The 42,109-nt window shown below is 66.8% G+C and carries 46 protein-coding genes (1 of these 46 running past the window's edge); 11 read left to right on the top strand and 35 right to left on the bottom strand.

The window, feature by feature from the left end:
* Positions 1-191: 191 nt before the first annotated feature.
* The 20 genes from dnaB to rpoE all read right to left on the bottom strand — a co-directional run bounded on the left by dnaB (position 192) and on the right by rpoE (position 15,726).
* Positions 192-1,568 carry a replicative DNA helicase gene (gene dnaB, locus EPD82_RS08120; RefSeq protein ID WP_141056366.1) on the bottom strand — a complete coding sequence of 459 codons (1,377 nt, stop codon included), beginning with the start codon at positions 1,566-1,568 and terminating at the stop codon, positions 192-194.
* Between the two features lie 208 nt (positions 1,569-1,776).
* A complete protein-coding gene (gene rplI, locus EPD82_RS08115; RefSeq protein ID WP_055424184.1) occupies positions 1,777-2,226 on the bottom strand; it encodes a 50S ribosomal protein L9 in 450 nt (149 codons plus the stop codon).
* A gap of 13 nt (positions 2,227-2,239) precedes the next feature.
* Positions 2,240-2,488, bottom strand: a complete 249-nt coding sequence (gene rpsR / locus EPD82_RS08110; RefSeq protein WP_028875107.1) for a 30S ribosomal protein S18 — start codon at positions 2,486-2,488, stop codon at positions 2,240-2,242.
* The gene (gene priB / locus EPD82_RS08105) at positions 2,481-2,792 is read right to left on the bottom strand and encodes a primosomal replication protein N (protein ID WP_072247983.1); all 312 of its coding nucleotides are present in this window, start codon (positions 2,790-2,792) and stop codon (positions 2,481-2,483) included. The genes rpsR and priB overlap by 8 nt, the downstream gene beginning before the upstream one ends.
* A gap of 15 nt (positions 2,793-2,807) precedes the next feature.
* Positions 2,808-3,191 (bottom strand): 30S ribosomal protein S6, encoded by a 384-nt coding sequence (gene rpsF / locus EPD82_RS08100; RefSeq protein ID WP_055424183.1) that lies wholly within the window; start codon positions 3,189-3,191, stop codon positions 2,808-2,810.
* Positions 3,192-3,300: 109 nt separating this feature from the next.
* On the bottom strand, positions 3,301-3,873 hold the full coding sequence (gene pgsA, locus EPD82_RS08095) for a CDP-diacylglycerol--glycerol-3-phosphate 3-phosphatidyltransferase (protein ID WP_055424182.1): 573 nt from the start codon (positions 3,871-3,873) through the stop codon (positions 3,301-3,303).
* A 34-nt stretch (positions 3,874-3,907) separates the two neighbouring features.
* Positions 3,908-5,707: an excinuclease ABC subunit UvrC gene (gene uvrC, locus EPD82_RS08090; protein WP_141056365.1), complete on the bottom strand. Its 1,800-nt coding sequence runs from the start codon at positions 5,705-5,707 to the stop codon at positions 3,908-3,910.
* Between the two features lie 12 nt (positions 5,708-5,719).
* Positions 5,720-6,781: a beta-N-acetylhexosaminidase gene (gene nagZ, locus EPD82_RS08085; RefSeq protein WP_141056364.1), complete on the bottom strand. Its 1,062-nt coding sequence runs from the start codon at positions 6,779-6,781 to the stop codon at positions 5,720-5,722.
* A gap of 13 nt (positions 6,782-6,794) precedes the next feature.
* Complete coding sequence (gene acpS, locus EPD82_RS08080; protein ID WP_141056363.1) at positions 6,795-7,202, bottom strand: holo-ACP synthase; 408 nt, start codon at positions 7,200-7,202, stop codon at positions 6,795-6,797.
* The gene (locus tag EPD82_RS08075; RefSeq protein ID WP_141056362.1) at positions 7,199-7,948 is read right to left on the bottom strand and encodes a pyridoxine 5'-phosphate synthase; all 750 of its coding nucleotides are present in this window, start codon (positions 7,946-7,948) and stop codon (positions 7,199-7,201) included. Before EPD82_RS08075 ends, acpS begins: the two co-directional genes overlap by 4 nt.
* Positions 7,945-8,649 (bottom strand): DNA repair protein RecO, encoded by a 705-nt coding sequence (gene recO, locus EPD82_RS08070; RefSeq protein WP_141056361.1) that lies wholly within the window; start codon positions 8,647-8,649, stop codon positions 7,945-7,947. Before recO ends, EPD82_RS08075 begins: the two co-directional genes overlap by 4 nt.
* Positions 8,650-8,655: 6 nt before the next feature.
* Positions 8,656-9,561, bottom strand: coding sequence for a GTPase Era (era, locus tag EPD82_RS08065; protein ID WP_141056360.1), 906 nt, complete (start codon positions 9,559-9,561; stop codon positions 8,656-8,658).
* 40 nt (positions 9,562-9,601) lie between these two features.
* Positions 9,602-10,288, bottom strand: coding sequence for a ribonuclease III (gene rnc, locus EPD82_RS08060; RefSeq protein ID WP_141056359.1), 687 nt, complete (start codon positions 10,286-10,288; stop codon positions 9,602-9,604).
* Positions 10,285-10,650, bottom strand: a complete 366-nt coding sequence (locus tag EPD82_RS08055) for a DUF4845 domain-containing protein (RefSeq protein WP_206202244.1) — start codon at positions 10,648-10,650, stop codon at positions 10,285-10,287. The genes rnc and EPD82_RS08055 overlap by 4 nt, the downstream gene beginning before the upstream one ends.
* A 26-nt stretch (positions 10,651-10,676) precedes the next feature.
* Positions 10,677-11,465, bottom strand: coding sequence for a signal peptidase I (gene lepB / locus EPD82_RS08050; protein ID WP_055424173.1), 789 nt, complete (start codon positions 11,463-11,465; stop codon positions 10,677-10,679).
* A 34-nt stretch (positions 11,466-11,499) separates the two neighbouring features.
* A complete protein-coding gene (gene lepA, locus EPD82_RS08045) occupies positions 11,500-13,293 on the bottom strand; it encodes a translation elongation factor 4 (protein WP_055424192.1) in 1,794 nt (597 codons plus the stop codon).
* A gap of 58 nt (positions 13,294-13,351) precedes the next feature.
* On the bottom strand, positions 13,352-13,609 hold the full coding sequence (locus EPD82_RS08040; RefSeq protein WP_206202243.1) for a glutaredoxin family protein: 258 nt from the start codon (positions 13,607-13,609) through the stop codon (positions 13,352-13,354).
* Between the two features lies 1 nt (position 13,610).
* Positions 13,611-14,573, bottom strand: coding sequence for a MucB/RseB C-terminal domain-containing protein (locus EPD82_RS08035; RefSeq protein WP_170210809.1), 963 nt, complete (start codon positions 14,571-14,573; stop codon positions 13,611-13,613).
* A gap of 5 nt (positions 14,574-14,578) precedes the next feature.
* Positions 14,579-15,115: a sigma-E factor negative regulatory protein gene (locus EPD82_RS08030; RefSeq protein WP_055424171.1), complete on the bottom strand. Its 537-nt coding sequence runs from the start codon at positions 15,113-15,115 to the stop codon at positions 14,579-14,581.
* Positions 15,116-15,123: 8 nt separating this feature from the next.
* Positions 15,124-15,726 (bottom strand): RNA polymerase sigma factor RpoE, encoded by a 603-nt coding sequence (gene rpoE, locus EPD82_RS08025; protein WP_028875091.1) that lies wholly within the window; start codon positions 15,724-15,726, stop codon positions 15,124-15,126.
* A gap of 143 nt (positions 15,727-15,869) precedes the next feature.
* Between rpoE and nadB the strand changes: the two genes are divergently transcribed.
* Positions 15,870-17,480, top strand: coding sequence for an L-aspartate oxidase (gene nadB, locus EPD82_RS08020; RefSeq protein ID WP_141056356.1), 1,611 nt, complete (start codon positions 15,870-15,872; stop codon positions 17,478-17,480).
* On the opposite strand, the gene EPD82_RS08015 is transcribed toward nadB, so the two are convergent.
* From EPD82_RS08015 to EPD82_RS07975, 9 genes are all read right to left on the bottom strand, one after another.
* On the bottom strand, positions 17,424-17,837 hold the full coding sequence (locus EPD82_RS08015) for a hypothetical protein (RefSeq protein WP_055424169.1): 414 nt from the start codon (positions 17,835-17,837) through the stop codon (positions 17,424-17,426). The genes nadB and EPD82_RS08015 overlap by 57 nt on opposite strands.
* Positions 17,838-17,840: 3 nt before the next feature.
* Positions 17,841-19,079, bottom strand: a complete 1,239-nt coding sequence (fabF, locus tag EPD82_RS08010) for a beta-ketoacyl-ACP synthase II (protein WP_055424168.1) — start codon at positions 19,077-19,079, stop codon at positions 17,841-17,843.
* A gap of 28 nt (positions 19,080-19,107) precedes the next feature.
* A complete protein-coding gene (gene acpP, locus EPD82_RS08005) occupies positions 19,108-19,347 on the bottom strand; it encodes an acyl carrier protein (RefSeq protein WP_055424167.1) in 240 nt (79 codons plus the stop codon).
* Between the two features lie 83 nt (positions 19,348-19,430).
* Complete coding sequence (gene fabG / locus EPD82_RS08000; RefSeq protein WP_141056370.1) at positions 19,431-20,183, bottom strand: 3-oxoacyl-ACP reductase FabG; 753 nt, start codon at positions 20,181-20,183, stop codon at positions 19,431-19,433.
* A 21-nt stretch (positions 20,184-20,204) separates the two neighbouring features.
* Positions 20,205-21,149, bottom strand: coding sequence for an ACP S-malonyltransferase (gene fabD, locus EPD82_RS07995; protein WP_141056355.1), 945 nt, complete (start codon positions 21,147-21,149; stop codon positions 20,205-20,207).
* 14 nt (positions 21,150-21,163) lie between these two features.
* On the bottom strand, positions 21,164-22,129 hold the full coding sequence (locus EPD82_RS07990) for a beta-ketoacyl-ACP synthase III (protein WP_141056354.1): 966 nt from the start codon (positions 22,127-22,129) through the stop codon (positions 21,164-21,166).
* Positions 22,126-23,184, bottom strand: a complete 1,059-nt coding sequence (plsX, locus tag EPD82_RS07985; protein WP_141056353.1) for a phosphate acyltransferase PlsX — start codon at positions 23,182-23,184, stop codon at positions 22,126-22,128. Before plsX ends, EPD82_RS07990 begins: the two co-directional genes overlap by 4 nt.
* 82 nt (positions 23,185-23,266) lie before the next feature.
* Positions 23,267-23,446, bottom strand: coding sequence for a 50S ribosomal protein L32 (rpmF, locus tag EPD82_RS07980; RefSeq protein WP_055424163.1), 180 nt, complete (start codon positions 23,444-23,446; stop codon positions 23,267-23,269).
* A 62-nt stretch (positions 23,447-23,508) separates the two neighbouring features.
* Complete coding sequence (locus tag EPD82_RS07975) at positions 23,509-23,985, bottom strand: YceD family protein (RefSeq protein WP_141056352.1); 477 nt, start codon at positions 23,983-23,985, stop codon at positions 23,509-23,511.
* Positions 23,986-24,046: 61 nt separating this feature from the next.
* Between EPD82_RS07975 and EPD82_RS07970 the strand changes: the two genes are divergently transcribed.
* Together EPD82_RS07970 and EPD82_RS07965 are read left to right on the top strand one after the other, a co-directional pair.
* Complete coding sequence (locus EPD82_RS07970; RefSeq protein ID WP_055424161.1) at positions 24,047-24,628, top strand: Maf family nucleotide pyrophosphatase; 582 nt, start codon at positions 24,047-24,049, stop codon at positions 24,626-24,628.
* Positions 24,625-25,338 carry an SAM-dependent methyltransferase gene (locus EPD82_RS07965; RefSeq protein ID WP_141056351.1) on the top strand — a complete coding sequence of 238 codons (714 nt, stop codon included), beginning with the start codon at positions 24,625-24,627 and terminating at the stop codon, positions 25,336-25,338. The genes EPD82_RS07970 and EPD82_RS07965 overlap by 4 nt, the downstream gene beginning before the upstream one ends.
* Here the strand turns inward: EPD82_RS07965 and EPD82_RS07960 are convergent.
* Positions 25,285-25,971, bottom strand: a complete 687-nt coding sequence (locus EPD82_RS07960) for an HAD family hydrolase (protein WP_232424761.1) — start codon at positions 25,969-25,971, stop codon at positions 25,285-25,287. The genes EPD82_RS07965 and EPD82_RS07960 overlap by 54 nt on opposite strands.
* Complete coding sequence (locus tag EPD82_RS07955; protein WP_206202241.1) at positions 25,968-26,924, bottom strand: RluA family pseudouridine synthase; 957 nt, start codon at positions 26,922-26,924, stop codon at positions 25,968-25,970. The genes EPD82_RS07960 and EPD82_RS07955 overlap by 4 nt, the downstream gene beginning before the upstream one ends.
* A 472-nt stretch (positions 26,925-27,396) precedes the next feature.
* Here EPD82_RS07955 and EPD82_RS07950 point away from each other — a divergent pair, with 472 nt between their 5' ends.
* Positions 27,397-30,435 (top strand): Rne/Rng family ribonuclease, encoded by a 3,039-nt coding sequence (locus EPD82_RS07950; RefSeq protein WP_141056350.1) that lies wholly within the window; start codon positions 27,397-27,399, stop codon positions 30,433-30,435.
* Between the two features lie 100 nt (positions 30,436-30,535).
* Here EPD82_RS07950 and uvrB read toward each other — a convergent pair whose 3' ends face one another.
* On the bottom strand, positions 30,536-32,623 hold the full coding sequence (gene uvrB / locus EPD82_RS07945) for an excinuclease ABC subunit UvrB (RefSeq protein ID WP_055424158.1): 2,088 nt from the start codon (positions 32,621-32,623) through the stop codon (positions 30,536-30,538).
* A 100-nt stretch (positions 32,624-32,723) separates the two neighbouring features.
* Between uvrB and EPD82_RS07940 the strand changes: the two genes are divergently transcribed.
* The 6 genes from EPD82_RS07940 to aceA all read left to right on the top strand — a co-directional run bounded on the left by EPD82_RS07940 (position 32,724) and on the right by aceA (position 38,871).
* Entirely contained in the window at positions 32,724-33,932 is a 1,209-nt protein-coding gene (locus EPD82_RS07940; protein ID WP_141056349.1) for an amino acid aminotransferase, read from the top strand.
* 43 nt (positions 33,933-33,975) lie between these two features.
* A complete protein-coding gene (locus EPD82_RS07935; RefSeq protein ID WP_141056348.1) occupies positions 33,976-34,212 on the top strand; it encodes a hypothetical protein in 237 nt (78 codons plus the stop codon).
* Positions 34,213-34,280: 68 nt separating this feature from the next.
* Positions 34,281-34,589, top strand: coding sequence for an ATP-dependent Clp protease adapter ClpS (clpS, locus tag EPD82_RS07930; RefSeq protein WP_141056347.1), 309 nt, complete (start codon positions 34,281-34,283; stop codon positions 34,587-34,589).
* 1 nt (position 34,590) lies between these two features.
* Positions 34,591-36,873 (top strand): ATP-dependent Clp protease ATP-binding subunit ClpA, encoded by a 2,283-nt coding sequence (gene clpA / locus EPD82_RS07925; protein WP_141056346.1) that lies wholly within the window; start codon positions 34,591-34,593, stop codon positions 36,871-36,873.
* 76 nt (positions 36,874-36,949) lie between these two features.
* Complete coding sequence (gene rraA / locus EPD82_RS07920; RefSeq protein ID WP_055424153.1) at positions 36,950-37,429, top strand: ribonuclease E activity regulator RraA; 480 nt, start codon at positions 36,950-36,952, stop codon at positions 37,427-37,429.
* 146 nt (positions 37,430-37,575) lie between these two features.
* Positions 37,576-38,871 carry an isocitrate lyase gene (aceA, locus tag EPD82_RS07915; RefSeq protein WP_206202240.1) on the top strand — a complete coding sequence of 432 codons (1,296 nt, stop codon included), beginning with the start codon at positions 37,576-37,578 and terminating at the stop codon, positions 38,869-38,871.
* A 111-nt stretch (positions 38,872-38,982) separates the two neighbouring features.
* On the opposite strand, the gene EPD82_RS07910 is transcribed toward aceA, so the two are convergent.
* On the bottom strand, positions 38,983-39,606 hold the full coding sequence (locus EPD82_RS07910; protein WP_141056345.1) for an RlmE family RNA methyltransferase: 624 nt from the start codon (positions 39,604-39,606) through the stop codon (positions 38,983-38,985).
* 45 nt (positions 39,607-39,651) lie between these two features.
* On the opposite strand from EPD82_RS07910, the gene yhbY reads away from it, so the two are divergent.
* A complete protein-coding gene (gene yhbY / locus EPD82_RS07905; protein ID WP_141056344.1) occupies positions 39,652-40,092 on the top strand; it encodes a ribosome assembly RNA-binding protein YhbY in 441 nt (146 codons plus the stop codon).
* Here the strand turns inward: yhbY and greA are convergent.
* Both greA and carB read right to left on the bottom strand, forming a co-directional pair.
* A complete protein-coding gene (gene greA / locus EPD82_RS07900) occupies positions 40,089-40,562 on the bottom strand; it encodes a transcription elongation factor GreA (protein ID WP_028875069.1) in 474 nt (157 codons plus the stop codon). The genes yhbY and greA overlap by 4 nt on opposite strands.
* Positions 40,559-42,109: the 3' portion of a carbamoyl-phosphate synthase large subunit gene (carB, locus tag EPD82_RS07895; RefSeq protein ID WP_141056343.1), read on the bottom strand. 1,683 nt of this gene lie beyond the right edge of the window; the window shows 1,551 of its 3,234 coding nt (coding positions 1,684-3,234); its start codon lies off the right edge, out of view; the stop codon is at positions 40,559-40,561. The genes greA and carB overlap by 4 nt, the downstream gene beginning before the upstream one ends.

Here is a 42,109-nt window from a genome sequence, read left to right as displayed (position 1 = left end):
GCGCCTGCCGGGGAGGGAAGGCGCTCCGGGCTACGCCCTTCACGCCTTCCCTCCCCGGCCCGGAAAAGCGGACAGTTTATGTGCTACGAAACCGGACAGTTCTATTTGTTGACAACAGGGGGCGCAAAGAGATGTGGCGCGGTTTTTGCTCATCCCTTCATAGAGGCAGCCGATGCCAGCGCCGGCTCGCTTCAAAACGCCGCAGAGGCGAAGCTCTCGAAGCGGGTGTGCTCGCCGAAGAAGCTGAGGCGGATGGTTCCGGTAGGACCGTTTCGGTGTTTGGCGATGATGATCTCGGCCACGCCTTTGTCGGGCGTGTCGGGGTTATAGACTTCGTCGCGGTAGATGAACATGATGATGTCCGCATCCTGTTCGATGGCGCCCGATTCGCGCAGATCCGACATGACCGGGCGCTTGTTGGGGCGCTGTTCCAGGCTGCGGTTGAGCTGGGAGAGTGCGATGATGGGCACGTTGAGCTCTTTGGCGAGGGACTTCACCGAGCGGGAGATTTCGGAGAGTTCGGTGGCGCGGTTGTCGCTCTCGCGGGTGCCGGTCATCAGCTGCAGATAGTCGATGACGATGAGTCCGAGCTTGCCGCATTGGCGGGCGAGACGTCGGGCGCGGGCACGGAGGTCGATCGGGTTCAAGCCAGGGGTTTCGTCGATGAAGATGGGGGCTTCGTAGAGCTTGCCCATGGCGGCGGTCAGACGTTGCCAATCGTCGTCGGAGAGGCGCCCTCGACGCAAGTTCTGCATGTCGATGCGCCCGAGCGAGGCGAGGAAGCGCGTGGCGAGCTGGGTGCTGGGCATCTCCATGGAGAAGACCGCCACCGGCAGGCGCTGATGGATGGCGACGTGTTCGGCAATGTTGAGCGCAAGCGTCGTCTTCCCCATCGCGGGGCGACCGGCGAGGATGATGAGATCGGAGGGTTGCAGGCCAGAGGTCTTTTCGTCGAGATCGACGTAGCCGGTGGGAATGCCGGTGACCTCGCTGGGGTCGGCTCGGTCGTAGAGTTCCTGGACACGGTCGACGACGAGCTTGAGCGCCTGCCCGATGGGGATGAAGCCGGTGAGACTGCGGGCGCCGGCTTCGGCGATCTCGAAGATCTTGGCTTCGGCTTCGTCGAGCAAGGACTTGGCTTCGCGCCCCATGGGGCTGAGGGCGGAGGCGGCGATCTCGTCGGCCACGGCGATGAGTTTGCGCAGAATGGCGCGCTCGCGGATGATCTCGCCGTAGCGGCGGACGTTGGCAGCCGACGGCGTCTGGTTGGCGAGTTCGGCAAGGTAGGCGAGGCCGCCGGCGGCTTCCGCCTCTCCGCTTTTTTCCAGCGATTCGTGGACGGTGACGACGTCGGCGGGGCGACCTTGTTCGACGAGGCGGCTGATGTGGCGGAAGATGCGCCGATGCTCGTCGCGGTAGAAGTCGTCGGGACCGACGAGATCGGTGACGCGATCCCAGGCGGTATTGTCGAGGAGCAGCCCGCCGAGCAGCGCCTGTTCGGCTTCGAGCGAGTGCGGCGGTAGTTTGAAACCCGTGGAGGAAGGAGCGAGCAGAAGTTCGTCAGACATGGTTCAATCCACACCCGTGACCGGGCGAAATGGCTTGGAAAAGGTTACACCGCTCCCACGCCAGATTATCTCTGTGAAGAGGAGGTTCCCGTCGGGAGTTGCCCCGCGGATCTCGAGACCCGAGGCATGGGTTCATTCTAACGCCGAAAAAGCAACGAGCGCCGGACCTGAAGGCACGGCGCTCGTCGGGCGAGGCGTACGGCAGGAATCAGTGCTCGCCGAGCACCGAGACCTTGATGGTGACGCGCACGTCGGTGTGCAGCGCGATCTCGAGCTCGGTCTCGCCGACGCTCTTGATCGGGCCTTGAGGCATGAGGATCTGGGCGCGGGGAATGTCATAGCCCAGCTGCTGCAGACCTTCGGCGATGTCGATGTTGGTGACCGAGCCGAAGAGACGGCCGTCTTCGCCAGCCTTGCGGGTGATCTGCACCGTGATGCCTTCGAGGCGCGAGGCGAGCGCTTGGGCGGCGGCGAGTTTCTCGGCCTGCTGGCGCTCGAGCTCGGCGCGGCGGCGTTCGAATTCGGCGATGTTCTCGGGCGTGGCGCGCTTGGCCTTCTTCTGGGGAATGAGGTAGTTGCGCGCGTAGCCGTCTTTGACCTTGACGATGTCGCCGAGGTTGCCGAGGTTGGTGACCTTCTCCATCAGGATGACTTGCATGTCGGGCCTCCGCTCACTCGTGCTGGTCGGTGTAGGGCAGCAGCGCCAGGAAACGGGCACGCTTGATGGCGGTGGCGAGCTGGCGCTGGTAGCGGGCGCTGGTGCCAGTGATGCGCGCCGGCATGATCTTGGCGACTTCGGTGATGAAGTCTTTCAGCAGCTCGACGTCTTTGTAGTCGATCTGCTCGATGCCTTCGGCCGTGAAGCGGCAGTATTTGCGGCGGCGGGAGAATCCGCGTCCGCCCCGTTCGGGTCTAGCCATGTTCGTTTCCTTCCATGTGTCGTAATTCGGTGATATGCAGAATGGGCGTGCGGCTCTTCAGGGTGCGAGCGGCGAGGAAGCCGAGGCAGCGGATCCGGGTTCCCAGCGGCAGTTCGGCGAGCCGGCGTCCGCATTCCCCCAAGGACTTGATGCCGAGCTCGAATTCGATGCGGCGCTCGGCTCCGGCTTCGGTCTGCGTCGAACGATGCGCGAGCACGCCCTCGAAGACCGGGATGCCTGCCGGCGTGTAGCGCAGGCCGCGGCTGGAGATCAGCACGCCGTCGAGTTCCACGCGGTTGCACACCGGGCGGACAAAGCCTCAGGCCGCCGGGCTGGCTTCGGCGGCGGATTCGGCCGCTGGCGCTTCCAGCAGGGAGCGGGACTTCTCTTCCTTCATCATCGGCGAAGGCTCGGTGACGGCCTTGTCCATGCGCACGGTGAGGTGGCGCAGCACGGCGTCGTTGAATTTGAAGGCGGTCTCGAGTTCGTTGAGGGTCTCGCCGTCGCACTCGATGTTCATCAGGACGTAGTGCGCCTTGTGCACTTTCTGGATGGGATAGGCGAGTTGGCGGCGCCCCCAGTCTTCGAGGCGATGGATCTTGCCGCCGCGGCCGGTGATGAGGTTGCGGTAGCGCTCGACCATGGCCGGAACCTGTTCGGACTGGTCCGGATGGACGATGAAGACGATTTCGTAGTGGCGCATGTAGACTCCTTGTGGTTGACGAGCAGCCTCCCGGCATGCGGTCCGGTGAGGCAAGGGAAACGATTAGTATAGCGGCGAACGATGGGGTTGTCCAGCAAGCGACAGACGTTCAGGCCATGCCCTCGCGCAGCAGCGGCCAGGCGCGGCGAAGGTAATAGACCATGGAGACGATGGTGAGCAGGGCTGCCAGCCAGAGCATCGCCTGCCCCCAGAAGGGGGTATCGAAGTGCGGCAAGGGGCTCCAGTAGAGGAGCACGGGGATGGCGATGAGCTGGACGGTGGTTTTCAGCTTGCCGATGAAGGCCACGGCCACCGAGCCGCGGCTGCCGAGTTCGGCCATCCATTCGCGCAGAGCCGAGATGGTGATCTCGCGCCCGATGATGATGAGGGCGGCAAGCGCATGCGCCCGGCCCAGATCGACGAGGACGATGAGGGCGGCCGCGACCATCAGCTTGTCGGCCACCGGGTCGAGGAAGGCGCCGAAGCGCGACTGCTGCCTGAGCCGACGGGCGAGGTAGCCATCGAGCCAATCGGTGATCGCGGCCACGGTGAAGATGACGGTGGCCCAGAGATTGATGACTTGGGGGTGCAGCCAGCCCTGGGGAAGATAGAAGAGCAGGACGAAGACGGGGATGAGGGCAATTCGCCCCCAGGTGAGGAGATTGGGAATGTTCCAGTGCATCGTTCGCCCTGTTCCTTCGTGCGCCTGTCTGCCGTCAGTGGCCGTGCAGCGCATTATAGAGGGTTTGGGCGAGCTGCCGGTCGATGCCGGGCACGCGGCATAGGTCTTCGACGGTGGCCTCCTTCACTCCGTCGAGCCCGCCGAAGGCTGCGAGCAGCGCCTTGCGCCGTTTGGGGCCGATGCCGGGGATGTCCTCGAGGCGGGAACCGGTGCGGGCCTTGGCGCGGCGGGCGCGGTGTCCGGTGATGGCGAAGCGGTGCGCCTCGTCGCGCACGGTCTGGATGAGATGCAGCGCCGGCGAGGAGGGTGGCAGCTGCAGCGGCGCCCGTCCGTCGGCGAAAACGAGGGTCTCGAGGCCGGGCTTGCGCGCTTCGCCCTTGGCCACGCCCACGAGCGGCAGCTCGAGCCCGAGTTCGTCGAGCACCCGGGCGGCGACCTCGAGCTGCCCCTTGCCGCCGTCGATGAGCACGAGATCCGGGCGCGGCGCCTCGCCCTCGGCGACCCGCTCATAGCGGCGGGTGAGCACCTGGCGCATGGCGGCATAGTCGTCGCCCGGCGTAATGCCTTCGATGTGGTAGCGCCGGTATTGCGAGGGATTCATCCCCTCCCCCTCCCAGACGACGCAGGAGGCCACGGTGGCCTCGCCCATGGTATGGCTGATGTCGAAGCATTCGATGCGCCGCGGCGGCTCGGGCAGGTCGAGCGCCGCAGCCAGCTCCTGCAGCTGGGTTCGGGCACGCTCACCGCCGCGCGCACGCGCCTCGATCGCCACCCGGGCGTTCGCTTCGGCCATCTCCAGCCAGGCGCGGTCGGTGGCACCGCGCCCGGCGCTCACGGCAATGGGGCGTTCGGCAAGGAATTCCACGAATTCGGCGAGTTCCGGCGAAGCGAGGTTGGTGAGGATGCGATCGGGCCAAGGCCGGTCCTGGTAGTGCTGCTCGAGGAAGGCGTGCAGCACGTCAACCGGCTCGGCGCCCTCGGCCTGCTGCGGGAAGAGGGGACGGTCGCCGAGATGCCGCCCGCCGCGCACCATGGCGAGGTTCACGCACACGAGCCCGGCGTGCGCGAGGACGACGAGGATGTCGACGTCTTCGTCGCGGCGGCTGTCGACCGCCTGCTGGTGCAGCACCGACTGCAGCGCCCGGAGGCGGTCGCGCAGCCGGGCGGCCTCTTCGAAGTCGAGCCGCTCGCTTGCCGCATTCATCGCCACGGTGAGCGTCTCGATCACCTCGGTCGACTTGCCGGAGAGAAAGCGCGCGGCCATTTCGACCTGCTGCCGATATTCCTCTGCGCTCACTTTGCCGACGCAGGGGGCGGTGCAGCGGTGGATTTGATGCAGCAGGCAAGGGCGCGAACGGTTGCGGAACACCGAATCGGCGCAGGTGCGCAGCTCGAAGAGCTTTTGCACGAGCTGGATGCTCTCGCGCGCCGCCCAGCCGTTCGGATAGGGGCCGAAATAGCGCTCCCCCTTGTGCAGGGCACCGCGGTAGGTCTGGATGGCGGGAAAGTCGCCGCCGGTGAGCCGGATGTAAGGATAGGATTTGTCGTCACGAAAGAGGATGTTGTAGCGCGGCGCCAGCGTCTTGATGAGGTGATTCTCGAGGATGAGCGCTTCGGCCTCGGAGCGCACGAGCGAAATGTCGACGCGTTCGATCTGGCGCACCATCAAGGCGATGCGCGGACTCGGCAGCCGGGCGCGGAAGTAGCTCGCCAGGCGTCGGCGCAGGTTCTTCGCCTTGCCGACGTAGAGCACGGTCTCGTCGGCGCCGATCATGCGATAGACGCCGGGCGATTCGGGCACCGTCTGCAGGAAAGCGGAAGCGTCGAACTTCATGGCAGGAACGGATCAGAACCAGGCATGGCGCTGCGACCAGTCGCGTACGCGCTCGCGCGCCTGCAGGTAGGGTTCGAAGAGCTCGAGCTCGAAGGGATCGGGGATGCGCGGAGAACCGAGCAGTCCTTGGCGGCGGGCGATCGCATCGGGTGCCGCCTGGGGCCACGCCGCTTCGAGCAGGTGCGCCACCCAGTCGGGGCGATTGCACACGAGCGCCAGGTCACAGCCGGCCGACAGCGCCGCCGCGACGCGGGACTGAGGCTCATCCCCGGCAGCTGCGGCGCCTGCCATACCGAGATCGTCGGAGAGGACGGCAGCACGGAAACCGAGCCGCTGGCGCAGCACTTCGCCCAGCCAGAAGGCGGAAAACCCCGCAGGTTCCGGGGCACAGCGTTCATAGCGCACGTGGGCGGGCATGACGCCGGCCAGCGAACGCAACAGGCGATGACGATATGGCACGAGGTCGCGCTGCCAGATCACCTCGAAGGGGCGGGAATCGACGGGCAGCGTCTCGTGCGAATCGGCCGCCACCGCACCGTGGCCGGGAAAATGCTTGCCGACGGCGCGCACCCCCATCATGGCAAGCCCCGCCACCAGCGCCTGGGCAAGGCGCGCGACCACGGCGGGATCGTGACTGAAGGCGCGATCGCCGATCACCGCGCTCACGCCAGCTTCGACGTCGAGTACCGGCGCGAAAGTGAGATCGATGCCGTGCGCGGCGAGTTCCGCGCCGAGGACGAGGCCGACGTCGTAGGCGAGCGCCACCGCCTGCTCGGGGTCGCGTTCGTACTCATCGCCGAGCCGGCGCATGGGGGCGACCGGGGTGAAGCCGTCGCCGCGGAAACGCTGCACGCGCCCACCTTCCTGATCGACGGCGATGACCAGCGGCCCAGGGCGGGCAGAACGTATCGCCTGGACCAAGGCGGCGAGCTGGGCCGAATCGCGATAGTTGCGGGCAAAGAGGATGACGCCGCCCACGGCCGGATGGGCGAGACGGCGCAGTTCTTCCGGGCTCGGTTCGAGGCCGGCGAGATCGATCATCAAGGGGCCGGGCGGCAGGTCGGTGTGGTCCATGAGAAGGAACTTTTCAGGCGGGAGGGAAAAGCGGGGATTCGCCCTCGGCGCGCTCGAGCACGACGAAGGCAACGGCGTGCTCGCGCTCGTCGGCCAGACTCAGGTGCGCCCGCAGGCCGGCCGCGGCGAGTCGCGCCGCGAGCGCCTCGGCGAAGGCGAAGAAGGGGCGTCCGCGCGCGTCGTGCGCCACCCATAGATCCTGCCAGCCGAGCGCCGCCCCAAGCCCGGTGCCCCAGGCCTTGGCGAAAGCCTCTTTGGCGGCGAAGCGCTTGGCGAGCAACCGCTCCGGCATGGCCGCGCGAGAAAACTCTTCCCGCTCGGGCGCCGCGAGAATGCGCGCGGCGAAGCGCGGGCCGTGGCGCGCGAGCGCCGCGGCGAGGCGATCGATGCGCACGAGGTCGGTACCCACGCCGACGATCATCGGGCCGCGGCCTCGCGCATCAGCCGCTTCATTTCGCGCACGGCCTCGCGCAGGCCGGTGAAGACGGCGCGGCTGACGATGGCATGGCCGATGTGCAGTTCCCGCACGCCCGGTAGCGCCGCCACCGGCTGGACGTTGTAGTAGTTGAGGGCATGCCCGGCGTTGAAGCGCATGCCCAGCCCTACGATCGCCTCCCCCGCGCGGCGCACCTTGTCGAGTTCGGCCTGCACGGCGGGACGCTCCAGATCGCGCCCGGCGGCATGGAAGGCGTGGGCATAGGGACCGGTATGCACCTCGCACACTTCGGCGCCGATGCGGCTCGCCGCCTCGACCTGGCTGGGGTCGGCATCGAGAAAGACGCTGACGACGATGCCGGCGTCGCGCAAACGGGAGACCACGCCACGCAGGCGGGCCTCGTCACGCACGATGTCGAGCCCCCCTTCGGTGGTGATCTCCTGGCGCCCCTCGGGAACCAGCATGGCCATCTCGGGTTTCAGGGAACAGGCGATCGCCACCATTTCGTCGGTGGGCGCCATTTCGAGATTGAGCTTGATCTGGGTGAGCTCGCGCAGGCGCCGGACGTCGGCGTCCTGGATGTGACGGCGATCCTCGCGCAGATGGACCGTGATGCCGTCGGCCCCGCCGAGGTGCGCCTCCACCGCGGCCCACACCGGATCAGGCTCATAGGTGCGGCGCGCCTGGCGCAGGGTGGCAACGTGGTCGATGTTCACTCCGAGTTCGATCATTCGAGCAGCTCCCGTAACATGCGTCGTGCTTGCAATTCCTGCCCGTCGAGGGCGTGGTCGATGAGCCGGCGCGTGAGCGCGCGCACTTCGGCGAGCGTCTCCGGCCGGCTCCAGCGGCCGGCGCGTACGTCTTCCAGCGTCTCGGCGCTCAGTATTGCCTCGCCTGATCTTGCCGTTTCCCCCTCAGCAAGCAGCACCAGGCCCGCACGCGGCTCGAAGCGGTAGCGCCCGGCTGCGGCTTGCGGCCAATCCAGACCGTAGCCCAGCGCGGCGAGGAAGGCGAGCTCGAAGCGGCGCAGCACGGGCGAGAGCGCCTCCCCCCTGGCGAGCGCGCGCACCGCTGTGTCATAGGCGAGAAAGACCTCGCGATGGGGATCCTCGCGCGCGAGCAGCCGCAGCACCAGCTCGTTGAGATAATACCCGCACCACAGAGCCCTTCCTCGCGGCAGCGGCACGCCCCCCGCCCACTCGGCCCGCGTGAGGGTACGCACTTCGCCCGCCCCGCTCCAGCCGAGCACGAGGGGCTGGAAAGTGAGCAGCACCGGGCGCAGCTGGGAGCCAGGGCGGCGCGCCCCTTTGGCGGCAAGCGCCAAGCGCCCGTGTTCGAGCGTGAGCACCTCGAGCAGCAGGCTCGTTTCACGCCAAGGCCGCGCGTGCAAGACGTAGGCGGGCTCGGCCTCGACCCGTTGCCGCCGCGTCATGCGCCCTCAGCCGTCGTAGCCCAGAGAGCGCAGCGCCTGTTCGTCGTCGGCCCAGCCGCTGCGCACCTTGACCCAGACTTCGAGATAGACGCGCGCCTCCAGCAGATTTTCCAGCTCCTGGCGTGCCTCGGTGGCGATGCGCTTGATGCGCTCACCCCCGCGGCCAATGATGATGGCTTTGTGCGGTTCGCGCTCGACGATCACTGAAGCATAGATACGGCGCAAGTTTCCCTCGGTTTCGTAGCGCTCGATCTCCACGGCGATGCCATAGGGCAGCTCGTCGCCCACGAGGCGGAAGACTTTTTCCCGCAGGTATTCGGCGGCGAGGAAACGCTCGCTGCGGTCGGTGATCATGTCGGGGTCGTAGATCGGCTCGCCCTCGGGCAGATAGGGTTCGAGGGCCCGCAGGAGCTCGTCGGTGTGCTCGTCCTTTTCCGCCGACAGCGGCACGATCTCGGCGAAGGGGCGGCGCTGCGCCATTTCGGCGATGAAGGGCAGCAGCAGATTCTTGTCTTTCAACCGGTCGACCTTGTTGATGACGAGCACGACCGGCACGTGCTCCGGCAGCAGGACCATGACCTGAGCATCCTCGGCCGTGAAGCGGCAAGCCTCGATCACGAAGACGATGACGTCGACCTCGGAGAGCGCCTGGGTGACCGTGCGGTTCATCAGCCGGTTGAGGGCGCGCTTGTGCCGCGTCTGGAAGCCGGGCGTGTCGACGAAGACGAACTGCGCCCGGTCGGTGGTGAGGATACCGTGGACACGGTGGCGCGTCGTCTGCTGCTTGCGCGAGACGATGCTCACCTTGTGGCCGACGAGGCGGTTGGTGAGGGTGGATTTGCCGACGTTGGGCCGGCCGACGATGGCGGCATAGCCGGCGCGAAAGGCGGAAGCAGAAGAAGTATCGTTCATCGGAACTCAGGCAAAGTGCCCGCAGGGCGCGGGCAAGGGTTCAGGTCTCTCCCAACTGCGCCAGGATCTTGGCGGCGGCGTCTTGTTCGGCGGCGCGGCGGCTGGGCCCTTCGCCCTCGGCGGAAAGCCCGATCGCCTCGGCCTGCGCCCGCACCCTGAAGTGCTGCGCGTGCGCCGGGCCGCTGACGCTGACGATCTCGTAGCGCGGCACGGGGTGATGCCGCCCTTGCAGCCATTCCTGCAGGCGGGTCTTGGGATCCTTGAGGCGTTCGAGCGGGCCGAGCGCGGCGAGTTCCGGCTCGAGAACGCGCGCCACCAGCTCGCGCGCGGCCTCATAGCCACCGTCGAGCAGCACCGCGCCGACGATGGCCTCCAGCGCGTCGGCAAGGAGCGAAGGGCGACGGTTGCCGCCGGCGCGCCGCTCGCCCTCGCCGATGACGAGCAACTCGTCCAGCCCCAGGCGCAGGGCGGCTGCGGCCAAAGTTTCTTGGCGCACGAGGCTCGCGCGGGCGCGCGAGAGGATCCCTTCGGGCTCCTCGGGATAGCGGCCATAGAGGAGCTCGGCCACCGCCAGGTCGAGCGCGGCATCGCCGAGGAACTCTAGGCGCTCGTTGTGTCCTTCGCCCGCGCTACGGTGTCTGAGGGCGGTGGTGAGCAGATCGAGATCGTGGAAACGATAAACGAGGCGCTCCTGCAGCGCCTGCCACCGTCTTCCTGCCTCACTCATGGCGCGCCTATCGTACCGTGGGCCTCGAAATCGAAGGCGAGGCTGACGTTGGCGAACAAGGGAACGAGGCGCTGGTAATGGACTTCGATTTTCGTGCGCCCCTCTTCGCGGGTGATGACGAGGTCGCGCCCACTCACGGAAGTGAAATCATCGATCGTGGCGAACTTGTCGAATTCGCTGCGCAGCTGCGAGGGCGGGGTCTGCGGCTCGGCCCGCTGGGTGAGCTCGGAGATGGCGCGTTTGACTGCGGCATATTCGGTATAGACGGGAACGATGCGCAGGGCGAGGATCAGCCCGAGGCCGACGATCACGCCCCAGAAGATCACTCCCAGCAAGCTGACCCCGCGTTGCCCCCGTCTCATCACTGTGTCCATGCCTGCGCTCCTTTTCATTGGATTCGACCGATGCGCGACAGGTCGGAGAGGTTCAGCCAGATGAAGAAGGCCTTGCCGACGATGTTTTCCTCCGGCACGAAGCCCCACACCCGGCTGTCGCTGCTGCCGTCGCGATTGTCGCCCATGACGAAATAGTGGCCAGGCGGCACGAAGCAGCGCACTCCCCGCCGGTTGTATTCGCAGCGGTCGGCATAGGGAAACTCGAGCCGCTGCGTGACGAAAGGAGGGGCGACGTCATCGACGAGGATGTCGTGCGGATGCTCTCCCAGATGCTCGCGCCAGCGGGTGGAATAATACAACCGATCGGGATGGAAATAGTCCGGTAGCGGGTCGTATTGTACCGGCACGCCATTGATGCGCAGCTTCTTGTCGAGATATTCGACGTAATCCCCCGGCAGGCCGACGACGCGCTTGATGTAATCGACCGAAGGATCGGCCGGGTAGCGGAATACCATGACCTCGCCGCGCTGCGGGTGCCCCACGGGGATGACGACGCGGTTCAATAGCGGCAGGCGGATGCCGTAGGAGAATTTGTCGACCAGGATGAAGTCGCCCACGAGCAGCGTCGGGATCATCGAGCCGGAGGGGATCTTGAACGGCTCGACCACGAAGGAGCGCAATGCAAAGACGGCGAGGATCACCGGAAAGAAGCTCGCTCCATATTCGACCCACCAGGGTGCAGGAGCGCCCTCTGGGCGGCGTTTGCCCGCCACCCAGCGATCGAACGCCCACAGCACGCCCGTGGCGAGCGTGAGCAGAAAGAGGATCAGCGCGAAATTCATGGTTCCCTGCCTTGGACGAGTGCAGCGAGGCCGCTCAGGCTTCGTCGGTACGCAGCACCGCGAGGAAGGCTTCCTGCGGGATCTCGACGTTGCCGACCTGCTTCATGCGTTTCTTGCCGGCCTTTTGTTTCTCCAGCAGCTTTTTCTTGCGCGAGATGTCGCCACCGTAGCATTTGGCGAGCACGTTCTTGCGCAGCGCCTTGATCGTCTCGCGCGCGATGATGTGCGAGCCGATCGCCGCCTGCAACGGCACGTCGAACATCTGCCGCGGAATGAGGCTGCGCAGTTTCTCCACGAGCTCGCGACCGCGGCGCTGGGCGCTGGCGCGGTGCACGATCACCGAGAGCGCATCGACTTTCTCGCCATTGACGAGCACGTCGAGCTTGACGAGATCGGCCGGGCGGTATTCCTTGAATTCGTAGTCGAGCGAGGCATAGCCGCGCGACACGGACTTCAAGCGGTCGAAGAAGTCCATCACCACTTCGTTCATCGGCAGCTCGAAGATGGCGTGCACCTGGCGGCCGTGGTAGCGCAGGTCGATCTGCACGCCGCGCTTCTGGTTGCACAGGGTGAGCACGGGGCCGAGGTAGTCCTGCGGCACGAAGATGTGCGCGGTGATGATGGGTTCGCGGATCTCTTCGATCTTGCTCGGATCGGGCAGGCGCGAGGGGTTTTCGATGCGCTGCACTTCGCCCGAGCGCAGCACCACTTCATAGACGACCGAAGGCGCCGTGGTGATGAGGTTCTGGCCGAACTCGCGCTCGAGCCGCTCCTGCACGATGTCCATGTGCAGCAGCCCCAGGAAGCCGCAGCGAAAGCCGAATCCCAGCGCCTGCGAGGTCTCGGGCTCGAACTGCAGCGCCGCGTCGTTCAACTTGAGCTTTTCGAGCGCCTCGCGCAGGGAATCGTATTCGCTCGACTCCACCGGATAGAGGCCGGCGAAGACCTGCGGTTTGATCTCGCGGAAGCCGGGCAGCGGCTCGGCGGCGGCGCGGGGCAAGGTGGTGATCGTGTCGCCGACCTTGGCGGCGCGCAATTCCTTGATGCCGGCCACCACGAAGCCCACTTCGCCACACTCGAGCGCGTCGCGCTCGAGCGAGCGCGGCGTAAAGACGCCGAGCCGCTCGATCGTATATTCGGCCCCGGTCGACATCAGGCGGATGCGCTCGCCGCGGGCGAGCCGCCCGTCGACCACGCGCACCAGCATGACGACGCCGACGTAGTTGTCGAACCAGGAATCGATGATGAGCGCGCGGGTGGGCGCGTCGGGCCGGCCACGCGGCGGCGGCACCCGGCGCACCACGGCTTCGAGCACCTCTTCGATGCCCAGCCCCGTCTTGGCCGAGCACAGCACGGCTTCGCTCGCATCCACGCCGATGACGTCTTCGATCTCGGCGCGCGCGCGTTCCGGATCGGCCTGCGGCAGGTCGATCTTGTTGAGCACCGGCACCACCTCGACACCGAGCTCGATGGCGGTGTAGCAGTTGGCCACCGTCTGCGCCTCCACCCCTTGGGAAGCGTCGACCACCAGCAGCGCCCCCTCGCAGGCCGACAGCGAGCGGCTCACCTCGTAGGAGAAATCGACGTGCCCCGGGGTGTCGATGAGGTTGAGCTCGTAGGTCTGGCCGTCGCGCGCCCGGTAGCTGAGCGTGGCGGTCTGCGCCTTGATGGTGATGCCGCGCTCGCGCTCGAGATCCATCGAGTCGAGCACGCGATCCTCCATCTCGCGCTCGGACAGGCCGCCGCAATACTGGATGAGCCGATCGGCGAGCGTAGACTTGCCATGGTCGATGTGGGCGATGATCGAGAAGTTGCGTATGTTTTTCATCGGCAAACAAAAAAAGCCCCGCAGGGCAGTGAGGAGCGGCAAGGACGGTTCATTGGGATCATTCTAACGGAAAACGGGATAAATAGGCATGAACTTTTGCCGCATCGCAGCGATGGCGGCACAGCTCCACGCTGCCGTGCAGCACGACCGGAATCGCCCGGCCGTAGCGCTCGCGCCAGGCCGGATCCGCATCGACATCCCGTTTGACCACGGAAAAGCCATGGCGTTGCGCGATGGGCGCCAATTCTTCCAGCATCTCATCGCACAGATGGCATTGCGGGCGCGACAGCAGCCACAGTTCGCGCGAACGCGGCACTTCAGGACCCCCCTTTGCGCGTCATGGCGGCCAAGAGGGCTTGCAGCGTCGCAGACGGCACTTCCCCCATGGCGGTACGCAAGGCACCCGGATCCTGGCGCCGCACCACCGTCGTCGCGCCGAAACGTTCGACTTGCTCGGAGGTCTCGGTTCCCTCCCAGGGCTCGAAGAAGACCGACACGGTAACGAGCCCATCACCGATGAGCCACTGCGTGACCGTCTTGCCCGAGGGACCGCGGCGCTGCAGGATCCCCTCGAGCTGAAACCCGGACGGCAAGGCGCCGAACTCCCAGCCGGTTTCACTGGCGCCAACGGATTTGCCCCGCAGGTCGACGTGCCGCCACTCGCTGCGGGAGGAGAATTTCTGCCGGACGACGGCGGTCTGGGTCGCGGCGCCCAAATGAAAATCGGAGAAAGTCTGCGTTTCCAGGGCGCGGGCCGGCGTTTCTTCCCACACCACCCGTTTGAGCACGACCGCGCTTTCCCGATCGATCCACCAATCCTGCCCGAAGCGCAAGGCATCGCGCGGCACGAAGCGCACGCCGAACACCTCGCGCCCGGCGACGCGGTCCATGCCCAAGGATTCGAGACGGTAGGACGATTCGATGCGACCGACGGAGCCGACCGGATGATAGGAAAGCCCCGCGGCCCCGGCAGCGCGATCGATCAGGACGACGCGATCCTCGGGCAGGAAACAGCGGACCTCGTCGCCGATGCGTATGGTCTCGCGCGGCGCGCCTTCGAGCACCTCGACCCATTCCAGGGGCTTGCCGTCGGCGAGCAGATGGGTCACGCGCAGGGTCTGCATCTTGTCGCCGATCTGCAGGACCACCGTGCCGTGATAATCGGCGGCAGCAGGGGCGAGCGCCCGCTCGACCCAGCGCTGCAAATCCTCTGCCGCCCGGGCGGAGGCGGCGGCGAGCACGGCAGCGAGGCACAGCGCCACCGTCAGTGTGCGAGCCACGGGCATCAATGCGTACCTCGCGTCTGCGCCATCACTCGGGCATAACGAAGGCTGCCGGGACCATTGGCCCCATGCGCGTTGCCATAGGCCACCCAGTAGAAGCGCTCGTCGACGCTCGCCTCCTCCTGGACCTGGGGAGCCGCATCGGCAGCAGCCTGGCGCAGGGGCAAGGCCTCGCCGCCCGCTTCACGCGGCGCCTGCCACACGGCCCAGCCAGCGGTGGCGACCACCGCCACGGCGGCGGCCGTGGCCATCCAGCGCAGACGGGGCTCGTTGGCGGCAGGTCGCCGGGGCAGCGGCACGACTGCCAGGGCTGGAGCCTCGGCGTCTATGCGGGCAAGGATGGATGCCCGTAGATCACGCATCGGCGTGGCGAGCTCTCCGCGCAGCGCTTCGCCAATGAGATGATAGGCCGCCCAGCGCCCCGACAATGCCGGGTCGCTCGCGAGCCGTTCGGCCCAAAACGCGGCGTCAGCGCCGTCGAGCTCACCATCGATCAGGGCCGACAGCGCTTCTGGAGTCGTTTTCGTGTCGCGCATCATGTCGTTTCCTACCAACGTCGATCTGGGGCCGTGTCGAGCAGCGGCCGCAAACGGTGTGCGATCGCCTCCCGGGCGCGAAAGATCCGCGAGCGCACGGTGCCGATCGGGCAGCCCATCACCTGGGCGATTTCTTCATAGCTGAGCCCTTCGAGCTCGCGCAGCGTGATCGCGATGCGCAATTCTTCGGGCAGGGACTGGATCGCCTCTTCCACCGTCTGGGCGATCTCCTGGGTGAGGAGCAGGTTTTCCGGTGTCTCGCTGTCGCTGAGCGTGTCGAGTTCGTCCCACGTCTCTCCCTCCTCCGTTTCATGGACGGTGGCACTCACCGCTGGACGGCGGTTGGAGGCCATCAGGTGATTCTTTGCGGTGTTGATGGCGATGCGGTAGAGCCAGGTGTAGAAGGCGCTGTCGCCGCGAAACGAGTCGAGCGCCCGATACGCCTTGATGAAGGTCTCCTGCGTCAAGTCTTCCACCTCCGCCGGGTCGCGCACCAGGCGCGACAACAACCGCTGCACCTTGCGCTGGTATTTCGACACGAGCAGCCCGAAGGCGTTCTTGTCGCCTTGCCGCGCGCGCGCCACGAGCTGTTGGTCGATTTCTCGGTTGGTCATCGAAAGCGAGCCTGACTTCCCTGTCGGAAGTTCATTATACCCACTCGCTTCGCCGACATTTGCCGAAATCGACTTCGGGAGTGGGGATTTGGTTCCGCCGTTGTGATACCCTTCGATTCCCCACCCCCTCTTTCCTGTCCGCGATGGAACACTTCGACGTCCTCATCCTCGGCAGCGGCCTCGCTGGTCAGAGCGTGGCGCTGAAACTCGCCGACCAATACAAGGTCGCCCTGGTCACCAAGCGCACCTTGATGGAGAGCGCCAGCGCCTATGCCCAAGGGGGCATCGCGGCGGTGCTCGACGATGCCGACAGCATCGAAGCGCACGTGCGCGACACGCTCGTAGCCGGCGCGGGGCTGTGCAACCCGAAAGCCGTGCGCTTCGTGGTCGAACGCGGCAAGAAAGCCATCGACTGGCTCATCGCCCAAGGGGTGCCGTTCTCGCGCGACGAGCGCGGCCAGTACCATCTCACCCGCGAGGGCGGACACTCGCAGCGGCGCATCATCCACGCGGCGGATGCCACCGGTGCGGCCGTGCAGCAGACGCTCACCGCCAAGGTGAAAGCGCATCCGAACATCCAGGTGTTCGAGCACCACATCGCGATCGATCTCATCACTGGCGCGAAGATCGGTCGGCCCGAACTGGGGTGCCTCGGCGCTTATGTCTTCGACCGGCAGGCCGGACACGTGCGCACCTTCTCCGCCGGGCACACGGTGCTCGCCACCGGCGGCGCGGGCAAGGTCTACCTCTATTCGACCAACCCGGACACCGCCACGGGCGATGGCATCGCCATGGCCTGGCGTGCCGGCTGCCGCGTGGCAAACATGGAGTTCATCCAGTTCCATCCCACCTGCCTCTATCACCCGCACGCCAAGTCTTTCCTCATCAGCGAGGCAGTGCGCGGCGAAGGCGGCATCTTGCGGCTGCCCAATGGCGAGCGCTTCATGCCAAAACACGACCCGCGCGCCGAACTCGCGCCGCGCGACATCGTGGCGCGCGCCATCGACTACGAAATGAAGCGGCTCGGCATCGAGTGCGTCTATCTCGACATCACGCACAAGGATGCGGACTGGATCCGCAGCCATTTTCCCAACATCTACGCGCGCTGCCTGGAACTGGGCATCGACATCACCAAGCAGCCGATCCCGGTGGTGCCGGCGGCGCACTATACCTGCGGCGGCGTCAAGGTGGATCTGGCTTCCCGCACCGATCTGCCGCACCTCTACGCGGTGGGCGAGTCGACCTGCACGGGGCTGCACGGCGCCAATCGCCTGGCGAGCAATTCGCTGCTCGAGTGCCTCGTCTTCGGGGAAGCCGCGGTGCAGGACATGCTGGCGCAGCCTCGGCGCGCGCCCCTGCCGCTGCCCGACTGGGACGAGAGCCGCGTGACCGACGCCGACGAGGAAGTGGTGATCGCGCACAACTGGGACGAGCTGCGCCGCTTCATGTGGGATTACGTCGGCATCGTGCGCACGACCAAGCGCCTGCAGCGGGCGATGCACCGCATCCGGTTGCTGGAGCGCGAGATCGCCGAGTACTACGCGAATTTCCGGGTGAGCAACGACCTCATCGAGCTGCGCAACCTGGTGACGGTGGCCGAGCTCATCGTGCGCTGCGCGCTCAGACGAAAGGAGAGCCGCGGCTTGCATTACACCAAGGACTATCCCGAGATGCTGCCGGTCGCCCGCGATACCATCCTAAGACCGCGGCGGCCGGCCAGTGGCACACCAGTGCGCCAAAGCCCAACGGTCTGACTCGGACAAGGACGGCAGCTCGATGAGATAAGTTGCGCCGCGGCCGCCGCGCCGCGGGCAAGCGCGCAAGATCACCCAGGGGCCGAAGCGCCAGGCGTCGGTGCGATGGCGCGGCGCATCGTCCGCGGCAAATGCAAGGTGGTGGCCGGGCCACAACCACAGGGCCTTCGTAGCGGAACACGACCGGTGCCACCGGATGCCGACAGCCACAAAGGCGACGGCGAGTGCGACCGCCTTGGGCCAAGGAAAATATACGAAGGAGAGGACGAACCCCGCCGCGACCAGAGCGAGCGCCAGGCCGGTCGAATACCGCGGCAAGGGCACGACGAGCCGGTAGGGCTGCGCCGTACCCTCCATGGATCAGACCCGCTTGAAGAGCAGCGTGCCGTTGGTGCCGCCAAAGCCGAAGGAATTGGACAGGGCGGCACGGATGCGCGTGGGGCGGGCGACGTTGGGACAATAATCCAGATCGCACCCCTCGCCGGGCTCTTCGAGGTTGATGGTGGGCGGCACGATCTGCTGATGCAGCGCGAGCACGGTGAATACGGCCTCCACCCCGCCGGCCGCGCCCAGCAGGTGCCCGGTCATGGACTTGGTCGAGCTCACCACCAGCTGCCGCGCGTGCTCGCCGAAAGTGCGCTTCACCGCCAGCGTCTCGGCCACGTCGCCCAGCGGCGTGGAAGTGCCGTGGGCGTTGATGTAGTCGATCTCGTCGGGCGCCATCCGCGCGTCTTTGAGCGCGTTGCGCATGCAGCGCATCGCCCCATCGCCATCCTCGCACGGCGCCGTCATGTGGAAGGCGTCGGCGCTCATACCGTAGCCGGCCACCTCGGCATAGATGCGCGCGCCGCGGGCCTTGGCGTGCTCGTATTCCTCGAGCACCAACACCCCTGCTCCCTCACCGAGCACGAAACCGTCGCGGTCTTTGTCCCAGGGGCGGCTCGCCCGTTCGGGCTCGTCGTTGCGCGTGGAGAGCGCCTTGGCCGAGGCGAAGCCGCCGATCGCCAGCGGCGTCACGGTCGATTCGGCCCCGCCGGCGATCATCACATCGACGTCACCGTACTGAATCATGCGCGTCGCCTCGCCGATGCAGTGCGTGGCGGTACTGCAGGCGGTCACCATCGCCAGGCACGGCCCCTTGATGCCGAAATGGATCGACAGGTGGCCGGAGATCATGTTGATGATGGTGGCGGGAATGAAGAAAGGCGAGATGCGCCGCGGGCCACTTTTGAGGAATTCGCCGTGCGTCTCTTCGATCATCGGCAGACCGCCGATGCCGGAGCCGATGTTGATGCCGATGCGCTCGGAATTGTCTTCGGTGATCTCGAGCCCCGAATCGCGCACGGCCTGGATGCCGGCCGCCATCCCGTAGTGGATGAAGGTATCCATGCGGCGCGCTTCTTTCTTGGGGATGTAGGCCTCGACGTCGAACCCCTTGACCTCGCCGGCGATGCGCACCGGAAAACCGGAAGCATCGAAACGGCTGATGGGAACGATGCCGGAGCGCCCGGCGACGATGTTGGCCCAGGCTTCTTCGACGGTATTGCCGACCGGGGAAATGATCCCCATCCCGGTGACGACGACTCTGCGACGGGTCAAGGTTGGCTCCGCGGGAGAAGAAAAAGGATTATTTCTTGACGTGATTGGTGATGTAGTCGATGGCCTGCTGCACCGTGGTGATCTTCTCGGCGTCTTCGTCCGGAATCTCGCATTCGAATTCTTCTTCCAGCGCCATCACCAGTTCGACGGTGTCAAGCGAATCGGCGCCGAGATCGTCGACGAACGAGGATTCGTTCTTGATCTCGGATTCATTGACGCCCAGCTGCTCGGCTACGATTTTCTTGACACGCTGCTCGATGTTTTCCATTTCAGGAAACTCCTTGAACGGGATGTGGAAAAAACGGGGTTATTCTACCAAACTTGGGAAGTTTGCAACGGAAGGTTACACCATCAAGCGGCCATGTACATGCCGCCATTGACATGCAGCGTCGCGCCGGTGACGTAGGAGGACGCCGGCGAAGCGAGAAAGAGCACCGCCGCGGCCACCTCTTCGGGCGCGCCGAACCGCCCCAGGGCGATGCGGGCGGCCAGGCCGTTGCGGGCTTCGTCGCCGAGCGCCCGGGTCATGTCGGTGTCGATGAAGCCAGGGGCGACGCAATTGACCGTGATGCCGCGGCTACCCAGCTCCAGCGCGAGCGAGCGGCTCATGCCGGCCACGCCCGCTTTCGCCGCGGCGTAATTGGCCTGACCGGGATTGCCCGAGTGCGCCACCACGGAGGTGAGATTGACGATGCGGCCGTAACGCGCCTTCATCATCCCCTTGAGTACGAGCTTGCACAGGCGAAAGGTCGCCTTGAGGTTGGTGTCGAGCACGGCATCCCACTCTTCGTCCTTCATCCGCAAGGCGAGGTTGTCGCGGGTGATGCCGGCATTGTTCACCAATACGGCGATGGGACCGTGATCCCGTTCGACAGCGCCGATGAAGGCGGCGGCCGCAGCGGCGTCGGTGACGTCGAGCCGCATTCCTTCGCCGGCGATACCCTCGGCGCGCAGCGCCTCGGAGATGGCGGCGGCGCCCTCATCGGTGGTCGCCGTGCCGATCACCTTGGCCCCCGCCTGTCCCAGGGCGAGCGCGACGGCGCGTCCGATGCCGCGGGAGGCGCCGGTGACGACGGCCGTCTGGCCGTCGAGGCGAAACTGGATCATGTCTTCCCCTTGTCCTCGTTAGCTCTGGGCAGCAAGCGCCTCGAGCGCCGCACGCAGGCTCGCCGCGTCGGCGAGCGCCCCACCGTCGAGATCCTTGACGATGCGCTTGGTGAGCGCGGCGAGTACCTTGCCGGGCCCGCATTCATAGACGTGCGTGATGCCGCGGCGGGCCGCCTCTTCGATCGTCTCGATCCAGCGCACGGGGCGCCAGGCCTGCTCGACGAGCGCCCGGCGGATCTCTTCGGGGTCGCGGTGTTCGGCGACATCGACGTTGTGCAGCACGGGAATGCGCGGCGGGCGCAGCGCGATGCCCGCGAGGCGCTCGGCCAGACGCTCGGCGGCCGGCTTCATCAGTTCGCAGTGAAAAGGAGCGCTCACGGGTAGTGGCACGGCGCGCTTGGCCCCGGCCTCTTTGGCGAGTGCCGCGGCGCGCTCGACGGCCCCCTTGTGCCCGGCGATGACGATCTGCCCCGGGGCATTGAGATTGGCCGGGGCGACGGTCTCGCCGGTCTCGGCAGCGGCCTGGCGACAGACGGTTTCCACGGCCGCGGCATCCAACCCCATCACCGCGGCCATGGCACCGACCCCGGCCGGAACCGCCTCCTGCATCGCTTGGGCGCGCAACCGCACGAGAGGCAGCGCATCGGCGAACGACAGGCTTTCGGCAGCCACCAGCGCCGTATATTCCCCCAGGCTGTGTCCGGCAAGGAGCGCCGGCTCGGGGCCACCCAGAGCGCGCCAGGCACGCCACACGGCCACGCCGGCCGTGAGCATGAGGGGTTGGGTGTTGACCGTGAGCGAGAGCCGCTCGGCCGGGCCGGACTGGGCCATCTCCCACAGATCCTCGCCGAGCACGTCGCTCGCCTCGACAAAGGTCTCACGGATGGCCGGCAGCCCCTCATAAGAAGCCATCATACCGACGGACTGCGAGCCTTGGCCGGGGAACACGAACATGAAGCGCATGATTCTCCGTCTCCTCAATAGCGCAGCAGCGCCGCGCCCCAGGTAAACCCGCCGCCGATCCCTTCGAGCAACAGCGTCTGGCCGGGACGGATCTTGCCCTCGGCGATGCCGGTATCGAGCGCCAGCGGAATGGAAGCCGCCGAAGTGTTGCCGTGCCGATCCACGGTGCTGATGACCCGCTCGGGCGGCAAGCCCAGGCGCTTGGCCGTAGCCTGCAGGATGCGGACGTTGGCCTGATGCGGGATCAGCCAGTCGAGCGCCTCCACCGGAAGCTTGGCCAGATCGAGCACCTCGTGCGCCACCTCGGCGAGCACCTGGACCGCGAACTTGAATACCGCCTGCCCCTCCATGCGCACGAAGGGGTCGCCCTGTACCTTGCCCGCGCCCACCTGACCCGGCACCCATAGCTCGGCATGGTGCCGCCCGTCGGCGTGCAGGCGCGTGGCGAGGATGCCGGGCAGTTCGTCGGCTTCGAGTACGATGGCACCGGCCCCGTCGCCGAAGAGCACGCAGGTGGAGCGGTCGTTCCAATCCAGAATGCGGGAGAAGACCTCCGCCCCGACCACCAGGGCCCGGTGCGCCTCCCCCAGGCGCAGGAATTTGTCGGCGAGCGCCAGCGCATAGATGAAGCCGCTGCACACCGCCTGCACGTCGAAGGCGGGCGCCCGGTTGGTCATGCCGAGCTTGGCCTGCAGAAGCGTAGCGGTACTCGGAAAGACGTAATCGGGCGTGGAGGTGGCAAGCACGATGAGGTCGATGTCGTCGGGGCGGCAGTCTGCCTGCTCCAAGGCGCGACGTGCGGCCACGAGCGCCAGGTCGCTCGCCATCTCCCCCTCGGCAGCGAAGTGCCGCGCGGCGATGCCGGTGCGCGTGCGGATCCATTCATCCGAAGTTTCGATGCCACGCGCGACCAGATCGTCGTTGGTGATGGGCACACCGGGCAGATGGCTGCCGGTGCCGATGATGCGGGAAAATCTCATGACGATGACACCTCGGTGACGGGCGAAGCGGCCCGCGGCCACGCCCCGGCCATTTTTTGTTCGATGCGCTCGACCAGGCGATGCGCTGCCGCCTCGGCCGCCCGATCCAGCGCCTGGCCGAAGGCATAGGCATCGGCCCCGCCGTGGCTCTTCACCACGACGCCGCGCAGCCCCACCAGCACCGCTCCATTGTAGCGGCGCGGATCGACGCGGGCCTTGAAGTGCTTGAGCACCGGATAGGCCGCCAGCCCCATGAGGCGGGTGAGCAGATTGCGGTTGAATTCCTCGCGCAGGATGAGCGCGAGCATCTGCGCCAGGCCCTCGGTGGTCTTGAGGGCGACGTTGCCGACGAAGCCGTCGCACACCACCACATCCGCCTGACCGGAATAGATGTCCTCGACGTTGCCGACGAAATTGAGATCGGTGGTACGCAAGAGCGCCGCGGCCTCGCGCACCACCTGATTGCCTTTGATGTCCTCGGTGCCGATGTTGAGCAGCCCCACCCGCGGGCGCTCCACCTGTTCGACCGCGGATACGAGCAGCGACCCCATGATGCCGAATTGGCGCAGGTGCTCGGCGGTGCAATCGACGTTGGCCCCCAGGTCGAGCACCCAGACGCGGCTGCCGCGCGCCGGCAGCACCGTGGCGATCGCCGGGCGATCGATGCCGGGCAGCGTCTTCAGCACGAAGCGCGCGATCGACATCAGCGCCCCCGTATTGCCCGCCGAGACCGCCGCCTGCGCCCGGCCGGCCTTGATCTGCTCGATAGCCACGCGCAGGGAGGAATCCTTCTTGTTGCGCATGGCGGAAGTGGGCGCCTCGTCCATCCCGACGACCTGGGAAGCCGGCGCGAGCTCGATGCGCCCGCCAAAGCGACGCCGCAGACGCGCGACTTCCGCTTCGAGCGCCTCTGGCTGCCCCACCGCCAGCACCGACACGCCGGAGCGCCGGCGCAAGAACGCCTCGATCGCCGGCAGCGTGACCTGAGGGCCATGATCGCCGCCCATGCAATCGACGGCGAGCACGAGCGAACCTTCGCTCTCGGAATCCGTCATGATCGGTCACAAAAAACGTGCAACCGCGGCACCAGGCAGCGCGAACGATTGCACGAGATCATCGGGCGCAGAAACGCAGGGATCACTCGCCGCTGACGTCGATCACCTTGCGGCCACGGTAAAAGCCGCTCGGCGTGACGTGATGGCGCAGATGCACTTCACCCGTGGTCGGATCGACGGCGATCGGCGGATTCTTCAGCGCCTGGTGCGCACGGTGCATCCCACGCTTGGAAGGGGACTTCTTGTTCTGCTGAACGGCCATGACCGGATACTCCTCTCGTTCGAACCGGCCGGACGATGCCGGCCAAAAAGCTGGGTATTATCTCACGAACGCTTCAACTGCGCCAAGACTGCAAAAGGCGACGGCTTCTCGCCTGCCTCCCACGGCCCCGGTGGCTCGCAGACTTCGTGCCGCGCAAAAACGGGCAACTCGAGCAGGATCTCGTCCTCGACGAGGCTCGCCACGTCAATCGTGCCGGCAAAGTGGATCGCGTCGCAGGATTCGTCCTCGAGCTCCTCGTCGGGAATGAGCTCGTCGGCGCGATACAGCGACAGGCGCCGCGCCACGGCGAAGACCCAGTCCATCGGCTCCAGACAACGCTCGCAGCGCAGCACTGCCACACCCTGCGCGCTCACCTCGAGCGCGGCACGGCCATCCTCGAGGCGCAGCCCCGAGACATGCCAGCGCACCGCCCCCAGCTCGAGCGAGGAAGCGGCCAGACGCGGCAGCTCGGCCGAGCCGAACTCGCCGGAGAGCGAAGCGGCATCCCGGGCGAACGCCAGCGGATCGGACACAATCACGTTTTGCGACATAAGTCGATAATGATAAGATTTCCCGACGTTTTTGTCAAAAAATACTACCATGCCCCGCCTGATCCTCGCCTCGACCTCCTCCTACCGCCGCCAGCTCCTCGAACGATTCGGCGTACCATTCGTCGCCATCGCTCCGCAGGTAGACGAGACGCCGCTGCCCGAAGAGCCGCCGGAACAGACGGCACGGCGACTGGCCGAAGCCAAGGCCCGCGCGGTCGCGGCAACGCTCGGCGAAGCTTGCCACGTCATCGGCAGCGACCAGGTCGCCCACCTCGGCGATGAGCGCTTCGGCAAGCCCGGCAGCGCGCAGCGCGCCATCGAGCAGTTGCGGCGCATGCGCGGACAGACGGTGGAATTCTCCACCGCCGTGTGCGTGCTCGACGAAGAGGGCCACGTCCAGACCGAACTCGTGCCCACCCGGGTGCGCTTTCGCGCCGATCTCACCGACGAGGAGATCGTGCGCTACGTCGAGCGCGAACGGCCGCTCGACTGCGCTGGCAGCGCCAAGGCCGAGGGGCTCGGCATCGCGTTGCTCGAGGCGGTCGAATCGAGCGATCCCACCGCCCTCATCGGCCTGCCGCTCATCGCTACGGCGCGGATGCTGCGCCGCCTCGGCTGGGCGCTGCCGTGACCCCGGGGCGCCTGCTGCTCATCCCCACGCCGCTCGGCGACGGAGGTCCGCCGCTGCTGCCCCCCGAGCACCTGCGCGAAATACAGCGCCTGCGCCGTTTCGTCGTCGAAAACGAAAAACCGGCCCGCGCTGCCCTCAAGCGCCTGGGACACCCGGGGCCGATCGCCGCACTCTTGCTACAGCGCCTCCCCGAATCTCCTGCCCCAGCCGCCCTGGACGTGCTGCTCGCCCCTTGCCTGGAAGGCGAGGACCTCGGTCTGATGTCGGATGCCGGCTGTCCCGGCGTGGCCGACCCGGGAGCAGCGCTGGTCGCCCGGGCGCATCGACGCGGCATCGCCGTAGTCCCCCTCGTCGGCCCCTCGGCCATCCTGCTCGCGCTCATGGGCAGCGGCCTCGACGGCCAGCGTTTCGCCTTCCACGGCTACCTGCCGATCCCGCCGTCAGAGCGCGCCGCTGCCATCGCCGCGCTGGAAGCAGAATCCCGCGCCCGGAGGCAGAGCCAGTTCTTCATCGAAACGCCGTATCGCAACGAGCGCATGCTCGAAACCCTGGCGCAGGTGCTGGCGCCGACGACGCTGCTGTGCGTGGCCTGCCACCTCACCCAGCCGGATCAGTGGATCCGCACCGCCCCCGTCGCGCGCTGGCGCGCCGAGCCTTTACCGACGCTGGGCAAGCGCCCGACCGTCTTCGGCTTCCTCGCCCAGCAATAGCGGCGCGAGCGCACGCGGCGCATCCACCACCGACAACGGCCGCAGCGCCGCGAGCGCCTCGCGCGGATGCGCTCCGTAGGCCACGCCGATGCCGGCCGTCCCCGCCGCCTGGGCCATGAGCAGGTCGTGCGTCGTATCGCCGATCATCACCGCCCGCTCGGGCGGCACGGCGAATTCCTCCAGCAGCTCCTGCAGCATCTGCGGATGCGGCTTGGAATGGCACTCATCGGCCGTGCGCGAGGCCATCACGTAGCGGCGCAGGCCCGAATGATCGAGCGCCCGCTCCAGCCCCAGCCGGCTCTTGCCGGTGGCCACCGCCACGTAGCGCCCGGCGGCCACGAGTCGCGCAAGGAGCTCCTCGACGCCGGGAAAGAGGGCGAGCTCGCCGTCATGCGACAAGTAATGGTGGCGGTAGCGCGCCGCCATCTCCGGATAGCGCTGCGGCGGCAACTCCGGCAGCGCCTGGCGCAAGGCATCGGCCAGCCCCAGGCCGATCACGTGGCGCGCCCGCTCGGCCGGTGGCGGCGCAATCCCCAGCTCCTCGGCGGCGCGCTGCATCGCCCGGACGATGGCCGCCGTCGAATCCATCAGCGTGCCGTCCCAATCGAACACCACCAGCTCGAATGCGCTCACCCTTCCTCCCCCGGCCCCAGACCGGCCAAGAATTCCCCCAACTCCGGTGGCAGCGGCGCCTCCAGTTCGAGACGCAGCCCCGAGCGCGGATGCACGAAAGAAAGAAATGCCGCGTGCAGGAACATGCGATCGAATCCCGCTCGCGCCAACGCCTTGTTGGCGGCGAAACGGCCGTACTTCTCGTCGCCCACCAGCGGATGCCCCAGATGCGCCATATGCACGCGAATCTGATGCGTGCGCCCCGTCTTCAGTTCCACTTCGACCAGGGTATAACCCGCCTGCGGCCAGCGCCGCAGACGCCGCACGATGCTGTGCGCGACCTTCCCCTCGGGGCTGACGCGCACGCGCCGCTCTCCTTCCGGCGTAAGGTACTTGAAGAGCGGCGCGCGTACGTGCTGCACGGGGTGCTCGACGAGGCCGTGGACCAAGGCGAGATAGCGCTTGCGCACTTGCCCGGCGCGCAAGGCATCCTGCAGCGCCTTCAGGGTCGAGCGGCGCTTGGCCACCATCAGCAGGCCGGAAGTCTCGCGATCGAGCCGATGTACCAGCTCGAGCAGCGACGCCCCGGGTCGCTCGGCGCGCAAGCGTTCGATCACCCCGAACGCGACGCCGGAGCCGCCATGCACCGCCAACCCGGCCGGCTTGTCGAGGACGAGCAAGTCTTCGTCCTCATGGATCACCGGCAGCGGCGGCCCGGCGGGAATCGCCGGGCGCTGGGGAGCCTCGGCCACGCGCACCGGCGGCACGCGCACCCGCTGCCCTTGCGCCAGGCGCGTCTGCGCCTGTGCCCGACGCCCGTCGACGCGCACCTCGCCGCTGCGGATGATGCGATAGACATGGCTCTTCGGCACCCCCTTGAGGTGGCGCAAGAGGTAGTTGTCCAGGCGCTGTCCTGCGCCCGCCTCGTCGACGCACCACTCCTGCGCCGCGGGAGAAATTTTGCGTTCCATCATCTTCCCGAATATACTATCGCTTCGATTCACGGTCGAGTCGTCGTGCAACGTCCACCCGGAGTGGACCGACTTCGAGCGGTCGAGCCCGTCGAGAAGACGCCGTGCTCCCGCCCGACCGGAATCGAACAACCCCTCCGACCCGGCGCCCGTCTTTTCGGCGCCGCGTTGGATGAACCGGCGGAACACCAGGCTCGCCCGGCCTTATCGACTTTTTTCTCAACTTGAACGGCTCGGGCGGACACGAACAGGAATGCAGTCCGCCGCACCCCGAACGGTGCGGCAGAACCGAAGAGATGATCGACGACATGGTGCCACCGAATCCAGGCCCCACGCCTCCCGCACTGCACGGCGCAGTCCCTTGCCCCGTGCGGCCTCAACGGCCGCCGCGGAACGGCGCCTCCGCGCGCTGACGTCGACCCTCACCGGGCCGCTGCCCGTTCGCGTCCGCCCGCAGCGCGGGAGTGACGACACGATGAAACGCATGCTCTTCAACGCGACGCAGCCAGAGGAACTGCGCGTCGCCATCGTCGACGGCCAGAAGCTGATCGATTTCGACATCGAAGGATCCGGCCGCGAACAGCGCAAAGGCAACATCTACAAAGCGGTGATCACCCGCATCGAGCCCAGCCTCGAGGCGGTGTTCGTCGATTACGGCGAGGATCGCCACGGCTTTCTTCCCTTCAAGGAAGTCGCCCGCACCTACTGGAAGAGCACCGAGGCCAACGGCCGCACCCGGGTGCAGGACGCGCTCTCGGTCGGGCAAGAGCTCATCGTCCAGGTGGAAAAAGACGAGCGTGGCAACAAGGGGGCGGCGCTCACCACCTACATCTCGCTCGCCGGCCGCTACCTCGTACTCATGCCCAACAACCCGCGCGGCGGGGGCGTGTCGCGGCGCATCGACGGCGAGGAGCGCGCCGAGCTCAAAGCCCTGCTCGAGGAGCTCGACGTCCCCGAAGGCATGAGCCTGATCGCCCGCACTGCCGCCATCGGCCGCACGCGCGAAGAACTGCAGTGGGACCTCAACTACCTCCTCAAGCTGTGGCGTGCGATCGAAGACGCCGCCGCCTCGCAATCCGGCCCCTTCCTCATCTACCAGGAAAGCGCCCTGGTGATTCGGGCGATCCGCGACTACTTCCAGCCCGACATCGGCGAGATCCTCTGCGACACCGACGACATCTACGAGCAGGCGCGCCAATTCATGGCCCACGTCATGCCCGACTGCGTGCCGCGCGTCAAACGCTACCAGGACGACGTCCCCCTCTTCTCCCGCTTCCAGATCGAGCACCAGATCGAGACGGCCTATTCGCGCCAGGTGAATCTGCCGAGCGGCGGGGCCATCGTCATCGACCACACCGAAGCGCTGGTCGCCATCGACGTCAACTCCGGTCGCGCCACGAAAGGAGCCGACATCGAAGAGACGGCCTTCAAGACCAACCTGGAGGCAGCCGACGAAATCGCGCGGCAACTGCGCCTGCGCGACCTCGGCGGGCTCATCGTCATCGACTTCATCGACATGGAGTCGGCCAAGAACCAGCGCGAGGTCGAGAACCGCCTCAAGGATTCCATCAAGCACGACCGCGCCCGCGTACAGCTGGGCAAGATCAGCAAGTTCGGTCTGCTGGAACTCTCGCGCCAGCGGCTGCGTCCGGCGCTCGCCGAAACGAGCTACATCACCTGCCCGCGCTGCACCGGCACCGGCCACATCCGCAGCACCGAATCGGCCGCGCTGCACATCCTGCGGCTGATCGAGGAAGAGGCGATCAAGGAGAACACCGCTGCCGTCTACACCCAGGTTCCGGTCGACGTCGCCACCTATCTCCTCAACGAGAAGCGCGTCGACGTCGCCCGCATCGAAGCGCGGCACAAGGTGCGTATCGTCGTCATCCCCAACCGCCACCTGGAAACTCCGGCCTACGAGGTGGTGCGCCTGCGCCACGACCAGCTCGACACGCACGACGTCACCCTGGTGAGCTACGAGCTGGCCACCCCGCCCGCCCCCGAATCCAGCCGTGTCACCGAGCTCACCGAGAAACCCGCCCGACGCCAGGAAGCGGCCGTCAAGGGCATCACCCCCGAAACGCCGCCCCCTTCGCCGAGCGCACCGGCCCCCACGCCGACCCCCGCGCCTGCCGCCGAAGCCGCTGCGGCCAAACCGGCAGCCCCGGCTCCCTTGGTGCAGCGCCTCAAGTCCTGGCTGCGCAGCCTCATGGGCCCAGGCGAGGGCGAAGCAGCCAAGGCCGAAGCGCCCATCCCAGCCCCCGCGGCAGCCGAATCCGCCGCCGAAGCGCCCCGACGCCCTGAAAGCCGGCGTCAACCGCGCCCGCCCCGTAGCGCCGAAGGATCCCGCCGCAGCGAGCGGCCGCCGCGCGAACCGGGCCGGCGCCGTGAAGAAGCGACGGAACGCCGCAGCGAGCGTACGCCCGTCGAAGCGCCTCTTCCGAGCCCCGTTCCCGAAGCCCTGCCCGGCGCACCGCAAGCGCCCCGGACGCCCGTCTCCGCCCCTAGCGCCGAGCCCACGCCGTCGCCTGCCGTGGAGGAAACCGGAGAAACGCTGGAACTGGTCTTGCCAGCGGCCGGCGAGGACACCACGTCCGAGACCGTTGCCAAACGCCGCCGCCGCTCGCGCTCACGCCGCAAGGCCGTGGGTGAATCGGCAGAGGTGATCGAATCCGCCGAAACCGAAGAAACGGCGCAGGCCGAGGCCGAACCCGCTGCGAGCGATGAGGACGCCCAGGCCGTCGAGGCCCAGCCGCCGCGCAGGTCCGCGAAAAAGCGCGATGACGCCGCCGCGCCTCTGCCCGAAGCGTCATCCGCCGCCCCCGCGCCGGAAAACCTGCCCACCCTCGTGCCACCGCAACTCCCCGCGCCGACGGTCGGGCGGGACGGCGCAGGCGCGGCCTCCGAGCCCGAAGCCCTTCCCACCACGGCCACGGCCGCTCCCGCCAGCCAGACCGAGATCTCCACGCCGCGGGGCGAACCCGAGGCAGCACGGCGCGATCGGCCCGAAGGCGGGACGGCGGTCGAAATCGCCACCGTACCGCTCACCGATCTGGCTACGCCGATGCCGTCCCCAAGCGCTCCGGCCACCGAGGCGGCGCCCGTCGAGCAGACGCCACCCAGCCGCACGGTCGCCGCCCAAGAGTCGCCGGCGGTTCCAGCGGGCGAGGAAACGGCCGTCTCCGTGCCGGCAAGCGAACTCCGGCCAGAGGAGACCCCCTCCACGCCGTCCGGATCCGCCACGCCGAAGGCGGAGGTCGTGGCACCCCCGCCGCCACCGGAGATGACGCCGCAAGCCCTGCGCGAGATCCTCGCCGCCGCCGGCCTGCAGTGGGTGGAAACCGATCCGGCCAAGCTCGCCGGGCTCAAGCCCACCGAAGTGATCGTGCAGCTCGGTCGCCCCGTGGTGCGCCCGCCCAAGGTCGAGGAAGGCCCGTTGGTGCAGGTCGAGACCAAGCAAACCGCTGCCGCATCGACGCCGGAGCTCACCGGCGAGCAGCCTCCCGCCGCCTGAAAAAGGGCGCGGCAAACGCCGCGCCCCTCACCTTGGGGCAGCTCGAAGAACCGTCGCGCAGTAGGTCATTCGAGGTGTCCCTTTCTTCGCCTGCCCTGCGTTACTCCTCGAGCGATGCGTGGGGATCGGCACCGAAGACTCGTTCGCGCAGGCGAAAGAGCCGGTCGCGCACCTGCGCCGCCGCCTCGAACTCCAGATTGCGCGCGTGCTCCAGCATCTCCTTCTCCAGACGGGCGATCGCCCTGGCCACCGCTTTCTCGTCGGCCGGGTCGACCGCCTCCTCCCAATGCGCCTCACCCGAAGCGGGCGCGCGGCGCACCGCGTGACGCCCCTCGCCCTCTTCGTCATAGACCCCGTCGATGATGTCCTTGATGCGCTTGGTCACACCGCGCGGGGTGATGCCGTGCTCGGCGTTGTAGGCGAGCTGCTTGGCGCGGCGCCGTTCGGTCTCGTCGATGGCGCGGCGCATCGACTCGGTGATTCTGTCCGCATAGAGGATGGCCGTGCCGTGGAGGTTGCGCGCCGCCCGGCCGATCGTCTGGATGAGAGAGCGCTCCGAGCGCAGGAACCCCTCCTTGTCCGCGTCCAGGATCGCCACCAGCGACACCTCGGGGATGTCCAGCCCCTCGCGCAGCAGGTTGATCCCCACCAGCACGTCGAATTCGCCCAGACGCAGGTCGCGGATGATCTCCACCCGCTCGACCGTGTCGATGTCCGAATGCAGGTAGCGCGCCCGCACGCCGTTCTCGTTGAGATACTCCGTCAAATCTTCGGCCATGCGCTTGGTGAGGGTGGTCACCAGCACCCGCTCACCGGCGGCCACGCGGCGCTTGGCCTCGGCGAGCAGGTCATCGACCTGGGTCGAAGCCGGCCGCACGATCACCTCCGGGTCCACCAGACCCGTGGGGCGCACCACCTGCTCCACGAGCTGCTGCTGGTGCGTCGCCTCGTACTCGCCGGGCGTAGCCGAGACGAAGATCGTCTGCGGCATCAAACGCTCAAACTCCTCCCACGTGAGCGGCCGGTTGTCGAGCGCCGAGGGCAGGCGAAACCCGTATTCGACGAGATTCTCCTTGCGCGAACGGTCGCCGCGGAACATTCCCCCGATCTGCCCCACCGTCACGTGCGACTCGTCGATGAAGAGCAGCGCATCGGCCGGCAGGTAGTCCATGAGGGTGGGCGGAGGCTCGCCCGGACGGCGTCCCGAAAGATGCCGGGAATAATTCTCGATCCCCTTGCAAAACCCCATCTCCGAGAGCATCTCCAGGTCGAAGAGCGTGCGCTGCTCCAGACGCTGCGCCTCCACCAGCTTGCCGCACTCCAATAGCCACGCCTTGCGCTCGCGCAGCTCCTCCTTGATCGAATCGATCGCGCGCAGGACGGTGGCGCGCGGCGTCACGTAGTGGCTCGAAGGATAGACGGTGAAGCGCACGAGCTTATGCACCAGATGCCCGGTGAGCGGATCGAAGAGCGTGAGGTGCTCGATCTCGTCGTCGAAGAGCTCGATGCGCAGCGCGTACTCCGCGCTCTCGGCCGGGAAGACGTCGATCACCTCGCCGCGCACGCGGAAGGTTCCGCGGCGAAAATCCGCGTCGGCGCGTTCGTACTGCATCTGCACCAGACGCTCGATGATGGCGCGCTGCCCCATGTGCTCGCCCTCGCGCAGGTGCAAGACCATCGAGTGGTAATCGACCGGATCGCCGATGCCGTAGATGCACGAAACGGTGGCCACGATCACCACGTCGCGCCGCTCCATCAGGCTCTTGGTGGCCGACAGGCGCATCTGCTCGATGTGCGCATTGACGCTCGAATCCTTCTCGATGTAGAGATCGCGGCTCGGCACGTAGGCTTCGGGCTGGTAATAGTCGTAATACGAGACGAAGTACTCGACGGCGTTCTTGGGGAAGAACTCGCGGAACTCGGCGTAGAGCTGCGCGGCGAGCGTCTTGTTCGGCGCCATCACCAGGGCCGGGCGCCCGCAGCGGGCGATGACATTGGCCATGGTGTAGGTCTTGCCCGAACCGGTCACCCCCAGCAGCGTCTGGTACATCAGCCCGTCGCGGATGCCCGCGACCAGCGCCTCGATCGCCTGCGGCTGGTCCCCGGCCGGCGGATAAGGCTGGAAAAGCTCGAACGGACTGCCGGGAAAACGCACGAAGCGCCCGCTGGAGGAAGGAAGTTCGGCCATGCTACAATTCCATTTTTCTGCGGTAGCCTTGCGACATCTTACCCCGAAGCGGGTTCCCGCAAGGCACAGCCCGATGGTCCAGCCCCAGGAGCCCCGATCCATGTCTCGCAGCCTCTTCGCCGCGGTCGAACTCGCGCCGCGCGACCCCATCCTCGGACTCAACGAAGCCTTCGCCGCCGACCCACGCCCGCAGAAAGTGAACCTCGGCGTGGGCGTGTATTACGACGAAGAAGGGCGCATCCCGCTGCTCGCCTCGGTGAAGACCGCCGAGGAAGCGCGCGTGCGTCAGGCCAAGCCGCGCGGCTACCAGCCCATCGAAGGCCCGGCGGCCTACACCGGCGCCGTCCAGCGCCTGCTCTTCGGTGCCGATTCCCCGCTGCTCGCCGAAGGGCGCGTCGTCACCGCCCAAGGGCTGGGCGGCACCGGGGCGCTGCGCATCGGCGGCGATCTGCTGCGGCGCATCGTGCCCGAAGCCACCGTCTACATCTCCGACCCCAGCTGGGAAAACCACCGCGGCATCTTCGAGGCGGCGGGCTTTCCCGTGCGCACCTACCGCTACTACGACCCCGCCACCGGCGGCGTCGATTTCGCCGGCATGAAGGCGGCGCTCGCGGCCATGGCCCCGCGCAGCATCGTCGTGCTGCACGCCTGCTGCCACAACCCCACCGGGGCCGACCTCACCGAAGCGCAGTGGCAGGAAGTCGCCCAGACCTGCGTGGCGGGCGAACTCGTCCCCTTCCTCGACATGGCCTACCAGGGGTTCGCCGAAGGGATCGACGCCGACGCCACCGCGGTGCGCCATTTCCTCGCAGCCGGTATCCCCTTCTTCGTCTCCAGCTCGTTTTCGAAGAATTTCTCTCTCTACGGGGAGCGCGTCGGGGCGCTGTCCCTCGTCACCGGCTCGCGCGACGAGGCCGAGCGGGTGCTGTCGCAGCTCAAGCGCGTCATCCGCACCAACTACTCCAACCCCCCCACGCACGGCGCGGCGCTCGTGGCCGACGTGCTCGCCTCCGGCGAGCTGCGCGCGCAATGGGAAGAAGAGCTCGGCGGCATGCGCCGGCGCATCCGCGCCATGCGCGAGGGGCTGCGGCAGCGGCTGGAAGCCGCCGTGCCGGGCAAGGACTTCTCCTTCGTCACCGAACAGCGCGGCATGTTCTCCTACACCGGGCTCACCCCCGAGCAGGTCGAACGGCTCAAGAGCGAATACGGCATCTACGCCGTGCGCTCCGGGCGCATCTGCATCGCCGCGCTCAATGCGCGCAACCTCGACTACGTCGCCGAAGCGATCGCCGCCGTCCTGCGCGGCTGAGTCCCTTTCCGCCGCCCCGCTCGGGGCGGCACTCTCTCCTCCCATGAACGACCTCGACGCATTCCTCGAACACCTCGTCTGGCGCACCCCCTCGGGCGAGGCGATCGGCTGCACGGAAAAGCGCAAAGTCTTGCGCGAGAACCTCGAAGAGCTCGCCCAGGTGCTCAAGGATGCCCTCGACGACGCGCTCCTCATGGGCGTGAGCGAACGCCAGGTGCGCGAGGTCTTCCACGCCCTGATCGACCGCATCGAGAGCGACTTTTCCGAACGCGACGATTGAGCGCGACGAATCGATCCCATCGTCGGCGCTGGGGTTGCGTTTGGGCGCGGACGCATTAGAATGAAACCATGACGACACGGTATACCACCACCCCGATCCTCGAGGAGGAAGAGGCGCGGGTTTCCCCCCCGCCGTTCTATAAGGTGCTGTTGCTCAACGACGACTACACCCCCATGGACTTCGTCGTGATCGTGCTGGAGCATTTTTTTCACATGGGCCGCGAACGCGCGACGCAAATCATGCTCAAAGTCCATCATGAGGGGATGGCAGTGTGCGGCGTCTATCCGAAAGACATCGCCGCCACCAAGGTCGAACAAGTCACGGCCTTTGCCCGGCAACACGGACACCCCCTCGCCTGCGTCATGGAGGAAGTTTGAAATGATCGCCCAAGAGCTGGAAGTCACATTACACATGGCGTTCGTCGACGCGCGGCAGAAGCGGCACGAGTACGTCACCGTCGAACACCTGCTGCTCGCACTGCTCGACAACCCGTCGGCGGCCGACGCGCTGCGCGCCGTGGGGGCCAATTTCGACGAACTGCGCCGAGAACTGTCGCAGTTCATCGACACGCACGTACCGCGGGTGCCGGGCAACGGTGAAGTCGACACCCAGCCCACGCTGGGTTTCCAGCGCGTCATCCAGCGCGCCATCCTGCACGTGCAATCCTCGGGCAAATCCGAAGTAGTCGGCGCCAACGTGCTGGTGGCGATTTTCGGCGAGAAGGATTCGCACGCGCTCTATCTGCTGCAGCGGCAGAAGATCACCCGGCTCGACCTCGTCAATTACCTCTCTCACGGCATCGTCAAGTCGCGCAACGCCGCGCCAGGCGAATCCGCAGCGAGCAAGGCCAAGCACGAGGCGAGTGAGGAAGAAGAAACAACGCCGCAGGGCAACGGCGGTGCGCTGGAGAATTTCACCGTCAATCTCAACCAGCTCGCCCGCGAAGGCAAGATCGACCCGCTCATCGGCCGCGAGACCGAGCTCGAGCGCGTCATCCAAACGCTCTGCCGCCGGCGCAAGAACAATCCGCTGCTGGTGGGCGAGGCCGGCGTGGGCAAGACGGCCATCGCCGAAGGACTCGCGCGCATGATCGTCGAAGGCAAGGTACCCGAGATCCTCGCCAACGCCCAAGTCTACGCGCTCGACATGGGAGCGCTCCTTGCCGGCACCAAGTACCGCGGCGACTTCGAACAGCGCCTCAAGGCCGTGCTGAAGCAGCTCAAGGAGCGGCCCAACGCCATCCTCTTCATCGACGAGATCCACACCCTCATCGGTGCGGGGGCGGCCTCGGGCGGCACGCTGGATGCCTCCAACCTGCTCAAGCCGGCGCTCTCCAGCGGCCAGCTCAAGTGCATCGGCGCCACCACCTACGCCGAATACCGCCAGATCTTCGAGAAGGATCACGCCCTGTCGCGGCGCTTCCAGAAGATCGACGTGCCCGAGCCGAGCGTGGAAGACACCATCGCCATCCTCAAGGGGCTGCGCAGCCGCTTCGAAGCGCACCACAACGTGAAATACTCGACCGCGGCGCTGCACGCCGCCGCCGAGCTCGCGGCGCGTTTCATCACCGACCGTCAGCTGCCGGACAAGGCGATCGACGTCATCGACGAAGCCGGCGCGGCGCAAAAGATCCTGCCCAAGAACAAGCAGAAGAAAGTGATCGGCAAAGGCGAGATCGAGGCGATCGTCGCCAAGATCGCCCGCATCCCGCCGCGCACCATCGCCGCCGACGACCGCGAGAAACTCGCCAGCCTCGAGCGCGACCTGAAGAGCGTCGTCTTCGGACAGGACGCGGCGATCGAAGCGCTCGCGCGCGCCATCAAGATGTCGCGCTCGGGCCTGGGCAATCCGCAAAAACCCATCGGTGCCTTCCTCTTCTCCGGTCCCACCGGCGTGGGCAAGACCGAGGTCGCGCGCCAGCTCGCCTACACGCTGGGGATCGACCTCATCCGCTTCGACATGTCGGAGTACATGGAGCGGCATACCGTCAGCCGCCTGATCGGCGCACCCCCCGGTTACGTCGGTTTCGAACAGGGTGGGCTGCTCACCGAAGCGGTGATGAAGAAACCGCACTGCGTGCTGCTGCTCGACGAGATCGAGAAAGCGCACCCGGACGTGTTCAACATCCTGCTGCAGGTGATGGACCACGGCACGCTCACCGACGCCAACGGCCGCTCGACCGACTTCCGCAACGTCATCATCATCATGACGACGAACGCCGGTGCCGAGACGATGCAAAAGAGCACCATCGGCTTCGCCTCCAAGCGTGAGGCCGGCGATGAGATGGGCGAGCTCAAGCGGATCTTCTCGCCGGAGTTCCGCAACCGGCTCGACGCGATCATCTCCTTCAAGCCGCTCGACAACGAAATCATCCAGCGCGTGGTCGAGAAGTTCCTCATGCAGCTCGAAGCCCAGCTGCACGAGCGCAAGGTCGAGGTGCACTTCACCGACGAGCTCAAGGCCTGGCTCGCCGCCAAGGGGTTCGACCCGCTCATGGGCGCGCGTCCCATGGCCCGGCTCATCCAGGACACGATCCGCGCCGCGCTCGCCGACGAGCTCCTCTTCGGGCGGCTGGTCAACGGCGGGCACGTGACCATCGACGTCGATGCCGAAGGCAAGGTGAAACTCCTCTTCGACGAAGAGGCCGTGCTCGAATCCTGAACCCGGGCGGACGCCATCCCGCGTCCGAGCTGCTGCTAGAATCTCCGGTCGTCTTCCACCGACCGGAGATTTTTTTATGGACTTCCATACCGCCGACCTGTGCGACGCGCACGAAGACCGCGTGCGCGTGCTCGCCCCCATGCTGCGCTCCTATGGCGGCGCCCGCGCCGCGGGCGGGCCCGTGCGCACCCTGAAGATTTTCGAAGACAACGCGCTGGTGCGCGAGATGCTCGCCGAACCCGGCCAGGGCGCGATGCTGGTGATCGACGGCGGAGGGTCGCTGCGCCGGGCGCTCCTGGGCGACAACCTCGCCGAACTCGCGGTGAAGAACGGCTGGGCCGGAGTCGTCGTCTATGGCTGCATCCGCGATTCGGCCGCCATCGGCCGGCTTCCGCTGGGTGTCTGGGCGCTTGCCACCCATCCCATGAAAACCGTCAAGCGCGGCGAAGGGCAACGCGACGTGCCGGTGAGTTTCGGCGGCGTCACGTTCGCGCCAGGGATGTTCGCCTACGCCGACGAAGACGGCGTGATCGTGTCCGACGCGCCCCTCGTATGAACCATAAAGGCGGCGTGATGCCGCGGCACGCTTGCCTTATCTTATGTCTTATATAAGACTGTTGACGTCGCGCTCGAGCTGACGTACCATGCAGCCCATGAGCTTTGCTCATGGGCTTTTTCCCCTCTCTCATGGAAGGAACCGTCATGGATCGTCAACAGCAGATCGCCGCTCTGAAAAAAGACTGGGCCGAGAACCCCCGTTGGAAAGGCATCACGCGCCCCTACACCGCCGAAGACGTGGTGCGGCTGCGCGGCTCGGTCACCCCTGAATACACCCTCGCCCGCCGCGGCGCCGAGAAACTGTGGAAGCTGCTGCACGAAGAGCCCTACATCAACTGCCTCGGCGCGCTCACCGGCGGTCAGGCGATGCAGCAGGTGAAAGCCGGCGTCAAGGCCATCTACCTCTCCGGCTGGCAAGTGGCCGCGGACAACAACGAATACCGCGCCATGTTCCCCGACCAGTCGCTCTACCCGGTCAATTCCGTGCCGGTGGTGGTCGAGCGCATCAACAACGCTTTCAAACGCGCCGATGAGATCCAGTGGAGCAAGGGACTCAACCCCGGGGACAAAGGCTGGATCGACTACTTCGCGCCCATCGTCGCCGACGCCGAGGCCGGTTTCGGCGGCGTGCTCAACGCCTTCGAGCTCATGAAGGCCATGATCCGCGCCGGCGCCTCGGGCGTGCACTTCGAAGACCAGCTCGCCTCCGTGAAGAAATGCGGCCACATGGGCGGCAAGGTGCTGGTGCCGACCTCCGAAGCCGTGCAGAAACTCGTCGCCGCACGGCTTGCCGCCGACGTCTGCGGCGTGCCCACGCTGGTCATCGCCCGCACCGACGCCGAAGCGGCCGACCTGCTCACGTCGGATCACGACGAATACGACAAACCGTTCCTCACCGGTGAGCGCACCGCCGAAGGGTTTTATCGCACCCGCAACGGTCTGGAGCAGGCCATCGCCCGTGCGATCGCCTACGCGCCCTATGCCGATCTCGTCTGGTGCGAAACGGGTACGCCGGATCTCGAATTCGCCCGTAAATTCGCCGAAGGGGTGCATGCCAAATTCCCCGGCAAGCTGCTCGCCTACAACTGCTCGCCCTCCTTCAACTGGAAGAAGAACCTGGACGACGCCACCATCGCCAAGTTCCAGCGCGAACTCGGGGCCATGGGCTACAAGTACCAGTTCATCACGCTCGCCGGCATCCACTCCATGTGGTACAACATGTTCGACCTGGCCTATGACTACGTGCGCCGCGGCATGTCGGCCTACGTCGAGAAAGTGCAGGAACCCGAATTCGCCGCCCGCGAACGCGGTTACACCTTCGTGGCGCACCAGGCCGAAGTCGGCACGGGCTATTTCGACGACGTGACCACGGTGATCCAGGGGGGACAATCCAGCGTCACCGCGCTCACCGGTTCGACCGAAGAAGAGCAGTTCCACTGATCACGAGAGAAGGGGGAGTCCGCGGCCGCACCAGACGGCCGCGCGCAGACAAAGTTGAGGCCGGGAAACCGGCCTTTTTTCTTTGACACGCTGCCCTTCGCACTCAAGCGTTCAAGCGCCGCGCAGTCCCCGTCCGAGCAGATACACCTCCGCACTGCGATCGCGCGAAGCCTTGGGCTTGCGCACCGCCACGCTGCGAAACGCCGCGCCCAACGCCCGGCGGAAGTCGTCGAACCCTTCTCCCTGGAACACCTTGATGAGAAAGACCCCTTCAGGGCGCAGGTGGCGCACGGCGAAATCGAGCGCGAGTTCCGCCAGATGCATTGCACGCGCCTGATCGACCGAGGCAATACCCGAGAGGTTGGGTGCCATGTCGCTCAGCACCACGTCGAGCACTGCGCCGGCGAGCAGCGCCTCCAGCGCCCGTTCCGTCGCCTCCTCGGTGAAATCCCCTTGCAGGAAATCCACGCCGGGAATCGGCACCATGGGCAGCAGATCGAGGGCGAAGACCCGCCCCGTCTCTCCCACGCGCTCGCGCGCCACCTGCGACCACGCCCCCGGCGCCGAACCCAGGTCGAGCACGCACTGTCCGCGGCGCAGCAGCCGATCCTTGTCGTCGATCTCGAGTAGTTTGAACGCCGCCCGCGAGCGGTAGCCGGCGCGGGTGGCCTCCTGCACGTAAGGATCGTTCAGATGCCGGTGGATCCAGTCCCGGTGGCTTTTGTTCTTTCCCATCGTCCTTGCGTTAAAATTCCGTTTTAGGCTGCGAAACCCCATTCCATGCGCCAGATCGACAGTCACACCCGCCGGGCGCTGCGCGCCAAGGCCCATCACCTCAATCCTGTCGTCATCATCGCGAGCAAGGGTCTCACCGAGGCGGTACTTGCGGAGATCGACCGGGCGCTGACGGCGCACGAGCTCATCAAAGTACGGGTGGCCGGCTCCGAGCGCGAGGTGCGCGAAGCACTCATGGCCGAGATCTGCGAGCGGCTCGACTGCGCGCCGGTACAGCACATCGGCAACCTGCTGGTGCTGTGGCGCCCCAAACCCGAGGCCACCCCGCGCGCAGCGGCGGAAAAGCCCACCGCCCCGGCAGCGCATGCAAAATCGGCCAAGTCCTTCGCCCGGGCAGCCCGGCTGCGCGCGCTCATCGAAGCGCGCACCGCAGCCAAGGCGGCACGCCAACGCCGCCCCGCCAAGGGGCGGAGCCGCAAGCCTTAGACGTAGCGCACGTCCAGGATCTCGAACTCGCGCATACCCCCCGGCGTCTGCACCTGAACCACGTCGCCGGCGTACTTGCCGATGAGGGCGCGGGCGATCGGCGAGCTCACCGAGATCTTCCCTGCCTTCACGTCGGCCTCTTCGTCGCCGACGATCTGGTAGCACGCCTTGTCGCCGCTTTCCAGATCCTCGAGTTCGACGGTGGCGCCGAACACGACCCGCCCGTCGGCATCCAGCGTCTTCGGGTCGATGATCTGGGCATTGGCCAGTTTCGCCTCCAGCTCCTGGATGCGCCCCTCGATGAACGCCTGGCGCTCGCGCGCGGCGTCGTATTCGGCGTTCTCGGAAAGATCGCCGTGGGCGCGCGCCTCGGCGATCGCCGCGATCACCGCCTGCCGCTCCACGGTCTTGAGACGATGCAATTCCTGGCGCAGTTTCTCTGCACCTTCGACGGTCATGGGGTATTTCATCTCGCCTCCTCCCGCAACCGGGCATGCAGCGACTGCAAGGAATACACGTCGTAGCGTCCTGCCTGTTCGATGCCCAGGCAAGCGGCCTCGGCCCCTTCGATGGTGGTGAAGATCGCCGAGACCTTGGCCGCGAGCGCGCTCGTGCGAATGGAGCGCGAATCGAGCACCGCCTGGCGCGCCTCTTCGACCGTATTGATGACGAGATCGATCTCGCCGTTCTTGATCATGTCGACGATGTGCGGCCGCCCTTCGGTCACCTTATTCACCACGCGCACGGGAATTCCAGCCTGGGCGATCACGCCGGCCGTGCCGCGCGTAGCCACCAGCTCGAAGCCGAGCGCGTGCAGCTTGCGGGCGATTTCCACCGCCGCGGGACGGTCCTTCGGCTTGACGCTGATGAAAGCGCGCCCCTTGGTAGGCAACCGCACGCCCGCCGCCAGTTGCGCCTTGTAAAAGGCTTCGGCGAAGGTCTGGCCCACTCCCATCACCTCGCCGGTCGACTTCATCTCAGGGCCGAGAATGGGATCGACCCCGGGGAATTTCACGAAGGGGAAGACCGCCTCCTTCACCGAATAATAGGGCGGCACGATCTCGCGCGTCACTCCCTGCTCGGCGAGCGGGCGTCCCACCATGCAGCGTGCCGCCACCTTGGCGAGCGGCACGCCGCAGGCCTTGGAGACGAAAGGCACCGTGCGGGAGGCGCGCGGATTGACCTCCAGCACATAGACGACGGCCTTCTCCCCTTCTCCCTGGATGGCGAACTGCACGTTCATCAGGCCCACAACGCCCAGCGCCCGGGCCATGGCCACCGTCTGGCGGCGCATCTCGTCGAGCACGGCCGGCGCGAGCGTGTAGGGCGGCAGCGAACAGGCCGAATCGCCCGAATGCACGCCGGCCATTTCGATGTGCTCCATGATGCCGCCGATCACCACGTCCTTGCCATCGGCGAGTGCGTCGACGTCGACCTCGGTGGCGTCGTTGAGGAACCGGTCGAGCAAGACGGGTGAGTCGTTCGACACCTTCACCGCCTCGCGCATGTAGCGCTCGAGGTCTTTCTGCTCGTGCACGATCTCCATGGCGCGCCCGCCGAGCACGTAGCTCGGGCGTACCACCAGCGGATAGCCGATCTCGGCGGCCAGCCGCAACGCCTCTTCGGGCGTGCGCGCGGTGCGGTTGGGCGGCTGGCGCAGGCCCAGCTGCATGAGCAGCTGCTGGAAGCGTTCGCGGTCCTCGGCCGCGTCGATCGCATCGGGCGCGGTGCCGATGATGGGCACGCCATTCGCCTCCAGCGCCCTGGCGCGCTTGAGCGGCGTCTGGCCGCCGAACTGCACGATCACCCCTTCCGGGCGCTCGACGTGGACGATCTCGAGGATGTCTTCCAGCGTGATCGGTTCGAAATAGAGCCGGTCGGAGGTGTCGTAATCGGTGGAGACGGTCTCCGGGTTGCAGTTGACCATGATGGTCTCGAAACCGTCCTCGCGCAGTGCGAGCGCCGCATGCACACAGCAGTAGTCGAATTCGATCCCCTGGCCGATACGGTTGGGACC

Source organism: Tepidiphilus succinatimandens (assembly GCF_006503695.1).
In the GTDB taxonomy this organism is placed as follows: domain Bacteria; phylum Pseudomonadota; class Gammaproteobacteria; order Burkholderiales; family Rhodocyclaceae; genus Tepidiphilus; species Tepidiphilus succinatimandens.
The sequence above is the reverse complement of the archived record's forward strand: the minus strand, read 5'-3'. Positions and strand labels throughout refer to the sequence as shown.

What these genes read in the sequence shown, in the direction of transcription:
- dnaB (WP_141056366.1), bottom strand. Translation starts at nt 1,568, where the DNA reads ATGTCTGACGAACTTCTGCTCGCTCCTTCCTCCACGGGTTTCAAACTA.
- rplI (WP_055424184.1), bottom strand. Translation starts at nt 2,226, where the DNA reads ATGCAAGTCATCCTGATGGAGAAGGTCACCAACCTCGGCAACCTCGGC.
- rpsR (WP_028875107.1), bottom strand. Translation starts at nt 2,488, where the DNA reads ATGGCTAGACCCGAACGGGGCGGACGCGGATTCTCCCGCCGCCGCAAA.
- rpsF (WP_055424183.1), bottom strand. Translation starts at nt 3,191, where the DNA reads ATGCGCCACTACGAAATCGTCTTCATCGTCCATCCGGACCAGTCCGAA.
- pgsA (WP_055424182.1), bottom strand. Translation starts at nt 3,873, where the DNA reads ATGCACTGGAACATTCCCAATCTCCTCACCTGGGGGCGAATTGCCCTC.
- uvrC (WP_141056365.1), bottom strand. Translation starts at nt 5,707, where the DNA reads ATGAAGTTCGACGCTTCCGCTTTCCTGCAGACGGTGCCCGAATCGCCC.
- nagZ (WP_141056364.1), bottom strand. Translation starts at nt 6,781, where the DNA reads ATGGACCACACCGACCTGCCGCCCGGCCCCTTGATGATCGATCTCGCC.
- acpS (WP_141056363.1), bottom strand. Translation starts at nt 7,202, where the DNA reads ATGATCGTCGGCGTGGGTACCGACCTCGTGCGCATCGATCGCCTCGCC.
- EPD82_RS08075 (WP_141056362.1), bottom strand. Translation starts at nt 7,948, where the DNA reads ATGATCGAACTCGGAGTGAACATCGACCACGTTGCCACCCTGCGCCAG.
- recO (WP_141056361.1), bottom strand. Translation starts at nt 8,649, where the DNA reads ATGACGCGGCGGCAACGGGTCGAGGCCGAGCCCGCCTACGTCTTGCAC.
- era (WP_141056360.1), bottom strand. Translation starts at nt 9,561, where the DNA reads ATGAACGATACTTCTTCTGCTTCCGCCTTTCGCGCCGGCTATGCCGCC.
- rnc (WP_141056359.1), bottom strand. Translation starts at nt 10,288, where the DNA reads ATGAGTGAGGCAGGAAGACGGTGGCAGGCGCTGCAGGAGCGCCTCGTT.
- EPD82_RS08055 (WP_206202244.1), bottom strand. Translation starts at nt 10,650, where the DNA reads ATGAGACGGGGGCAACGCGGGGTCAGCTTGCTGGGAGTGATCTTCTGG.
- lepB (WP_055424173.1), bottom strand. Translation starts at nt 11,465, where the DNA reads ATGAATTTCGCGCTGATCCTCTTTCTGCTCACGCTCGCCACGGGCGTG.
- lepA (WP_055424192.1), bottom strand. Translation starts at nt 13,293, where the DNA reads ATGAAAAACATACGCAACTTCTCGATCATCGCCCACATCGACCATGGC.
- EPD82_RS08030 (WP_055424171.1), bottom strand. Translation starts at nt 15,115, where the DNA reads ATGATGCGCGACACGAAAACGACTCCAGAAGCGCTGTCGGCCCTGATC.
- rpoE (WP_028875091.1), bottom strand. Translation starts at nt 15,726, where the DNA reads ATGACCAACCGAGAAATCGACCAACAGCTCGTGGCGCGCGCGCGGCAA.
- nadB (WP_141056356.1), top strand. Translation starts at nt 15,870, where the DNA reads ATGGAACACTTCGACGTCCTCATCCTCGGCAGCGGCCTCGCTGGTCAG.
- EPD82_RS08015 (WP_055424169.1), bottom strand. Translation starts at nt 17,837, where the DNA reads ATGGAGGGTACGGCGCAGCCCTACCGGCTCGTCGTGCCCTTGCCGCGG.
- acpP (WP_055424167.1), bottom strand. Translation starts at nt 19,347, where the DNA reads ATGGAAAACATCGAGCAGCGTGTCAAGAAAATCGTAGCCGAGCAGCTG.
- fabD (WP_141056355.1), bottom strand. Translation starts at nt 21,149, where the DNA reads ATGCGCTTCATGTTCGTGTTCCCCGGCCAAGGCTCGCAGTCCGTCGGT.
- EPD82_RS07990 (WP_141056354.1), bottom strand. Translation starts at nt 22,129, where the DNA reads ATGAGATTTTCCCGCATCATCGGCACCGGCAGCCATCTGCCCGGTGTG.
- plsX (WP_141056353.1), bottom strand. Translation starts at nt 23,184, where the DNA reads ATGACGGATTCCGAGAGCGAAGGTTCGCTCGTGCTCGCCGTCGATTGC.
- rpmF (WP_055424163.1), bottom strand. Translation starts at nt 23,446, where the DNA reads ATGGCCGTTCAGCAGAACAAGAAGTCCCCTTCCAAGCGTGGGATGCAC.
- EPD82_RS07970 (WP_055424161.1), top strand. Translation starts at nt 24,047, where the DNA reads ATGCCCCGCCTGATCCTCGCCTCGACCTCCTCCTACCGCCGCCAGCTC.
- EPD82_RS07955 (WP_206202241.1), bottom strand. Translation starts at nt 26,924, where the DNA reads ATGATGGAACGCAAAATTTCTCCCGCGGCGCAGGAGTGGTGCGTCGAC.
- EPD82_RS07950 (WP_141056350.1), top strand. Translation starts at nt 27,397, where the DNA reads ATGAAACGCATGCTCTTCAACGCGACGCAGCCAGAGGAACTGCGCGTC.
- uvrB (WP_055424158.1), bottom strand. Translation starts at nt 32,623, where the DNA reads ATGGCCGAACTTCCTTCCTCCAGCGGGCGCTTCGTGCGTTTTCCCGGC.
- EPD82_RS07940 (WP_141056349.1), top strand. Translation starts at nt 32,724, where the DNA reads ATGTCTCGCAGCCTCTTCGCCGCGGTCGAACTCGCGCCGCGCGACCCC.
- EPD82_RS07935 (WP_141056348.1), top strand. Translation starts at nt 33,976, where the DNA reads ATGAACGACCTCGACGCATTCCTCGAACACCTCGTCTGGCGCACCCCC.
- clpS (WP_141056347.1), top strand. Translation starts at nt 34,281, where the DNA reads ATGACGACACGGTATACCACCACCCCGATCCTCGAGGAGGAAGAGGCG.
- clpA (WP_141056346.1), top strand. Translation starts at nt 34,591, where the DNA reads ATGATCGCCCAAGAGCTGGAAGTCACATTACACATGGCGTTCGTCGAC.
- rraA (WP_055424153.1), top strand. Translation starts at nt 36,950, where the DNA reads ATGGACTTCCATACCGCCGACCTGTGCGACGCGCACGAAGACCGCGTG.
- aceA (WP_206202240.1), top strand. Translation starts at nt 37,576, where the DNA reads ATGGATCGTCAACAGCAGATCGCCGCTCTGAAAAAAGACTGGGCCGAG.
- EPD82_RS07910 (WP_141056345.1), bottom strand. Translation starts at nt 39,606, where the DNA reads ATGGGAAAGAACAAAAGCCACCGGGACTGGATCCACCGGCATCTGAAC.
- yhbY (WP_141056344.1), top strand. Translation starts at nt 39,652, where the DNA reads ATGCGCCAGATCGACAGTCACACCCGCCGGGCGCTGCGCGCCAAGGCC.
- greA (WP_028875069.1), bottom strand. Translation starts at nt 40,562, where the DNA reads ATGAAATACCCCATGACCGTCGAAGGTGCAGAGAAACTGCGCCAGGAA.